This is a genomic window from Sanguibacter suarezii NBRC 16159, from assembly GCF_001552735.1.
GTDB lineage: Bacteria > Actinomycetota > Actinomycetes > Actinomycetales > Cellulomonadaceae > Sanguibacter > Sanguibacter suarezii.
Genome location: NZ_BCRT01000001.1, coordinates 1 through 57,671, shown reverse-complemented (window position 1 = coordinate 57,671; position 57,671 = coordinate 1). Strand labels below are relative to the sequence as shown.

The 57,671-nt window shown below is 70.8% G+C and carries 45 protein-coding genes, 1 tRNA gene and 1 pseudogene (1 of these 47 running past the window's edge); 23 read left to right on the top strand and 24 right to left on the bottom strand.

What is annotated here, in order from left to right; genetic code table 11:
• The 5 genes in view from SS2_RS00230 to SS2_RS00210 are tightly spaced (at most 11 nt apart) and all read left to right on the top strand, a layout consistent with a single transcriptional unit that may run on beyond the window.
• Positions 1-540, top strand: partial view of an HpcH/HpaI aldolase/citrate lyase family protein gene (locus tag SS2_RS00230; protein WP_066460198.1) — the 3' portion only. The gene continues 618 nt to the left of window position 1, outside the view; the window shows 540 of its 1,158 coding nt (coding positions 619-1,158); its start codon lies beyond the left edge, outside the window; its stop codon occupies positions 538-540.
• A complete protein-coding gene (locus SS2_RS00225) occupies positions 537-1,934 on the top strand; it encodes a phosphoribosyltransferase family protein (RefSeq protein ID WP_066460196.1) in 1,398 nt (465 codons plus the stop codon). Before SS2_RS00230 ends, SS2_RS00225 begins: the two co-directional genes overlap by 4 nt.
• Before the next feature lie 11 nt (positions 1,935-1,945).
• Positions 1,946-3,172, top strand: a complete 1,227-nt coding sequence (locus SS2_RS00220; RefSeq protein ID WP_245643239.1) for a cysteine protease StiP family protein — start codon at positions 1,946-1,948, stop codon at positions 3,170-3,172.
• Positions 3,169-4,065, top strand: coding sequence for an HAD family hydrolase (locus SS2_RS00215; RefSeq protein WP_066460195.1), 897 nt, complete (start codon positions 3,169-3,171; stop codon positions 4,063-4,065). The genes SS2_RS00220 and SS2_RS00215 overlap by 4 nt, the downstream gene beginning before the upstream one ends.
• A 10-nt stretch (positions 4,066-4,075) precedes the next feature.
• Positions 4,076-5,623 carry a mechanosensitive ion channel domain-containing protein gene (locus SS2_RS00210; RefSeq protein WP_066460194.1) on the top strand — a complete coding sequence of 516 codons (1,548 nt, stop codon included), beginning with the start codon at positions 4,076-4,078 and terminating at the stop codon, positions 5,621-5,623.
• Between the two features lie 8 nt (positions 5,624-5,631).
• Here the strand turns inward: SS2_RS00210 and SS2_RS00205 are convergent, their stop codons facing one another.
• A complete protein-coding gene (locus SS2_RS00205; RefSeq protein WP_217995548.1) occupies positions 5,632-6,111 on the bottom strand; it encodes a VOC family protein in 480 nt (159 codons plus the stop codon).
• A gap of 138 nt (positions 6,112-6,249) precedes the next feature.
• Here SS2_RS00205 and SS2_RS00200 point away from each other — a divergent pair, with 138 nt between their 5' ends.
• Complete coding sequence (locus SS2_RS00200; protein ID WP_083941384.1) at positions 6,250-7,443, top strand: VanZ family protein; 1,194 nt, start codon at positions 6,250-6,252, stop codon at positions 7,441-7,443.
• Between the two features lie 95 nt (positions 7,444-7,538).
• Here the strand turns inward: SS2_RS00200 and SS2_RS00195 are convergent, their stop codons facing one another.
• Complete coding sequence (locus SS2_RS00195; protein WP_169796228.1) at positions 7,539-12,107, bottom strand: lamin tail domain-containing protein; 4,569 nt, start codon at positions 12,105-12,107, stop codon at positions 7,539-7,541.
• Between the two features lie 211 nt (positions 12,108-12,318).
• Between SS2_RS00195 and SS2_RS00190 the strand changes: the two genes are divergently transcribed.
• On the top strand, positions 12,319-13,503 hold the full coding sequence (locus tag SS2_RS00190) for a methyltransferase (RefSeq protein WP_245643237.1): 1,185 nt from the start codon (positions 12,319-12,321) through the stop codon (positions 13,501-13,503).
• A 22-nt stretch (positions 13,504-13,525) separates the two neighbouring features.
• Here the strand turns inward: SS2_RS00190 and SS2_RS00185 are convergent, their stop codons facing one another.
• Positions 13,526-13,885 carry a hypothetical protein gene (locus SS2_RS00185; protein WP_066460187.1) on the bottom strand — a complete coding sequence of 120 codons (360 nt, stop codon included), beginning with the start codon at positions 13,883-13,885 and terminating at the stop codon, positions 13,526-13,528.
• Positions 13,886-14,027: 142 nt separating this feature from the next.
• On the opposite strand from SS2_RS00185, the gene SS2_RS00180 reads away from it, so the two are divergent.
• Positions 14,028-14,654 carry a GyrI-like domain-containing protein gene (locus SS2_RS00180; RefSeq protein WP_066460186.1) on the top strand — a complete coding sequence of 209 codons (627 nt, stop codon included), beginning with the start codon at positions 14,028-14,030 and terminating at the stop codon, positions 14,652-14,654.
• Here SS2_RS00180 and SS2_RS00175 read toward each other — a convergent pair.
• Positions 14,632-15,129 carry a P-loop nucleotide/nucleoside kinase family protein gene (locus SS2_RS00175; RefSeq protein ID WP_217995547.1) on the bottom strand — a complete coding sequence of 166 codons (498 nt, stop codon included), beginning with the start codon at positions 15,127-15,129 and terminating at the stop codon, positions 14,632-14,634. The two genes, SS2_RS00180 and SS2_RS00175, sit on opposite strands and share 23 nt — an antisense overlap.
• 150 nt (positions 15,130-15,279) lie before the next feature.
• On the opposite strand from SS2_RS00175, the gene SS2_RS00170 reads away from it, so the two are divergent.
• Positions 15,280-17,490, top strand: coding sequence for an NADP-dependent isocitrate dehydrogenase (locus SS2_RS00170; RefSeq protein WP_066460184.1), 2,211 nt, complete (start codon positions 15,280-15,282; stop codon positions 17,488-17,490).
• A 66-nt stretch (positions 17,491-17,556) separates the two neighbouring features.
• Here the strand turns inward: SS2_RS00170 and SS2_RS00165 are convergent, their stop codons facing one another.
• From SS2_RS00165 to SS2_RS00135, 7 genes are all read right to left on the bottom strand, one after another.
• Positions 17,557-18,435, bottom strand: coding sequence for a metal ABC transporter permease (locus SS2_RS00165; RefSeq protein WP_066460182.1), 879 nt, complete (start codon positions 18,433-18,435; stop codon positions 17,557-17,559).
• Positions 18,432-19,172 (bottom strand): metal ABC transporter ATP-binding protein, encoded by a 741-nt coding sequence (locus tag SS2_RS00160; protein WP_066460180.1) that lies wholly within the window; start codon positions 19,170-19,172, stop codon positions 18,432-18,434. The genes SS2_RS00165 and SS2_RS00160 overlap by 4 nt, the downstream gene beginning before the upstream one ends.
• Entirely contained in the window at positions 19,172-20,110 is a 939-nt protein-coding gene (locus SS2_RS00155) for a metal ABC transporter substrate-binding protein (protein WP_066460178.1), read from the bottom strand. Before SS2_RS00155 ends, SS2_RS00160 begins: the two co-directional genes overlap by 1 nt.
• Positions 20,111-20,281: 171 nt before the next feature.
• Complete coding sequence (locus tag SS2_RS00150; protein WP_083941370.1) at positions 20,282-22,087, bottom strand: C69 family dipeptidase; 1,806 nt, start codon at positions 22,085-22,087, stop codon at positions 20,282-20,284.
• Between the two features lie 531 nt (positions 22,088-22,618).
• On the bottom strand, positions 22,619-23,224 hold the full coding sequence (locus tag SS2_RS00145; protein ID WP_083941475.1) for a sugar O-acetyltransferase: 606 nt from the start codon (positions 23,222-23,224) through the stop codon (positions 22,619-22,621).
• 32 nt (positions 23,225-23,256) lie between these two features.
• On the bottom strand, positions 23,257-23,637 hold the full coding sequence (locus SS2_RS00140; RefSeq protein WP_245643235.1) for a tautomerase family protein: 381 nt from the start codon (positions 23,635-23,637) through the stop codon (positions 23,257-23,259).
• A gap of 70 nt (positions 23,638-23,707) precedes the next feature.
• Positions 23,708-23,780, bottom strand: a tRNA-Lys gene (locus SS2_RS00135).
• A 395-nt stretch (positions 23,781-24,175) separates the two neighbouring features.
• On the opposite strand from SS2_RS00135, the gene SS2_RS00130 reads away from it, so the two are divergent.
• Positions 24,176-24,469, top strand: a complete 294-nt coding sequence (locus SS2_RS00130; RefSeq protein WP_066460171.1) for a Fe-S cluster assembly protein HesB — start codon at positions 24,176-24,178, stop codon at positions 24,467-24,469.
• Positions 24,470-24,576: 107 nt separating this feature from the next.
• Here the strand turns inward: SS2_RS00130 and SS2_RS00125 are convergent, their stop codons facing one another.
• On the bottom strand, positions 24,577-25,314 hold the full coding sequence (locus SS2_RS00125) for a M50 family metallopeptidase (RefSeq protein WP_066460170.1): 738 nt from the start codon (positions 25,312-25,314) through the stop codon (positions 24,577-24,579).
• A gap of 330 nt (positions 25,315-25,644) precedes the next feature.
• On the opposite strand from SS2_RS00125, the gene SS2_RS00120 reads away from it, so the two are divergent.
• Together SS2_RS00120 and msrB are read left to right on the top strand one after the other, a co-directional pair.
• On the top strand, positions 25,645-27,150 hold the full coding sequence (locus SS2_RS00120) for a DEAD/DEAH box helicase (protein WP_245643255.1): 1,506 nt from the start codon (positions 25,645-25,647) through the stop codon (positions 27,148-27,150).
• 138 nt (positions 27,151-27,288) lie between these two features.
• Positions 27,289-27,693: a peptide-methionine (R)-S-oxide reductase MsrB gene (gene msrB / locus SS2_RS00115; protein WP_066460168.1), complete on the top strand. Its 405-nt coding sequence runs from the start codon at positions 27,289-27,291 to the stop codon at positions 27,691-27,693.
• Between the two features lie 69 nt (positions 27,694-27,762).
• On the opposite strand, the gene SS2_RS00110 is transcribed toward msrB, so the two are convergent.
• From SS2_RS00110 to SS2_RS00100, 3 genes are all read right to left on the bottom strand, one after another.
• Entirely contained in the window at positions 27,763-29,412 is a 1,650-nt protein-coding gene (locus SS2_RS00110) for an MDR family MFS transporter (protein WP_245643231.1), read from the bottom strand.
• Positions 29,413-29,483: 71 nt separating this feature from the next.
• A complete protein-coding gene (locus tag SS2_RS00105; protein WP_066460165.1) occupies positions 29,484-29,972 on the bottom strand; it encodes a MarR family winged helix-turn-helix transcriptional regulator in 489 nt (162 codons plus the stop codon).
• A gap of 175 nt (positions 29,973-30,147) precedes the next feature.
• Complete coding sequence (locus SS2_RS00100) at positions 30,148-31,623, bottom strand: sugar porter family MFS transporter (protein WP_066460163.1); 1,476 nt, start codon at positions 31,621-31,623, stop codon at positions 30,148-30,150.
• 197 nt (positions 31,624-31,820) lie between these two features.
• Here SS2_RS00100 and SS2_RS00095 point away from each other — a divergent pair, with 197 nt between their 5' ends.
• The 6 genes and pseudogenes from SS2_RS00095 (at position 31,821) to cydC (ending at position 38,174) form a co-directional block, all read left to right on the top strand.
• Positions 31,821-32,420: a hypothetical protein gene (locus SS2_RS00095; protein WP_066460161.1), complete on the top strand. Its 600-nt coding sequence runs from the start codon at positions 31,821-31,823 to the stop codon at positions 32,418-32,420.
• Between the two features lie 415 nt (positions 32,421-32,835).
• Complete coding sequence (locus tag SS2_RS00090) at positions 32,836-33,456, top strand: DUF47 domain-containing protein (RefSeq protein WP_066460159.1); 621 nt, start codon at positions 32,836-32,838, stop codon at positions 33,454-33,456.
• Between the two features lie 5 nt (positions 33,457-33,461).
• The gene (locus SS2_RS00085; RefSeq protein WP_066460158.1) at positions 33,462-34,466 is read left to right on the top strand and encodes an inorganic phosphate transporter; all 1,005 of its coding nucleotides are present in this window, start codon (positions 33,462-33,464) and stop codon (positions 34,464-34,466) included.
• A gap of 195 nt (positions 34,467-34,661) precedes the next feature.
• Positions 34,662-35,900: pseudogene (locus SS2_RS00080) on the top strand (ABC transporter transmembrane domain-containing protein); the annotation flags it as partial.
• Positions 35,794-36,258: an ATP-binding cassette domain-containing protein gene (locus SS2_RS18190; RefSeq protein WP_369405197.1), complete on the top strand. Its 465-nt coding sequence runs from the start codon at positions 35,794-35,796 to the stop codon at positions 36,256-36,258. The pseudogene SS2_RS00080 and the gene SS2_RS18190, both read left to right, overlap by 107 nt.
• Positions 36,255-38,174: a thiol reductant ABC exporter subunit CydC gene (gene cydC / locus SS2_RS00075; RefSeq protein ID WP_083941366.1), complete on the top strand. Its 1,920-nt coding sequence runs from the start codon at positions 36,255-36,257 to the stop codon at positions 38,172-38,174. The genes SS2_RS18190 and cydC overlap by 4 nt, the downstream gene beginning before the upstream one ends.
• Positions 38,175-38,225: 51 nt before the next feature.
• Here cydC and SS2_RS00070 read toward each other — a convergent pair whose 3' ends face one another.
• From SS2_RS00070 to mshD, 4 genes are read right to left on the bottom strand one after another with little or no spacing between them, the layout of a single operon-like run.
• Positions 38,226-38,846, bottom strand: a complete 621-nt coding sequence (locus tag SS2_RS00070) for an L-threonylcarbamoyladenylate synthase (RefSeq protein WP_066460156.1) — start codon at positions 38,844-38,846, stop codon at positions 38,226-38,228.
• 26 nt (positions 38,847-38,872) lie between these two features.
• Entirely contained in the window at positions 38,873-39,904 is a 1,032-nt protein-coding gene (locus tag SS2_RS00065; protein WP_083941364.1) for an NUDIX hydrolase, read from the bottom strand.
• Entirely contained in the window at positions 39,901-42,222 is a 2,322-nt protein-coding gene (locus tag SS2_RS00060) for an RNA degradosome polyphosphate kinase (protein ID WP_083941362.1), read from the bottom strand. The genes SS2_RS00065 and SS2_RS00060 overlap by 4 nt, the downstream gene beginning before the upstream one ends.
• 38 nt (positions 42,223-42,260) lie before the next feature.
• Positions 42,261-43,169 carry a mycothiol synthase gene (mshD, locus tag SS2_RS00055; RefSeq protein ID WP_083941360.1) on the bottom strand — a complete coding sequence of 303 codons (909 nt, stop codon included), beginning with the start codon at positions 43,167-43,169 and terminating at the stop codon, positions 42,261-42,263.
• 150 nt (positions 43,170-43,319) lie between these two features.
• On the opposite strand from mshD, the gene SS2_RS00050 reads away from it, so the two are divergent.
• From SS2_RS00050 to SS2_RS00040, 3 genes are all read left to right on the top strand, one after another.
• Positions 43,320-44,102, top strand: a complete 783-nt coding sequence (locus SS2_RS00050) for an ATP-binding cassette domain-containing protein (RefSeq protein ID WP_066460153.1) — start codon at positions 43,320-43,322, stop codon at positions 44,100-44,102.
• A gap of 36 nt (positions 44,103-44,138) precedes the next feature.
• Positions 44,139-46,640, top strand: coding sequence for a YhgE/Pip domain-containing protein (locus tag SS2_RS00045; protein WP_066460150.1), 2,502 nt, complete (start codon positions 44,139-44,141; stop codon positions 46,638-46,640).
• 114 nt (positions 46,641-46,754) lie between these two features.
• A complete protein-coding gene (locus tag SS2_RS00040) occupies positions 46,755-47,348 on the top strand; it encodes a TetR/AcrR family transcriptional regulator (RefSeq protein WP_245643229.1) in 594 nt (197 codons plus the stop codon).
• Positions 47,349-47,382: 34 nt separating this feature from the next.
• Here the strand turns inward: SS2_RS00040 and SS2_RS00035 are convergent, their stop codons facing one another.
• The 3 genes from SS2_RS00035 to acs form a co-directional block, all read right to left on the bottom strand.
• Positions 47,383-50,700: a proline dehydrogenase family protein gene (locus SS2_RS00035; protein ID WP_066460146.1), complete on the bottom strand. Its 3,318-nt coding sequence runs from the start codon at positions 50,698-50,700 to the stop codon at positions 47,383-47,385.
• 99 nt (positions 50,701-50,799) lie between these two features.
• Entirely contained in the window at positions 50,800-51,693 is an 894-nt protein-coding gene (locus tag SS2_RS00030; protein WP_066460144.1) for a hypothetical protein, read from the bottom strand.
• A 7-nt stretch (positions 51,694-51,700) separates the two neighbouring features.
• Positions 51,701-53,752, bottom strand: coding sequence for an acetate--CoA ligase (acs, locus tag SS2_RS00025; protein ID WP_083941354.1), 2,052 nt, complete (start codon positions 53,750-53,752; stop codon positions 51,701-51,703).
• Between the two features lie 211 nt (positions 53,753-53,963).
• Between acs and SS2_RS00020 the strand changes: the two genes are divergently transcribed.
• Positions 53,964-54,578, top strand: coding sequence for an NADPH-dependent FMN reductase (locus SS2_RS00020; RefSeq protein WP_157607131.1), 615 nt, complete (start codon positions 53,964-53,966; stop codon positions 54,576-54,578).
• A 33-nt stretch (positions 54,579-54,611) separates the two neighbouring features.
• Here SS2_RS00020 and SS2_RS00015 read toward each other — a convergent pair whose 3' ends face one another.
• A complete protein-coding gene (locus SS2_RS00015) occupies positions 54,612-55,457 on the bottom strand; it encodes a formate/nitrite transporter family protein (RefSeq protein WP_066460140.1) in 846 nt (281 codons plus the stop codon).
• Positions 55,458-55,597: 140 nt separating this feature from the next.
• Here SS2_RS00015 and SS2_RS00010 point away from each other — a divergent pair, with 140 nt between their 5' ends.
• Positions 55,598-56,677, top strand: coding sequence for an NADH:flavin oxidoreductase/NADH oxidase (locus SS2_RS00010; RefSeq protein WP_066460139.1), 1,080 nt, complete (start codon positions 55,598-55,600; stop codon positions 56,675-56,677).
• 187 nt (positions 56,678-56,864) lie between these two features.
• Here SS2_RS00010 and SS2_RS00005 read toward each other — a convergent pair whose 3' ends face one another.
• Complete coding sequence (locus SS2_RS00005) at positions 56,865-57,497, bottom strand: hypothetical protein (RefSeq protein ID WP_157607130.1); 633 nt, start codon at positions 57,495-57,497, stop codon at positions 56,865-56,867.
• Between the last annotated feature and the right edge of the window lie 174 nt (positions 57,498-57,671).

The window sequence follows — 57,671 nt, the reverse complement described above, 5'->3', positions numbered from 1 at the left end:
CTGCGCCGCAACCGTGAGCTGACGATCTACCACGTCCACGTCGTCGCGGACGTCATCTCCGACATCGTCAACGTCCTGGGCCGGGCGGGGGAGGCCGGGTACCTCATCACCGGACCGGTGTGGGAGTACTTCGCCCAGCACGAGCGCATCTTCAAGCCCCAGCTGCGCGAGACGCCCTTCGCCGAGCACGACGAGCGGACCCTGCGCGTGAGGATGATCGACGCCGACCTCGACGGCCTCATCCGTGAGGTGGTCCTGGACCAGGCGAACGGCCTCACCGGCAAGACGGTGATCCACCCCTCCCACGTCGCCGCCGTGCACGCCCTCTCGGTGGTCTCCCACGAGGAGTACGTGGACGCCCAGGAGATCCTCGGTGCCACGACCGGCGGGGTCAACGCCTCCCAGTACCGCAACAAGATGAACGAGGCCAAGCCGCACCGCGCGTGGGCCGAGCAGCTCGTGCGCCGCGCCCGCGTCTTCGGCGTGGTCCACGAGGACATCACCTACGTCGACGTGCTCTCCGCGAGCCACCAGCTGTGAGCGTCGCCAGCACGTGGGTCGCCGGTCGCCTCGGGGTCGGGATCCACTCGGGCCGGTCCGCGGCCGGGATCAGTCTCGACGACCTCGTCGGGCTGGCCATCCGGCGCAACCCGCGCCGGGCGCACCTGCTCGTCTCGACGGTGCTCGGCAAGCACGTGCCGACGGACCCGCGCCTCGTCTACGCCGCGGGCCGGCTGCTCGGCGTCCTCACCGCCGGTGAGCTGGCCGGCACCGACCGGGTCGCCGCGGCGGCCCGCGCGGCGGGGGTCGCTGGCCTCCTGGCCCGCGCGACCGACGCCGTCCCCGGCGCCGCGGCGGAGCTGCTGGCAGCCGTCGACGCCCTGGCTGAGGACGCACCCGTCACCCCGGCCGGAACGGTCGTGGTCGGCTACGCCGAGACCGCGACGGCCCTGGGGCACTGCGTCGGCGAAGCGCTCGCTGTCCCGTCGCTGCACTCCACCCGCCGCCCGGTGGCGGGCGTCGCGCCGGCGGCCGGGTTCGCCGAGGAGCACTCCCACGCGACCGAGCACCTGCTGCTGCCCGAGGACCCCACCTTCCTCGCCGCGGCGGACACCGTGGTGCTCGTCGACGACGAGATCTCCACCGGCAAGACGGCCCTCAACACCATCGAGGCCCTGCACGCGGACCGCCCCCGCGGGCGGTACGTCGTCGCCGCGCTCATCGACCTGCGCTCGGGCGCCGACCGCGAGATCTTCGCTCAGGTCGCCGCCCGGCTGGGCACCCGCATCGACGTGGTGACCCTCGCGAGCGGGGAGATCACCTTGCCGGACGGGATCCTCGACGAGGCGGGTCGCCTCGTCGTCGAGCTCACCGCGGCAGCCGCCTCGCGCCCGGCCGCGTCCTCTGCCCCGGTCACCCGGGTCGAGGCATGGCCCACCACGGTGCGCGACGGTGGCCGGCACGGCTTCGAGCCGGCCCACGAGGCGCCGCTGGTGACGGCGGCGCGCGAGGTCGCCCACGTCGTCGGGCAGCAGCTCGTGGGGGAGCGCGTGCTGGTGCTCGGCTTCGAGGAGCTCATGTACGCCCCGCTGCGCGTGGCGCAGGCGCTCGCCGAGGACGTCCCGGCCGGGACGCAGGTGCGGTTCTCCACGACCACCCGGTCCCCGGTGCTCGCCGTCGACGACCCGGGCTACGCGATCCGCACAACTGTGACCTTCCCCTCACACGACGCGCCCGACGACGGCCCTGGCCCGCGTTTTGCCCACAACGTCGCCCCCGGCGACGACTCGACCCGTCGATTCACCGATATCGTCGTGGTCATCGACTCGCCTGCTGACACAGCCGAGCTCTCCATGCCTGGCGGCCTGGTCGACAGCGTCGCCGGGTGGTGCGACCACGTGCACGTGGTCGTCATCCCCGCGTACCGCCCCTAGGAGGCCACCCAGTGACCATCCAGCCTGACACCGCCACCCCTGCCGGGCCGGCGGCGCCTGCCCTGCCCGAGCCGCTGCGCGGCCCGGACTTCGGTTCCTACGACTCCCACGAGGTCGCCTGGCTGCTCAGCGACCTGTCCTCGGTCGAGCTCGAGGCGCCGACGGAGGAGCGCGAGGAGGCCATCCAGTCCGGGGGTGCGCACTACGCGGAGTCGTTGCCGGTCGAGTACCAGCCCACGCAGGAGTACCAGGACCTCTTCCACTCCGCGCTGCGCGAGTCGGCCGTGCGCCTGGCCCACGCGGTCGGTGTGGTCACCGACCTCGTCATCGCCGAGCGTGGAGAGCGAGCGGTGCTCGTGTCCTTGGCCCGTGCCGGTACACCGATCGGTGTGCTCATGCGCCGCTGGGCCAGCTACGCCCACGGCCTCACCCTGCCGCACTACGCAGCGTCCATCGTGCGCGGGCGCGGGATCGACCAGGTCGCCCTCGCCTACCTCGCCGAGCACCACCGGCCCCAGGACGTCATGTTCGTTGACGGATGGACCGGCAAGGGTGCGATCTCCCGCGAGCTCGCGGCCGCCGTCGAGCAGGCGAACGTCGCGCTCGGGCTGACCGGTGCCGACGGCGCCCGGGCCGGGTTCCGCTCCGACCTCGCGGTCCTCGCCGACCCGGGGCACTGCGCGGAGCTGTTCGGGACCCGCGAGGACTACCTCATCCCGTCCGCGTGCCTGAACTCCACCGTCTCCGGCCTGGTCTCACGGACTGTGCTCAACGACGCGCTGATCGGCCCGGGGATGTTCCACGGGGCCAAGTTCTACGCCGAGCTCGCCCCGGCGGACGTCTCCGCGGAGTTCTGCGACATGGTCAGCGCGCAGTTCTCCACGGTGGCGGCCAGCGTGGCCGGGACGGTCGCCGCGCGCCGCGCCGAGCCAGCGCCGGAGATCACCTGGGCGGGCTGGAAGGCCGTCGAGGCGATCAGCGCCGAGTACGGCCTGGGTGACGTCAACCTGGTCAAGCCCGGCGTCGGGGAGACCACCCGGGTTCTGCTGCGCCGCGTGCCGTGGAAGATCCTCGTGCGCGCCGACGCGAGCGCCGAGCTGGCGCACGTGCGCCTGCTCGCGACCCAGCGCGGGGTGGAGATCGTCGAGGTCGACGACCTGCCCTACAGCTGCGTGGGCCTCATCCACCCGCAGTTCACCCGAGGCGCGACCGGCGCCGACGGGACGGCCAGCCGATGAGCGGGGACAGACGCACCCCGGTCACCCCGGTTACTCCTGTCATCGCGGCGAGTGACCTCGACCGCACGCTCATCTACTCCGGCAAGGCCGTCAAGCTCGGTCTGCCGCCGGGGGCCAAGCTCAAGTCCACCCCGCTCTACGAAGACCTCGTCTGCGTGGAGATGTACAAGGACGCACCGCTCTCCCACGTGACCCGTGCGGCGCTGGCCACGATCACCGAGCTCAACGAGCTGGGCGTGCTCGTCCCGGCCACCACCCGGACCCGCGCCCAGTACCACCGCATCACGCTGCCCGGGCCGCCGCCGCAGTACGCGGTCACCGCCAACGGCGGCTTCCTCCTCGTCGACGGCGTCGCGGACGCCGCGTGGTCGGCCCGGGTGGCCACCGTCCTGGCCGAGACCTCCCACCCCTTCGCCGAGGTGGACGGCTACATGCACGCGGTGTTCAAGCCGGAGTGGACCAAGAAGGTGCGCAGCGCCGAGGACCTGTTCTGCTACGCCGTCGTCGAGCGGGAGAAGATGCCCGACGGCTTCGTCGAGGAGGTCACCGACTGGGCACGCGAGCACGGCTGGCGGGCCTCGCTGCAGGGTCGCAAGCTCTATCTCGTCCCCAACGAGCTGCGCAAGGGCTCGGCCGTCGCCGAGGTGGCCCGCCGCGTCGGTGCGGACACCGTGCTGGCCGCCGGGGACTCCCTGCTCGACGCCGAGATGCTCGAGTCGGCGACCGCCGCGATCCGCCCGGCGCACGGGGAGCTGCACGACGTGTCGTGGATCACGCCGGGGCTCGCGATAACGCTCTCAGCAGGGGCAACAGGCGGCGAGCAGATCGCTCAGTGGCTGCTCGACGGAGCTCGGGACGTCCTCGACCGGGATACTCCCAGGACTTCTGCCTAGCCTAGAGACCATGCCTGAGGAAGAACTGACTGCTGCCACAAACCTCCTGGTGACCGTGCTCGCCGTGATCCTCGCGCTCGTGGTCGCCTTCGTGCTGACCACCGTGCTCGCCGGGGTGGTCCGCCGGATCGGGCGCCGGAGCTTCCTGGTGGGGGACATCGCCCGCCGGGTCCGCCGGCCCACCCGCGGCCTGCTCATGGTGCTGGCGGTGTGGATCGCCGTCCGGGCCGTCACGAACCCCGCGGTGGGCTGGCTGCCCGCGGTCGACCACTTCTTGCTCGTCCTGTTCATCATCATGGGCGCCTGGTTCGTCGGGGCGCTGGCCTTCGTCGTGGAGGACAGTGTGCTCAAGCGGTACCGCACGGACGTCGCGGACAACCGCCACGCCCGCCGCATCCGCACTCAGATCTCGCTGGTGCGCCGCCTCACCGTCGCGCTCATCGTCGTCCTGGCCATGTCCGGGGTGCTGCTGACCTTCCCGCAGGCCCGCGCCGCCGGGGCGAGCCTGCTCGCCTCGGCCGGTCTCATCTCGATCGTCGCCGGTCTGGCCGCCCAGACGTCGCTGGCCAACGTCTTCGCCGGGATGCAGATCGCCTTCACCGACGCCATCCGCGTCGACGACGTCGTGGTGCTCGAGGGGGAGTGGGGTCGCATCGAGGAGATCACCATGACCTACGTGGTGGTGCACCTGTGGGACGACCGCCGGCTCATCATGCCGTGCACGTACTTCACCAACACCCCCTTCCAGAACTGGACCCGGCGCGCGGCCGAGCTGCTCGGCACCGTCGAGATCGACCTGGACTGGGACGTGCCGCTCGCCCCGATGCGCGTCGAGCTCAAGCGCCTGCTCGAGGCGAGCCCGCTGTGGGACAAGCGGGTGGGCATCTTGCAGGTCACCGACGCGACCAACGGCTACGTCCGGGTCCGCGCCCTGGCCAGCGCCGCCGACGCCGGGACCCTGTTCGACCTGCGCTGCTACATCCGTGAGGGCCTGGTCGACTGGCTGCACCGCGTCGCCCCGCAGGGTGTGCCGCGCACCCGCCTCATGCGTGGGGCGCCCGACGTCGAGATGGTCCTCGACGAGGCCGGCACCGACGAGGACGCCCTCGTGGGCGCCGCTCCCGCAGCGCCGACCCCCTCCCACCGCACGGACGGGCTCACCAAGGCGCCCGCCCCCGCGGAGCCCAGCCCGGCCGCACCGCCGTCGATCCCGCGCCGCGTTCCGGTCCGTACCCGCCCCGGCCTGCGCATGCACCTGTCCGAGCCCGGCCGAGGTGTGTTCCCCGAACCGGCCGAGGAAGCCACCATGGTGCTGCCCGCGGTCACGGCGCCGAAGGCGCCGACGTCGGTGGAGGAGACCCAGGTCATCGCCCCCGAGGGACTGTTCAGCGGGAGCCAGGAGGCGGAGGAACGATCCAAGGCCTTTGCCGGTCCCGGGCAGGAGGTCATCGAGGAGCGCGAGCGCACCGCCCAGATGGACCGGATCGAGGACGACGACCTCGACCGTCCCCGGGTCACCGCCGACAGCCCGGACGGGGGCGACGGAGACGGTCTGTGACCCTCCGCCTACTCTGAGTGGCCCGCCTGCTCAGCCTGCTCCGCCCGGTCCACCTGGTGCGCAGTGAGGTCCGCCGGCTCGTTGTGCCCGCGGCGTCCGTCGAGGGCCGCCTGGATCTGGTCGTCCCAGTGGCCGTGGTTGTCGATGACGAAGCAGAACTCGTTGTCCTCCAGGTCCCGCATGACGACGTAGCCGTCACCGTCGGTGAGGGACGGCTCGCGCACCTGGGACCCACCCAGGGCGACGGCCTGGGCGATCGCCGCGGCGGCGTCGGGCACGAGGATGTCCAGGTGCAGGCGGTTCTTGGGGGAGGACTTGGGCTCGGGGACCCGTTGGAAGGCGAGCAGCAGCGGGTCTGCCTCCACGACGGCCCAACCGTCGTCGAGCACCGCCCAGCGGGCGTCGAGCAGCGCACCCCAGAACACAGCGAGCTGGGTGACGTCGGCGCAGTCGACGACGATCTCTTGCAGGCGCACACGTGGGGTCATGGGCCGAGCGTACGAGGTCGCCGTGACACCCGACGCGGACACGCGGCCCGGGCGACCGCCCGATAGCCTCTGTGGCACAGCGGGATCTCGACCGGAGGACCCGCCTGACGTGCCGGCACAGGCCAGAGCGGAGCGTCGGTGGGGGATCGGTGGACGTGGCCCGCGTACGTGGGCGTCCTGGGCGGGACGCTCGTCTTCCTCGCGTTCTTCGTCCCGATCCTGCTCGTGCAGAGCCGGCGCTATGGCCGGCTGAGCCTGCCGCGGCTGGCCGTGGCAGCGGCGCTGTCCGTCTACGGGGTCGCCCTCGTGGCCTACACGCTGCTCCCGCTGCCGGCCGACCCCGCCGCCTGGTGCGCCCGCTACGCCGTCGACGGCGTCCAGCTCCACCCGCTGCACTTCCTCGCCGACATCCGGCGCGAGACCGCCGGGCTGGGGCTGGAGGCGACGCTGCGCAGCCGAGCGGTGCTGCAGGTCGTCTTCAACGTCCTGCTCTTCGTACCGTGGGGCGTGTTCGTGCGCCGCTACCTCGGGCACGGGCTCGGGGTGACGGTGCTCTCCGGCCTCGTGGCCTCGGTGCTCATCGAGGCCACCCAGTACACCGGCGCCTGGGGCCTGGTGGGGTGCGCCTACCGGGTGGCGGACATCGACGACGTGCTGACCAACACCCTCGGCACGCTGATCGGCGCCGTGATCGGCCCGGTGGTGCTGCGCCGGGTACCGACCGGGAGCGAGCTTGCCAAGGACCGCTACCGACCGCGCCCGGTGACCGTGTGGCGGCGGTGGCTGGGCATGTGGATCGACCTCTTCCTCTACCTCGGCCTGGGGGCGGCGCTCGACCTGACCTACCGGGTGGCCCTCGTGCTCGCTGGCCGTCCGCTGCCCGCGGACGGGAACCTCGCCGACTTCGCGCTCGCGGCCGTGGTGCCCGGCGTGGTCGTCTTCGTGCTGCCGGCGCTGTGGGGCAGCGGCGCCTCCCTCGGTCAGCGGGCGGTGTGGCTGGCTCCGGAGTGGGCGCAGCCGAACGACGGCCTGCTGAGCGCGGACCCGCCCCGCGCCGGTGCTCGCTCTGCCCCGCTCGGCCGCCGGCTCGTGCGAGCCCTCGCCACCGGGGGACTGTTCGCTGCGTTGAGCGCCCTGCAGGCGTTCCCTGACGCACCTGCGTCGGTCCAGGAGGTAGCCGGAGGGCTGAGCTGGCTGGTCGCGGCGATCGCCGTCGTCGCGGTGCCGTTCTCGCGCGGGCGGCGCGGGGTGTCCTACGCGGTGAGCGGTGCGGAGATCGTCGACGCCCGCACAGGGCTCGCGCGCACCGCGGCAGGGCAGGCGGCCACCTAGCCGAGCAGACGGCCACCTAGCCGAGTACGCAGACGGGGCGGCCGGGCGACTCGTGGTCACCCGCCCGCCCCGCGTCCTGCTGCTGAGATCCCCAGCTACTCCGGGGTCGGGGTCTCGCGGCTCCTGCGTGCGCCGGTGACCGCGACTGCACCCACCGCCATGAGCGCGAGTGCCAGACCGAGGGTGAGGAAGAGCCCGGCAGAGGGGCCGGTCAGCGGCAGCTCTCCGGTGGCCTTGCTCGGTGCCGTCGATCCCGGCGTCGTCGGCCTCGTCGGGTCAGCAGCCCCTGGTGTGCTGGCGCTGGGCGGCGCGTTGCCACCAGCGCCTCCGCCCCCGGTGCCCGCCCCGGGGCCTGGGGTGCCAGGGTCCAGCGGCGGGGTCGTCGGGTCGGTCGGGACGGCCGGCGCGGCCGTCACGGTGAGCAGCTGGACGGGCGACCGGTCCACCGCGCCGAAGGGGTCGGTCGTGGTGACGTACCACCCGTGCAGCCCTGCGCCTGGGTCCTGCCAGGTGGCGGTCAGCGTGGTGCCGCTGGCCACGTCGGCGAAGGACGCGATGGTGTGGGCCGTGAGGATCTCAGCGGTGAACGCGTCCGTGCCCAGGGACTTTGTCTGGGGCACGAGGTTGAGGTCCGCGTAGTCCATCGTGAACTCCTGGTGCTCCAGGTCGAGCGACGGGTCCGTCGAGTTGAACTGGTCGAGGTAGGGCGAGTACGTCCGCGACGTGATCGTCTTGCCCTCGTTGTCGAAGTGCATGAGGCGCAGGAACGCCTGGCCCCCCTCGGGCAGCCCCTGGTAGTCGAAGAGGATCTGGTGAACCTTGCGGTCGGCGACGCCGTCACCGTCGTCGTCGAAGGCGTCCACGCGGGTGAACGCGTCGTGATAGTGCCCCGAGAAGACCATGATGACGTTCGGGTTGGGTGCCACGACCTCGTCGTAGATGCGCTGCGGGACCTCTCCGAGGCCACCGGTGGTGAGCATGTACTCGTGCAGGTTGATGACGGCCTTGCGCTCGGGGTACTGCGCGAGCACCTCGTTCATCCAGGCGATCTCGGCGTCGCCGGGGGCCCACCCCATGTACAGCATGATGAAGTCGAGGCCGCCGGCGGTGATGAGGTCGTAGTGGCCGCGGTTGTCCTGGTAGGACCCGCCGTACCAGGGGTTCGCGGAGAAGCGGTCCGCACCGAAGTACGTCGAGTACGGCCCGTAGTCGACCTCCTTGTGGCCCACGTCGTGGTTCCCCGCGAGCACCCCGTAGGGGAGCTGGGCGTCGTCGAGCATCTGGTAGGCGGCCGTGGCGTTGTCCCACTGGTGCTGGTCGGTGTGGTTGTCGACGATGTCCCCGGTGTGGAAGACGTACTGCAGGTTCATCGCCTCGCGGTTGTCCAGGAAGTACTCGTGGATGTCGAGCTGACGGTCGTAGTAGGTGTCGTTGTAGTACTGAGTGTCTGACTCCCAGCCGAGGGTGAAGTCGTACTCCGAGCGCGGGGTGTCTGTGCCGCCGGTCGCGCGGGCGGCGGGGCCGGTCCGGGAGGACAGGTCCGCTCCCGCGAAGCCCTCGGAGTGCTGGACGAGCACCTGGATGACGCCGTCCGTGGCGTGCCCGGCGGCCGGGACGGTGCCCGTGAGGGTGAACTCGGTCGAGCCCTCCCCGATCGTTACGTGCCGGTCGAGCTCCTCCCAGGTGCCCGTCGTGGTGTTCAGGACGTAGAGCAGCACCTTCGCGTCGGCATTCGCCGTGCCCGCCCAGCTCACGCGGGCCAGGTAGTCCTCGCCGGACCCCTCCGGGACGCTCACCTCGAAGAGCTGGTAGGGGAAGGCGTCGTCCGAGGTCACGGTCGCGTCGACGCCGTCGGCGGTGGACATCCGGGCGAGGTCCTCCCCGGTCAGCACGGTGCGGCCGGAGCGGTCGAGGCCGCCGGCCACCCCGGTGGTGCCGGAGTAGCTGGTCACGGCCGCGTCCGTGGGTAGCAGGCGGTAGCCCTCGTTGAAGGTCACGTCGAGGCGGTCACCGCTCGGGTCCGTGACGGTGGCAGACAGGTCCACCCCGGGGCCCTCGACCGTGGCGGAGTGCCCCGGAGAGAGCGCGCCCGACGACGGCTTCTCCACCGGGGTGGAGAAGGTCACCGTGTGCGTCGTGGTGTTCCCCGCGGCGTCCGTGGCGGTGGCGGCGAAGGTGTGCGCCCCCGGCTGCAGGGTGAGGGAGGACGTGGTGAGCGGCAGGGTCACCGCGTCGTCGTCCAGCGTCGCGGTCAGGGACGCGACGCCCGAGCCCGCGTCGGTCGCTGTGGCGTCGACGGTGAACGACCCCTGGTAGTCCCTGCCCTCCACGAGCGGGCTCGTGATGGCCGGTGCGGTGTTGTCGACGACGACCCGGCGGGTCACCTCGTCGGTGCCGGTGGACGCCCGGACGGTGTGGTCGCCGTCGGCGACCAGCCGGGTGTCCCAGCTCGCGGCGCGAGCGGTGAACGCGTCGTCGGGCAGGGTGAAGACGGCGTCGTAGAAGTCGAGCTTGCCGGCGCTGTCGCCCATGTTGAGGACCTTGGCGGGGTCCGTGTACCCGGCCGGGCGCAGGGTGCGTCCGTCGGGCAGGACCAGGCGGAGGTTCTTGATCTGGAAGTCGTCGTTGTTCTCGTCCAGGTCGATGACCGGCGCGGCCTTGGTGCCCGCGTAGACGCTCAGGGTGAGGGGCTGCCCCTGCGTCACCGAGGTCAGGGGGACGGGGGTGGAGATGGTCTCGAAGCCGGAGTAGATGCCGTCGTCGAAGATGTGCAGCACCTCGGTGCCGATGAGCACGCCGTTCTTGAAGAAGGTGTTGACGCCCCCCGCCTCGAAGGCGAAGACCGGCGCCGCCTCGAGGGCAGCCTGCGTGGTGACGGGCGTGCCGTCGATGGCGAGCTCGACCGGGGAGGGGTAGGTGTCCGCGGCGCCGGCCACCGTCGTGGTGCCGGAGAGGAACTGGCCCTCGGTGACGTTGAGTCGCACGGGGGAGGTGTCCACCCCCTCGGCGGCGATGCGGCGGGTGGGCGTCGTGGTGGTGTTGGTGCCGTCGGAGGCGACGAGGTAGTAGTCGAACCAGCGCTTGCCGGTCAGGTCGGTGGCACTGACAGCGTGGGCATATCCGTCGCTGCCGTCGGAGGTGAGGTTGATCGCCTGGAAGTCCGCGTCCGAGCTGCCCTTGAGGAAGAGCGTCACCGAGCGGGTCAGGTGGTCGTCGGTGACGGAGGCCTGGACGGTGAGAGCCCGGTCGAGGGAGAACGCCGGTGGCGTGCGGTCGGTGACCTGCGGAGCGGAGGTGTCCGCGGGGGAGACGACGAGGGCGGCGGGCACCTGACCCGGGGTGACGGTGCCCGGGGTCGGGGCCGCCGGTCCGGTGAGCGCCTGACGGGCGGGGCTGGCGGGGTCGTGGGCGTACTGCAGGCCCTTGCTGACCACCACGTCCTTGGCTCCGCCGAGGTTGTAGTACGCCGTGTTCAGGCTCACGCCTGTGCGCGTGGTGATCTCCAGGCCACGCGGGCTGCCGTTGGCCATGCCGCCGGAGTACACCTCGACGAGGTCTGTGCCGAGGGTCAGGGACGTGCCGTAGACGGCGTTGAAGTCCGCGGCGGTCAGGGTGTCGTTGGGGCCGTTCTTGATCCACAGCACGAGGGTCGCGCCCGGGGCGACGACCGGGTCGGTGGGGGTGGAGAGCCAGTCGACGACCGAGGAGTTGGTCAGGTCCTCCAGCGGGTAGAGGTAGCGCAGCACGTAGTCGGAGAAGTTGATCGAGCGGTTGGTGGGGTTGTAGATCTCGACGAACTCGTAGCCGTCCGAGCCGCCCATGTTGATCGAGTCCGGGAGGGCCTCGGTGATCATCAGTGAGGGCGTCGCGGCGGCCGGCGCGGGGGTGGTCGGCGTGGGGGTCGGCTCCGTCGTGGGGATCGGTGCCGGCGTGGTGGGCTCGGGCGTCGGATCGGTCGGCTCGGGGTCGGGAGGTTCCGGGACGACGAGCGCCTCCGCCAGGACGGTCCCCGGGCTGGGGGTCCCCGCCGCGGTCAGGATGTCGAGGCCGCGTGCCGAGGCGGTGCCCGGCAGCTTGAAGTGCGCGGAACGGGCCACGGCGACCGAGCCGGTCGGGTAGTAGGACCAGCTGATCGCTGAGCCGTCGGCGGCAACGAGCCGGAGGCCGCGCTCGCCGCTGTTGGCCAGCCCGGCCTGCCCGGTCACCCGCACGATGGGGTACGTGCCGGCCGGCTGGCCGGTCTCGGCCGCGTAGAAGCTGCGGAAGTCGTCCTCGGTCTTGACCGAGGTGTCCACGTTGCCCGTCGTGTAGTCGACCCAGAACACCACCGGCTGACCCGCCGGGACGATCGTGCCCGCCGGGACGGTGAGCGGGACGTCCTTGGCGCGGTCGTCGGAGTTGGTGAAGGTGTACGCCAGGGTGATCCCGGCAGCCGACAGGTCGATGTCCGTCCCCGAGGTGTTCGCCACCTCGAAGAACTCGAAGTTGTCGTAGCCGGTGTTGTCCGGGGCGATCTCGGTGACGACGAGCGGCCAGGGCGAGGTGACCGGTGCTGCCGCGTCCGCGGCGGTCGCGGCCGTCGCGGTCAGCAGACCGCAGCCCAGGGCGACGGCCGTCACGGCCGCCACCCCAGACTTCGTCGCCCGGGGGAGGTGGAGTGGCACGGAAAGGACCTTCTCTCGGTTCGAAGCGTGGTTGCGGCGAACGTATGAGAGGCGGATGACGCGGTGGTGGCTGGGGCATGAATGCGGGGGAGCGCGCAGGTGACGGCGGGAGGAGGGCGCGGCGCGGGCTCCCGCCGCCGCGATATGCTCGACAGGCTGGTGCCGCCTCTGCAAGGCTCCATCACTTCCTGTGAAACTGGAGCGTTTTCTCGTGGCCCGAACCGTCGAACCCGTCACTGTCCCCGTCCGCAAGCTGGATGCCGTCGCCGGTGACGGCGCGCTCATCGCCTGGGAGGAGAACGGCGTCGAGCACACCGCCCGGTGGCGTTCCGCCAACGACGCCCCGGCCCCCAGCCGGTTGATGGTCATCGAAGACCACTACACCGCCAAAGAGGCCTACCGCGATGCGTCCCAGGGCGTGGCCCTGCTGTGGCGCGGCGACTTCCAGAACGCCCGCCAGCTCCTCGAGGCCATCGAGCGACGCGCGGAGTCAGCCGAAGGGGCGACCGGCGGCACGACGTCCGAGGCCTTCTACCGCTACCGCCAGGCCCGCGCGCACCGCGCCCGGATCCTGTCCATGCTGCTCATCCCGCTCGACGCCGGCGGCACCGTCCCGCTGCGCCGCCCGCCCGAGATCCGCGAGGCGCTCGCGGGTGCCTACGGCGAGATCGATGCGCCGTCCCTGGTGTCCCTGCGTGAGGTGATCGGGGCGATCGGGGCGAACGAGTGGCGCCGCAAGGGCATCCACGTCGACGCCCTCGACGCGAGCATCCACCCGCACTACGGCGCCTTCTTCCCGGTGCGCAGCGAGTACGTCGACCTCGTCGCCCAGGCTCCGCTGCCCGCGACCGACCTCGCCTTCGACATCGGCACCGGCACCGGCGTCCTCGCCGCGGTCCTCGCCAAGCGTGGCGTGGAGCGGGTCGTGGCGACCGACAGCGAGGAGCGGGCCGTGGTCTGCGCCCGCGAGAACCTTGCCCGCCTCGGCCTGGACGACCGCGTCGAGGTCGAGCTGATCGACATGTTCCCGCCCGGGCGTGCCTCCCTCGTGGTGTGCAACCCGCCGTGGGTCCCGGCCACGTCGCGCACGCTCATGGACAACGCGGTCTACGACCCCAAGAGCCGCATGCTGCTGCGCTTCCTCGGCGGCCTGGCCTTGCACCTGACACCGGAGGGCGAAGGCTGGCTCGTGCTCTCCGACCTCGCCGAGCACCTGGGCCTGCGCACCCGGCAGTGGCTGCTGGATGCGATCGAGAACGCCGGCCTGGTGGTCGTCGACCGGCTCGACACGCGCCCCACCCACCCCCGGGTGGGCGACGCCACCGACCCGCTGCACGCGGCGCGCGCCAAGGAGGTCACCTCGTTGTGGCGTCTCGCGGTGATGTCGGGGAAGTGACGCCGGGGGCGTCGTCTACGCCCTACCCCATGTCGAACCCGCCCACGCTCCAGTAGGCGTTCACTGAACCGCTCTCGGGCAGGGTCAGCTCGACGCAGCCGCTGTAGGTGAGCAGGCAGACGACCGCTGGGCCGGCGGCCACGTTGATGCGGAATCGCCCGTTCGGCTGGACCTCGACCACGACGGCCCCGAAGTCTCGGACCGCCCTGTTGACGTCCCGGCCGGTGGGCGAGAGATCGGGATAGACGTTCAAGTCCTTGAACTTCTCCACCCGCGGCCACACGTCCTGGACGACCACTCCGGGGACGACCAGAAAGGTCCCTTCACCCATCGTGTGGTTGCCCAGGCCGGTGTCGTCGACGCTCTGGAACTTCCCGGTCACCCCGCCCGACCCCGGAGGCGAGCCCGCCGACGATGATCCGGCCGCGAGTCTTCATCGGTACTGCCCCTGACGTGTGGTGTCCATCGCGCTAGTGTGGCGGAACCGCGGGTCGGTGGATAGAGCGAACGGGCGGGAGCCTTCCATGGAGAAGTACGACGTCAAGGTGGCCCGCAAGGAGCTCTACTCCGCGCCCGCGAGCGACTTCACGGTCATCGACGTGCCTGAGCTGCGCTACCTCGCGGTGGACGGTCACGGGGATCCCAACACCGCGGTGGCCTACGCCGAGGCGATCGAGGCCCTGTACTCCGTGGCGTACACGCTGAAGTTCGCGAGCAAGAAGACCCTGGGGCGGGACTTCGTCGTCGGGCCGCTGGAAGGGTTGTGGCGCGCGGCTGACCTGGGAGCCTTCGTGGCGCGGGACAAGGACGCCTGGGACTGGACGGCGATGATCGTCCAACCCGACTGGATCACCGACGAGATGGTCGCGGCGGCCGTCGAGGACGCCGGGGCGAAGAAGCCCCTGCCGGCGCTGGACCGGCTCTCCTTCGTCTCGCTCACCGAGGGGACGTCGGTGCAGATCCTGCACGTCGGCTTCTACGACGACGAGGCGCCGACCCTGGCGCGGCTGCACGAGGAGTACATGCCCGCGCACGGGCTGACCTTCAACGGTGACCACCACGAGATCTACCTCAGCGACGCCCGCCGCACACCGCCGGCCAGGCGCAAGACGATCCTGCGGCAGCCGGTCAGGGCTCTGTCGGCGCCGTGATCCTCGGAGCGGTCCCGCTGACGATCTGCAGGGGTCCCTCCTCCGGCGTCGGCACCTCGAAGCCGTCGAAGTACGCCTCGGCGACGGCCCGCGGCAGGACGATCTCGTCGGGGCCGGCGTTGGTCCGGGCGGCCAGGCGTGCCAGGACCACCTCGCGCGGCGTCGCGAGGTAGTGCGTCTCGGGCACGACGCCGTACGGGGCCAGCAGGCGCCGGTAGTCGTCGCGGACCGCGCGGGACCAGAAGGCCAGGTCGAGGACGACGTCGGTGCCGCTCGCCACGAGCTCGATCAGCCGCGCCCGGACCCGGGCACGCATCTGCTCGGCGACGTCGTCGGGCAGCGGGTGCTCGCGGTGGCCGTCGCGCCACGCCTCGTCGTCGATGGACAGCCGTGTGAAGCCGGCGGCTTCCAGGCGCAGGGAAGCGGTGGTCTTGCCGGAGCCGGCCGGGCCGCACATGAAGATCACCTGGGTCATGGGGGGATGCTAGTAGGGCAGGTGCGGGGTGACCAGGACGCGGTGTGTCTCGCGGTGCACCAGGCGATCCTTCGCCCCGTCTCGCAGCCATCCCCTGTATCTTGATATCAAGACAAGTTCGCCCGCGTGACGCCAAGGAGCTGCCCGACGATGAGCACAATCATCTACACCTACACCGACGAGGCGCCGATGCTGGCGACGCACTCGTTCTTCCCCGTCGTCAGCACCTTCGCCGGCACCGCCGGTGTCGAGCTCGAGACGCGCGACATCTCCCTCGCCGGGCGCATCCTCGCGGCCTTCCCCGAGTACCTCACCGAGGAGCAGCGGGTCGGCGACGCGCTCGCGGAGCTCGGCGCCCTGGCCACCACGCCTGAGGCCAACATCATCAAGCTGCCCAACGTCTCGGCATCGCTGCCGCAGCTCAAGGCCGCCATCACCGAGCTGCAGGCCAAGGGCTACAACCTGCCCGACCACCCCGACGACCCGCAGACGGACGTCGACAAGGACGTGCGCGCCCGCTACGACAAGATCAAGGGCTCCGCGGTCAACCCGGTGCTGCGCGAGGGCAACTCCGACCGCCGCGCGCCGGCGTCGGTCAAGGAGTACGTGCGCAAGAACCCGCACCGCATGGGCGCCTGGACCGCTGACTCCAAGACGAACGTCGCCACGATGGGCCACGACGACTTCTTCTCCAACGAGAAGTCGGTCATCATCGACGCCGACGACGTCCTGCGCATCGAGCACGTCAACGCGGCCGGTGAGGTCACCATCCTGCACCCCGGCGTGAAGGTGCTCGCCGGTGAGGTCGTGGACGCGACCTTCCTCGACGTCGCGAAGCTGCACGAGTTCCTCGCCGCGGCGATCGCCCGCGCCAAGGCCGAGGACGTGCTGTTCTCGGTGCACCTCAAGGCCACGATGATGAAGGTCTCCGACCCGATCATCTTCGGTCACGTCGTGCGCGCCTTCTTCCCGGCCGTCTTCGACACGTACGGCGCTGACCTCGAGGCTGCGGGCCTGAGCCCGAACAACGGCCTCGGCGGGATCCTCGACGGTCTCGACGCGCTGCCCAACGGCGCCGAGATCCGCGCGGCCTTCGAGCAGGGCCTCAAGGACGGACCGCGCCTGGCGATGGTCAACTCCGAGAAGGGCATCACCAACCTGCACGTGCCCTCCGACGTGATCGTCGACGCCTCCATGCCGGCCATGATCCGCACCTCGGGCCACATGTGGGGACCGGACGGCGCCGAGCACGACACCATCGCGGTCATCCCCGACTCCAGCTACGCCGGCGTGTACCAGGCCGTCATCGACGACTGCCGCGCCAACGGCGCCTACGACCCCACGACGATGGGCACCGTCCCCAACGTCGGTCTCATGGCGCAGAAGGCCGAGGAGTACGGCTCCCACGACAAGACCTTCGAGATCGCCTCCGCCGGAACCGTGCGCGTGGTCAACGGTGCGGGCGAGGCCCTCATCGAGCACGAGGTCAACGCCGGGGACATCTGGCGCGCCTGCCAGACCAAGGACGTCGCCATCCGCGACTGGGTCAAGCTCGCGGTCAACCGCGCCCGCGCCACCGGCACCCTGACCGTCTTCTGGCTCGATGAGAACCGCGCCCACGACGCGAACCTCATCACCAAGGTCAACGCCTACCTGCCCGAGCACGACACCACCGGGCTGGACATCCGCATCCTCGCCCCCGCCGAGGCCACGACCCTCTCGGTCGAGCGGATCCGCCGCGGCGAGGACACCATCTCGGTGACCGGCAACGTGCTGCGCGACTACAACACCGACCTGTTCCCGATCCTGGAGCTCGGCACGAGCGCCAAGATGCTCTCGATCGTCCCGCTGCTCAACGGCGGTGGCCTCTTCGAGACCGGCGCGGGCGGCTCGGCCCCCAAGCACGTGCAGCAGCTCGTGGAGGAGAACTACCTCCGCTGGGACAGCCTCGGTGAGTTCCTCGCCCTGGCCGCCAGCTTCGAGCACTTCGCGGACGTCAACGACAACGCCAAGGCCCGCGTGCTCGGCGCGACCCTGGACCGTGCGACCGGCACCTTCCTGCTGGAGAACAAGTCGCCCGGGCGCAAGCTCGGCACGATCGACAACCGTGGCTCGCACTTCTTCCTCACCCTGTTCTGGGCCGAGGAGCTGGCCAAGCAGACCGACGACGCCGAGCTGGCCGCTGCCTTCGCGCCGCTGGCCGCAGCGCTGCGGGAGAACGAGCAGACGATCGTCGACGAGCTCATCTCCGTGCAGGGGACCCCGGTGGACATCGGCGGCTACTACAAGGTCGACGAGGCCAAGACTGACGCGGTCATGCGTCCGTCGGCGACGTTCAGCCAGGTGCTCGCCTCGCTGTAACCCGTGACGCAGAAGGGCCCGGACGGTGACGCCGTCCGGGCCCTTCTGTCATGTCTGCCGCGGGTGTCAGGGCGCCGCGGGGGTGAGGGGCCGCCGGCGGCGCCGGGCCATGACCCGGGTCCCGACGAGCCCGTGCCGCGGGCTGAAGAGGTACACGACGACGAAGGCGGCGCCCTGGGCCAGGACCACCATGGCCCCGGAGGCGGCGTCGAGGTAGTAGCTGAGGTAGAGGCCCACCACCGCGCAGACGGCGGAGAGGGTGGGGGCGATGACGAGCATCCGCCCGAACCGGTCGGTGAGCAGGTGAGCGGTGGCTCCCGGGATGATGAGCATCGCGACGACGAGGATCACCCCGACCGCCTGCAGGGCGACCACGGAGGTCAGGGCGAGAAGACCGAGCAGGGCCGCCCCCAGCACCCTGGGGTTCAGCCCGATCGCGTGGGCGTGGGTGGGGTCGAAGGCGAAGAGCGTGAAGTCGCGGCGCTTGGCCACCAGGATCGTGAACGTCACCGCGCCGAGGACCATCACCTGGACCAGGTCGGTCCAGGACACCCCGAGCAGGTTGCCGAAGATGATGTGGCTCAGGTCCGTCTGGGACGGGGTGACGGAGATCAGTACGAGCCCGAGGGCGAACAGCGTGGTGAAGACGATGCCGATCGCGGCGTCCTCCTTGATCCGGCTGGTGTCCCTGACCGCGCCGATGAGCGCGACGGCGAGGAACCCGAAGACCACAGCGCCCAGCGCGAAGGGCGCACCGACGATGTAGGCGAGCACGACGCCGGGCAGCACCGCGTGGGAGACGGCGTCGCCCATGAGCGACCAGCCGATCAGGACCAGCCAGCAGGAGAGCACGGCGCAGACGATCGCTGCGACCAGGACGGTCGCCAGGGCGCGGACCATGAAGTCGTAGGTGAGCGGCTCGAGGAGCAGGTCGAGGAGGTTCATGCGGCGTCTCCGCGGTTGAGGACGTCCAGGCCGAAGGCCAGGGCGAGGGCCTCGGGCTGGAGCACCTCGGCGGGGCTGGCGTGCAGGAGCACCCGCCGCATGAGCAGGATCGCCTCGTCGGCCAGGGCGGGGAGGGTGTGCAGGTCGTGGGTCGAGACGAGGACGGTGGCCCCGTCATCGGCGAGCTCGCGCAGCAGGCGGGTCATCGTGGCCTCAGTGCGTTTGTCGACACCGGCGAAGGGTTCGTCCAGCAGCAGGATGCGTGCGCCCTGGGCGATCCCGCGGGCGACGAAGGCGCGCTTGCGCTGTCCGCCGGAGAGCTGACCGATCTGCCGCGACGCGAGATCGGTGAGCTCGACCCGTGTCAGCGCGTGCTCGACGGCGTCGTGGTCGGCTGCGCGCGGGCGGCGGGTGAAGCCCATGTGACCGTAACGCCCGGTCATGACCACGTCCCGCACGGACAGCGGGAACGACCAGTCGACGTCTTCGCTCTGGGGCACGTAGCCCACGGCTCCGGAGCGGCGGGCCTGGGCCGGGCTCTGTCCGGTGACGCGGACAGTGCCGGAGTCAGGGCGCACCAGGCCCATGATCGTCTTGAACAGGGTGGACTTCCCCGACCCGTTCATCCCGATGAGGGCGCACACCCGGCCGGGCGCGACGTCGAGCGTTGCGCGGTCGAGGGCGAGGACCTCGCCGTAGTGCACGGTGACGTCCTGCACGGAGATCGCCGCGGTCATCAGGGCTGTCCGGTCAGTGCGTCGATGATGACCGCGGCGTCGTGGCGCATGAGGTCCAGGTAGGTGGGCACCGGGCCGTCGGCGTCGGAGAGGGAGTCGACGTAGAGCGTGCCGCCGAAGGTGGCGTCCGTGGCGTCCACGACCTGCAGCATCGGGGCGTTCGAGACGGTCGACTCGCAGAACACTGCTGGTACGTCGTTCTCGCGGACGAAGTCGATCGCCGACGCGATCTGCTTCGGGGTTGCCTGCTGCTCGGCGTTGACCGCCCAGATGTACTTCTCGGTGAGCCCGGCGTCGCGGGCGAGGTAGGAGAAGGCCCCCTCGCAGGTGACGAGGGCGCGCTGGTTCTCGGGGACGGCGGACAGCTCGGTGATCAGCTCGTCGTGGACGGCCTGCAGCTCGGCTGCGTACGCCGCGGCGTTGGCCGCGTAGGCACCGGCGTTGTCCGGGTCGAGGTCGCTGAAGGCGTCGACGAGGTTGTCGACGTAGATCTGAGCGTTGACCGGGCTCATCCACGCGTGCGGGTTGGGCAGCCCGGTGGAGGCGCCGTCGCTGATGTCGAGGGGTTCGACGCCCTCGCTGACGACGACGTGCGGCACGTCGAGGTCGGCGACGAACTGCGTGAACCACGCCTCGAGGTTCATCCCGTTGTCGATGATGAGGTCTGCCCCCGCAGCCCGGCGGATGTCACCGGGGGTCGGCTCGTACCCGTGGATCTCGGCACCGACCTTGGTGATCGACTCCACCTGCAGGTGCTCGCCAGCGACGTTCGCGGCGATGTCTGCCAGGACGGTGAAGGTCGTCAGCACGACCGGGCGCTCGTCGGCGTCTGCGTCGTCCGCGCCGGTGCTGGTGCACGCCGTCAGGGACAGGGCGAGAGCAGATGCCGCAAGCGTCGCCGCGACGCTGCGAGACAGGGAACGAGGGGAGCGCGGCATGAGGCATCCTTCGGCGAGCGGTGCACCGGAAGGGTGCGCCGTGGGCGAGCGAGAGGAGTGCATCGTAATGTTCGGCTAGCCGAACTTTCAAGTGAGGACTGCCTGCATGACGGCGCCTCGCCCGGCTGAGCCGGGCGAGGTGCCTGTCGAGTGCGTCCGCGGAGGGAGCGCTTATGCGGAGCGTCGAGCCATGACGATCCAGACGACGCCAGCGCCCAGGACCAGGCCCAGCACGCCGCTCAGTCCGATCCACATCGTGGATCCGTCGGAGTCGGCGGAGGTTCCCGCGGCGTCCGCGCGGTAGTCCGGAACGTTGCTCGGGTCGCCGTACGTGCCCTGGCGCTCGGCGGTGCTGCCGTCGGCCCACCCGCCGCCGAGGTCGCAGTTCATGCGGTCGCGTGAGGTTGCGCCCTCGAATGCCATGCTCAGGCTGCGGACCGATGCGGTGGTGCCGTCGGGCACCTCGACGTCGGGCGCGCGCAGTCCGCCGTCCGCTTCGCTGCGCGCGAGGATGTCGTCGAGCAGGTATCCGCCGAGCGCGAGGCCGTCCAGGGCCGTCTCGTGCGTGAGGGCGGTCAGGACGCGTGCGCCGGCCTCGGCGTCGCCGTCGGCGTACAGCTTCTCAGCCTCGGCGATGGCCTCGTCGTGCTCGCTGAGCCAGGTGGCCTCGATGCCCTCGAAGGCGTCGGTCACCTCGGCGAGGTACTCCTCGGGGCGCGAGCACGTGGCGTACATCAGACGCTTGTAGGTCTGGGTGGCGTACTCGGTGGCCTCCTGCTCGGCGTACTCAGGCGCGAGGTAGCTCGCGGACGCTCCGGCGGTGAGGTACCGGTGCTGGGAGTACTGGACCGGCACGTCGTCGGTCCCGATCATCACCGGGATGTACGGAGCGGTCACCGAGGCCGTGGGCGCCACCCAGAGGGTGCGCAGTGCGGGGTCGGTGATGTCGTCGCGGAGCTCGGCGACCTGGCCGTAGCCGGAGCGGTCGTCCGACCAGCGGGGATCGCGCACCAGGCGCATCGCGTCCTGGAGGGTCAGGGCGTCCATCGACTCCAGCTCAGCCTCGAGGGAGACTGGGTTGCGGTAGGGCGAGGGGTCGGTGGGGTCAGCAGTCACGCCCACGTCGAAGGAGGCGGTCGGGAAGTCCTGGCCGTAGACCTCCTGGAGGTTGATCGAGTCGCCACCGGGGGTCCACCACCCCTGCTCGGTCGCGACGTCCAGCAGGTTCGGGGAGCTGACGTAGTCGGGGTTGTCCCCGCCCACCGCGTCGACCGGGAAGTCCTGGATGTATCCCGGGTAGGACACGCGGATGTCGTCCGCGCTGAGCCGTTCGGCAGCCCAGAGCCCGGCGCCGCCGGAGAACTCCACGAACACCCAGCCCTCGTTCTCGTCGGCGAAGAGGTGGGAATTGCCGCCGTAGGTGGTGAAGCCGTGCTCGTCGATCAGCTCACCGAGGATGTCGACGGCGTCGCGGGCGCTCGTGGCGCGCTCCATGGCGATGCGGGACAGGTCGGAGTAGCTCGGGCCGGTCTGGTCCGTGGGAGTCATGTCCCACAGCTCTTCGCGCGAGTTGGACCACACGTCGCGGGCGGCGACGCCGTGCTCGTTCAGCCCGCCGTTGGTCAACGGAGCCGGGAACCCGGCGAACTCGGAGTAGTTGGAGGTGATGTACCGCGCGGTCTCTCCCACCTGGGGGATCTCGGTGAGGACTCCCGGCATCTCGGCAGCCTCGGTCGCGCCGACGGTGATCATCGAGCCGGCGGGGTGCTGCTGGCGAGGGACCACCTCGAGCCAGTGGCTCGACGGCTCGTGGCCAAACCCGCCGAGGATCGTGTGGCCTGAGGCCGTGCGATTCTTGCCGATGTAGAAGGCGATGCTCTTGTCCGGGTCACGGGTCTCCGCGGACGGGGTGTCGGTCTCCGCACTTCCCCGCAGCTGCGGGACTGCGGGGGATGCTGACGCACTGGGGGCGAGCACAAGAGCGCCCGTCCCCGCTAGAACAATGGCGATACCGGCCGAGGCCGTACGTCGAAATAGGATAAGTGCCTCCCGGCGTTTGAATGTTAATGTGGCGGGGAATGATCACGCCGCCTAAAGTTTCTATCTGGCGCTCAAACGCCTTGCCAAATCCTGCCTGCTCGTGTATCTGCGCGCGGCGGAGTGGGAGGTTGTCGCGCTAGATCCGGTGGAGTTCCTGGCCTGTCGGGGATCCACTAGGTGAGACGGTGCGGCGGCGTTGCGGCACGTCACAGGCGCGGATGGGGCGCTCGAGGCCGGGAGGCCGCCCGGTGTGTCCGGTCCCGTCGTGGTGCGCGGCAGCGCTTGGGTCGCCTGTCGCTGTCGTTATTCCGAGACGCCCTAAAGCGCCCGGGAACAATGTGGCGACCAGTGATGGAATTAATGCTCGCAGGTCGTCAAGGAGGCTATTGTTGGCGCTTCTCGCGGTCGCCCTCGTCAATAGGTCACGCCTACGCCGTCAGTGTGACGGCGGTCGGCGCAGGCGGCGGCTCAGTGCTGGGGGACGTAGCCCGTGCGGTCTGCCTCGGTGATGGTGCGCAGCACGCGCGCAGGGTTGCCCGCGGCGATGACGCCCGCCGGCACGTCGCGCGTGACGACACTGCCCGCGCCGATGATCGACCCGGCGCCGATGCTCACCCCGGGCAGGATCGTCACCCCACCGGCGATCCAGACGCCGTCGCCGATGGTCACCGGGCGAGCGTCGCACGCGCCAGCGATCCGCTCGCCGAGGTCGAAGGCGTGGTTGGAGGTGTAGATGCCGACCTTGGGGCCGATGAGGACGTCATCACCGATGGTGATCGCTGCGCCGTCGAGCATGACGCAGTCGAAGTTCGCCCAGAACCGGTCGCCTACGCGGATGTTCCGGCCGAACTCGCACCGGAAGGTCGGCTCGAAGTTCGCACCCTCCCCGGCCGCGCCGAGCACCTCGCGCAGCAGGGCCTCCCGCTCAGCCTGCGGTCGTCCGTAGGAGGCGTTGTAGGTGTTCGTCGCCAGGACGGCTGCCTGCCGCGCCGCGACGAGCTCGGCCGTGAGGTCGTCGTAGGGCGCGCCGGTGGCCATGTGAGCGAACTGCTGCTGAAGGTTCGGGGAGGTCATGAGGCCATTGTGGTGCTTGGGCTCGCACGCGGTCACACGTTGATGTCGAAGCCGAGGTCCAGGTCGCAGGCTGCACGGCCGCCGAGCCCCCAGTTCTCCGGCGCACTCTCGCGAAGGAGGATGGAGACGTTGTCTCTGGGGATGTCGAGGGCTTCAAGGCGCTCGACGATCTCGCGGTAGAGGTTCCGCTTGGCGTCGATCGAGCGTCCAGAGAAGCAGTCGATCGTGACGCGCGTGTAGCTGTCTGCGACTCCGGCGTCGGGACCATGCACCATCGCATGCGGCTCATAGGTGAGCACGCGGATGCTGCGGTCGTGCGCCGGGATCTTGAACGCGGCCACGAGTGCCCCGTGCACGGCATCGATGAGCGCAACCTGCTGCTGCGGGGTATAGATGCGGCGAACTTCGATCAAAGAACTAGGCATCATGGCATCCTGCCACCCACCGAAAGGGATCGGCTACCCCCTGATTCCAGGGAAACGGTGGGCCCCGTGGGGCTCGAACCCACGACCCGCGGATTAAAAGTCCGATGCTCTGCCAACTGAGCTAGGGGCCCTGGCGCGCTGGCCGCCCCGGTGCAGCCCGGCGTCGAGCAGGTGGGCCTGCGGTGACGAGGGGCAACGTCGGAGGGGCTGACTCGCCGAGCCACCAGATTACGCGGTCCGTCCCTGAACGGGTAACTGGTGCCCTGCGGGCCCACGGAGCAGGCGTCGCATTGACATGTTCGCAGGACCTTCACATTCTGCTGGGAGGTCCGGGATCGCCCGGCTCTCGGGCGGAAGAATCGGTGAACGCGCAGGTCGCGACCCTCTGATCTGGGCGTTCCCGGTTGCAGCATGAGCCAGGGATTGTTTCGGTGGGGGAGTCCGCATGACTCCCGGACGTGCTCGTCACAGCCGCGTAACCCGTGGCTTGAAGAGTAGGGAGTGCCCGGCTACGAGAGGAGATCTCGTGCTTACTCTGACTGACAACGCCCGACTCGCTGTGCAGGACCTTGCCACCCAGGCCAACCTCCCGGACGAGGGCGGTCTCCGGATCGCCGCGGCTGAGGGAACCCCTGGTGACTTCGACCTGGCCCTGGTGACCGAGGCGCCACCGACCGACGAGGTGATTGCCCTCGAAGGTACCCACGTCTTCGTGGAGCCGGTGGCCTCGACCTCGCTGGCCGACCTAGCGCTCGACGCAGACGCGACCGGCCAGACGACGTCGTTCACACTCACCCCGCAGGACACCGTCACTCCCTAGCGACGGTTGACCTGACATGACGATGCCCCCGGTCGCGACCGGGGGCATCGTCATGCCCGCACAGGATGGGCGCAGGGATCAGAAGCAGGCGCTACGCAGCAGATGCGTCAGAACCGCGGCAGGTCCTCGATGGACCAGGCCCCGATCCACCACGACCCGAGCACCAGCGCGCCGACCGTCACGACGAAGAAGGCGAAGACCCAGAACAGTCCCGGCAGCGGCGTGAGCCTCGCGAGCATGTCTGCGTCGGAGCTGCGCGCCTTGCCGGCGCGGCGCGAGGCCTGCAGCTCGATGACCGGGCGCGGGGCGCCCAGCAGCAGGAACCACGTGACGACGTAGGCGACCGCGGTCTGCCACTCGGTGCTGGCGTACCAGGAGACCGCACCCAGGACCAGGACGCTGACGAGGATCGAGAGCAGCCCGAACCAGTTGCGGATCTGCAGGAGCATGAGCGCCAGCACGGCAACGAGCAGCCACAGCAGCCCGATCCCGTAGCCCTGGCGCAGCATGAACGCCGCCCCCAGGCCCACCAGGCCGGGCGCCGTGTACCCAGCGAAGGCCGTGCACACCATCCCGAAGCCGCGCGGCTTGCCGTAGGAGACAGTCAGCCCGGAGGTGTCCGAGTGCAGCCGGATCCCGCTCAGCCGGCGACCGGTGAGCAGCGCGACGACGGCGTGCCCACCCTCGTGGGCGATGGTCACCACGTGCCGGGTCAGGCGCCACGGCGGGCTGAGGACGGCGACGAAGGCGACGGCAGCCGTGGCCCACACGACCCACTGCTCAGGCGGTGGCAGCTGCTCGGTCGCGCGGGACCAGATCTCGGAGAGGATCGACACGACAGACATTCGACCACATCCAGCCGCGAACCGGTTGCGCCTGGTCAGGTGCGGTGCAGGCGGCGTGCGGAAGATGGGTGGGAGTCGGGGATCACACCCTCGAACATGCGGACGATTCCTCGGGCATGAGAGACTGGGTAGAGGCAGCGCGAGTGACGCGCGCCGAGCGTCGAGGGAATCGCCCGACGGCGCATAGAGATAAGGCACCCCTTGACGAATTCACAGCGCTCCGGCGCGCCCGCAACTTCCCGTACCCAGAACACCTCGGCCCGCACCACGGCAGCCCCTGCCGCAGCGGCACCCGCAGCGGAGTTCACGGACTTTGCGCTTCCTGCCCCGATCATCAGCTACCTCGCTGACACCGGGATCACCGCACCCTTCCCCATCCAGACCACGACGCTCCCCGACACCCTCGCCGGGCGCGACGTGCTCGGCCGTGGCCGTACCGGCTCCGGCAAGACCCTCGCGTTCTCGCTGCCGACCGTGACCCGCCTCGCGCAGTCCTCCGGTCGTCGCAAGCCGAGCCGCCCGCGCGGCCTCGTGCTGTGCCCCACCCGTGAGCTGGCCAACCAGATCAACGCGGTCATGGAGCCCCTCGCCAAGCTCGTCGGTCTCAAGACCACCACGATCTTCGGTGGCGTGGCCCAGAGCCGCCAGGTCACCGCGCTGCAGGGCGGCGTGGACATCGTCATCGCCTGCCCCGGCCGCCTCGAGGACCTCATCAGCCAGAAGCTGGTCTTCCTCGACGAGGTCGAGATCACCGTGCTGGACGAGGCCGACCACATGGCCGACCTCGGCTTCCTGCCCGGCGTGAAGCGCATCATGGACCGCACGCCCGCCAAGGGCCAGCGCCTGCTCTTCTCGGCTACCCTCGACAACGGCGTGGACCAGCTGGTCAAGCGCTACATGGACGCTCCCACGAGCCACGCCGTCGACTCCGCCGAGTCGCACGTGTCCACGATGACGCACCACATCTTCGAGGTCTCCGACGCCGGCGCCAAGCGCGACGTCATCCACGCCCTCGCCTCCGGCACGTCCAAGCGCGTGCTGTTCACCCGCACCAAGCACCAGGCCAAGAAGCTCGCCAAGCAGCTCACGGCCGACGGCGTCCCCGCGGTGGACCTGCACGGGAACCTCGGCCAGGGTGCGCGTGAGCGCAACCTCGCCGCCTTCTCCTCCGGCGCGGTCAACGTGCTGGTGGCCACGGACATCGCGGCCCGCGGCATCCACGTCGACGAGGTCAGCCTCGTCGTGCACGTGGACCCGCCCGCCGAGCACAAGGCCTACACCCACCGCTCGGGCCGTACCGCCCGCGCCGGGTCCGGCGGTGACGTGGTCACGATCATGCTCCCCGAGCAGCGCGGCGACGTGCGTGACCTGACCCGCCAGGCGAAGATCAATGCCCAGCCCCGCAAGATCGTCCCCGGCGACGAGGCCATCGCGCGCCTGGTCGGCGAGGTCGCCGCATACGTCAAGCCCGCGCCCGTCGTCGAGCAGCCGCAGCAGCAGCGCTCCAGCGGTGGTGGCGGCCGTGGCCGCTCCGGTGGCCGCGGGGGACGCTCCGGCGTCTCCGCGACCGGCGCCCCGCTGACCGAGCGCCCCGCGTCCTCGCGCGGCGGCTCGACCGGGGGCTCCTCCCGCGGTGGGGCTCCGGCCTCCCGCGGAGCTGCCGGTGGCCGGGCAGGCGGCAGCGGCCGCAGCACCGGCCGCGGCGCACCCGTGCAGTACTCCACGTCCACGCCCGGCTCCGGCATGGCGTCCTCCCCGGCCTCCTCCGCTCCCAGCGGTGAGGGTCGCGGCGGCCCGCGTCGTTCCAGCACGCAGGGACGTCGCCGCCAGGGCTGAGACGCCCTCGCGGTGACGGCGCCCTCAGACTGAGGGCGCCGACCCGTACCCCAGCACCACCCACCGAGGCCCGCCGGAATCATCCGGCGGGCCTCGGTGTTCTCACGGAGCAGGACCAGCGACGACGGAGGGACGACGATGACGTACGACGTGACCAAGACCGAAGAGGACTGGCGCTCAGAGCTCAGCCCGGAGGAGTTCGCGGTGCTGCGTCGCGCGGCCACCGAGCGCCCCTGGACGGGGGAGCTGCTCGACGAGAAGCGCACCGGCATCTACCGCTGCCGGGCGTGCGGCAACGAGCTGTTCCGCTCCGACACCAAGTTCGACTCCCACTGCGGATGGCCGAGCTTCTACGCGCCCAAGGAGTCCGACGCCGTCGAGCTCCTCGAGGACCGCAGCCTGGGCATGGTGCGCACCGAGGTGCGTTGCGCCAAGTGCGGCTCGCACCTGGGCCACCTGTTCGACGACGCACCCCAGACCCCGACTGGGGACCGGTTCTGCATGAACTCGGTCTCGCTGACCTTCGAGGACGGCGCCTCCTAGAGGCTGGCTGCGCATACGACGAAGGCCTGGAACGAATCGGTCCAGGCCTTCGTCGTGCGTGAGCTCAGGTCAGCGTGCTGACCGTGTCGTCTCCTTGCCGAGCGCGTCCGCGTCGTCGGCGTCGGCCTCGTCGGCGTCGTCGTCACCCAGGAGGGCTGTGGCGGGCTCGATGTAGGCGAGCTGCTCTGCGGCCAGCGCCTCGGTGCGAGCGAGCTCCTCGAGCCGCTCCTGGACACCGGACTTGTTGCCCAGCGGGATCTCCTTGAGGAAGAGCACCGCGATGAGCGTCACGAAGGCGATGGGGGAGGCGATGAGGAAGATCTCAGCGACCCCGACCCCGTAGGCCATCTCGACCAGGTCCTTGAGCGGGCCGGTCAGGGTGTTGATGTCCGGGATGGCGCCGCTGCTGATCGCGCCGCCGTCGATGCCCATGTCCCGTAGGCCGTGGGTGATCTCGGAGGTCACGCGGGAGCCGAGGATGGCGCCCAGCGCCGAGACACCGATCGCACCACCGAGGGTCCGGAAGAAGGCGATCGCGGAGGTTCCCGTGCCCATCTCCGAGGGAGCGAGGGTGTTCTGCGCGGCCAGGATGAGGTTCTGCATGAGCATCCCCATGCCGATGCCGACGATGAACATGTAGAGGCCGATGACCACCATGTTCGTGTGGTAGTCGATGGTGCCCATGAGACCGAGGCCAGCCACGAGCGAGATGGCACCGGCGACCATGAACTTCTTGTACCGGCCCGTCCGGGTGATCAGGGCTCCGGCGCCCATCGAGGCGATGAGGTTACCGGCGATCATCGGGATGGTCAGCAGGCCGGAGACGGTCGCGGACTTGCCGCGGGACACCTGCATGTACTGGCTGAGGAAGACCGAGGCTCCGAACAGGGCGACACCCACAGCCGCGCTCCCGATGACGGCGAGCACGAAGGTGCGGTTGCGGAACAGCGTGAGCGGGATGATCGGCGCCTCGACGCGGCTCTCCACCCACACGGCCACCGCGAGGATGACGAGCGACCCGATGACCATCGAGAAGGACTGCCAGGAGAGCCAGTCGAAGTTGTTCCCGGCGAAGGTGATCCACAGGAGCAGTCCGGAGATCCCCACGGCGATGAGCAGCGCGCCCCAGTAGTCCAGGCGGGCGCTCACCCGCGGCATGGCCGGCAGGTGGAGGGTGCGCTGCAGGACGATGATCGCGGCGATCGCGAAGGGGACGCCGACGAAGAAGTTCCAGCGCCACCCGACCGTGTCGGTCAGCGCGCCACCGAGGAGCGGGCCGCCGACCATGCCCACTGCCATGATCCCGCCCATGAGGCCCATGTACTTGCCGCGCTCACGCGGGGAGATGATGTCCGCGATGAGCACGGTGGCCAGCGCCGTCAGGCCACCGGCGCCGATGCCCTGGAAGGCGCGGAAGAGGATGAGCGTGCCCGAGCTCTGGGCGAACCCGGCGGCTGCCGCGGAGATCACCGTGATGACGAGGGCGATCTGGATGAGCGTCTTGCGGTTGACGATGTCAGAGAGCTTGCCCCAGATGGGCGTGCTGATCGTCGTGGTGAGGAGGGTCGCGGTGACCACCCACGTGAAGGCGGACTGCGTGCCCTGGAGGTCGGAGATGATCTTGGGGAGCGAGGAGGAGACGACCGAGGTCGCCAGGATGGAGACGAACATTCCCAGGAGGATCCCCGAGAGCGCCACCATCACTTCCCGGTGGGTCATCTCAGCAGGTTCACCGGCGACGTGGGCGGATGCGGTATCAGGTATGTGATCAGGTGCTTTAGTGGCTTTGGTCATGCGAGTTCCTTAGGTTCTTTGGTGTGGGCGCCGTGCGCCTGCTCGCCCGGATGTTCTGCGATCGTCTGCGCGATCGCTGTCATGTGAGCTGTGGCGAGCCGGAGCTCGTCCGGGTCCCATCCTTCGAAGATCTCCGCCATCATCGACTCGACCGCCTTGCCGAGCTGGGCGACCTTCTCGCGTCCCTCGTCGGTCAGCATGACCGTGCGGGCGCGGCGGTCGTCGTGATCGACGTCGCGTGCAGCGAGCCCTGCGTCGACGAGGGCGCTCACCTGCCGGCTCGTGACCGACAGGTCGACCCGGAAGTGCTGAGCGGCGCAGCCGATCTGCACCGGGCCGTGGGCGTTGAGGTAGCGCAGCAGGCCGATGCTCGCCCGCGGCAGATCGAGGCTGCGGGTCAGCCGCGAGCTGATCTCACGCTGGGCGCGGCCGAACTCCTCGAAGGCGCGGAGGATGTCGTGGACGGCAGGGGTGGTGATGACCAAGGGTCTTCCTTTCAACCGTTCTAGTTTAATCACTTGCTTGCAGTCTGCAACCATTAAATGGTGTGAGGGAAGACGCCCTCACCGCGCCCGCACAGCGACCGACCGGCCCCGGACACGACGGCGCCCACCGTGTCCAGAGACAGGGTGGGCGCCGTGGGCAGTGCGGTGATGCAGGTCAGGAACGCTTCGGAGCGGTCTCTTCCATGTCCTCGAGGTCGCGGTTGCGAGTCTCCTTGACCTTGAAGGCCACGAAGACGAAGGACAGCAACGCGAAGGTGCCGTACATCGCGTAGACCCAGGAGAGCCCGAGTCCCTCGGCCATGGGCGGGAAGGAGACCGTGATGGCGAAGTTCGCGATCCACTGCGCCGCAGCGGCCAGCGCCAGGGCGGAGGCACGGATCCGGTTGGGGAACATCTCGCCGAGCAGGACCCACACGACCGGGCCCCAGGACGCGCCGAAGGAGATGACGAACACGTTGGCCGCGATGAGGGCGACCGTGCCCCACGGAGAGGGGAGGGTGACGTTGTCGCCCGACCCGGTGGCCTGGGTGAAGGCCAGAGCCATCATCCCGAGGGAGACGGTCATGCCGGCCGAGCCGGCGAGCAGCAGGGGCTTGCGGCCGATCTTGTCCACCAGCGCGATGGCCACGAAGGTCACCACCACGTTCGTGATCGCGGTGATCGTCGAGACGGTGAAGGAGTCAGAGTCGTCGAAGCCGACCGAGCGCCACAGCGTCGTGGAGTAGTAGAAGATGACGTTGATCCCGACGAACTGCTGGAACACCGAGAGCAGGATGCCGACCCACACGATGGGCAGCAGGCCGAAGCGTGGTCCGCGCAGCGAGGCCTGCTTGGTCAGCTTGGCGTCACGCGCGACGGTGTCCTCGATCTGGGTGACCTTGGCGTCCACGTCGACCGGGCCCAGCACAGACCGCAGGACTGTTCGAGCCTCATCGATCTTGCCCTTGGCCACGAGGTACCGAGGCGACTCCGGGACGGACAGCGCCACCCAGGCGTAGATCGCGGACGGGATCACCGCGACGAGGAACATCCACCGCCAGGCCTCGAGGCCGAAGAGGGAGTCGCCCATGGCGATCGGGGTGCCGGACTCGACCGAGCCGGCGGTGGTGGCGAAGAGCTGGTCGGAGAGCAGCGCGGCGAAGATACCGATGGTGATCGCCAGCTGCTGCAGCGAGGCCAGCCGGCCGCGGATCGCCGTCGGGGAGATCTCGGCGATGTACGCCGGGGTGATGACCGAGGCGATACCGATGCCGATGCCGCCGACGACGCGCCACAGGATCAGGTCCCACACCGCGAAGGCGAAGCCGGAGCCGAGCGAGGAGACGAGGAACATGATCGCGCCGACGAGCATGACGCGGGGGCGTCCCCACCGGTCAGCGAGGCGGCCGGCGTACCAGGCACCCAGCGCGCAGCCGAGGAGGGCGACGGCGACGGCAAAACCGGTGACCGTGGCACTGAGGGCGAAGTCGTCCTCGATCGCGTCGACGGCGCCGTTGATCACCGAGCTGTCGAAGCCGAAGAGGAAGCCTCCGACCGCGGCCGAGACAGACAGTCCGATCGCCTTGCGGTTGGCTGAACGTATGGCTTGAGTCTGTGATGGGTCGGTCGGTGTTTCCGCTGATTCGGTCATCTTCCGCCTCCGGACGATCGTTGCGGGCCCGCGTCGTCAAACACGAGGCGCCGGGATTTTTGCCTCACACACACTAATGGCGCCTGAGGCACCCGGTCCTCCACACTGTAATGATGAGTGACTTCTTCGGCGCGTCCAGTCCTTCCGCATCCGGCTCCGACCAGCACGGAAGGCCGCGTCACCCGCGCCGACCTGCGATGTTGGGCCCGCGCGAGGCGGACGAGATCCCCGGCGAGCTGGACCCGGCGCTGCGGGGTGAGATTGCGCACACCACAGCGGCGGCGATCGTGCACCGCGCCCGGGCCAGCGAGGACCCTGAGGTGGTCGAACGCCTCGTCCGCCTCGTCGAGGACGAAGGGCTGGACGTCGTCGCCGGGCTGTGGGCGGACAGCTCAGCCGATACCCTGCCCGGTGCGCTGTGGCGGCTGTACGTGCTGCGCGAGTGGGTGCGCCGGGACCCCGCCACGATCGCCGAACGGTTCCGCCTGGGGGTGGCGGCCGTGCCGGTGCACGAGGTGGTGGCCGGCGTGGTGACCCCCACCGGCCCGGACGACGTGCGTGACGTCGCCGACGCCGTGCTCTCCGGGGTGTTCGCAGGAGACCTCGCCGTGGCCCTCGAGCGGGGCGCGGCCTTCTGCCGCGTGCTGGCGGTCGGTGCCGCCTTCGACGCCGACTACGTCGACGTGGTCGATGCCGGTCACGCAACGCAGATGACGCGCGGCGCGGCGTCGTTGGTGCGCACGGCGGAGGAGCTCGAGCACGCCGCGAACCTGTGGCGGGCCCACCGTCTCGACTGATCTACCAGGGGGTTTCATCGAAGGGCGCAGGCCGCGTAAAGTAGATCTCGACGTCGGGCCACCGTAGCCCCGGGCTCCACCTAAAGCCGCCACGAGCGGCCTTCGCGCCGTCAGGCGCTGCGTGGTCCGGCGTCCTCTCTTGTTCACCCGACTCCCCGAGCGCCTGCGATGGTCTTAGCTCTGCGCGGTCACCACGATGCGTACGGCATGGTCTGTACGGCCCAGTGGTGGCACGTCCGGACGTGGTATACCCGATGCCATGTGTTCACTGTGAATTCCACTGTGCGACACCCCCGGAGTTGTGTGTTCACCAAAGGGCTGCCCTACTCTGTTAACGATCAGTCGATCACTCCTGTTTGCTGCTCTGTATCTCTCACTGTCAGTCAACATCGCTTCCCCCCAACCGGAGTCTGCTGTGCGCCTGCGCCTCACCCCGCGCGATACCTCTTTCTTCGACCTTCTGGCCGACTCGGCCGGTCACCTCGTGACCGGCGCGAACCTGCTCAGCGAGCTCCTCGGAGCCGATCGAGCCGGACGTAAAGTCCTCGCCAAGAAGCTCGCCGACACCGAGCACGCCGCCGACGACGCGACGCACTCCATCATGCGACGCCTGAACCAGACCTTCGTGACCCCCTTCGACCGGGACGACATCTCCGGTTTGGCATCGGCGCTCGACGACTGCATGGACTACATGGAGGAAGCGGGTGACCTGATCGTGCTCTACAAGCTCGACGAGCTGCCCGCCCGGGTCTCCGACCAGATCCAGGTGCTCCAGCGCTGCGCTGAGCTCACCGCCGAGGCCATGCCGCACCTGCGCTCGATGGGTGACCTCACCGAGTACTGGGTCGAGGTCAACAGCCTGGAGAACCAGGCCGACAAGATCCACCGCAAGCTTCTCGCCCAGATGTTCGACGAGATCACCGACCCGATCCACCTGATGAAGCTCAAAGAGGTCGTCGAGACCCTCGAGTTCGCAGCGGACGCCTTCGAGACCGTGGCGAACATGGTCGAGACCATCGCGCTCAAGGAGTCCTGAGCCCGGTGGAGGTCGCGCTCGTCATTCTTGTTGTCGCGCTCGCACTGAGCTTCGACTACACCAACGGATTTCATGATGCGGCCAACGCGATCGCGACGTCGGTCTCGACCCGGGCCCTGACGCCGCGAGCCGCGCTGCTCATGGCAGCGGTCATGAACTTCGTCGGAGCCCTGCTGGGGACGGAGGTGGCCGAGACGATCGCCACCTCGATCGTCGACCTGCAAGACGCTCCCGCTCATACATCGCTCGTGGTGGTGGTTGCTGCGCTGGTCGGTGCGATCACGTGGAACCTCATCACCTGGTGGTTCGGTCTGCCGTCCTCGTCCACGCACGCCCTCATCGGTGGCCTGGTCGGTGCTGGTCTCGCGGCCAACCTGGCCATCTACGGCACGGCGATCGTCGACAAGGTCGTCCTGCCGATGATCTTCTCCCCGCTCGTCGGCTTCGGTCTCGCCTTCGTGGTGATGGTCGGCGTGCTCTGGATCTTCAAGAGCGCCTCCCCGTCCAAGACCACCCGCCGGTTCCGGGTCGCCCAGACGGCCTCGGCCGCGGCGATGGCCCTGGGGCACGGTCTCCAGGACGCGCAGAAGACGATGGGTGTCATCTTCATGGCGCTGCTCACCGTCGGCTGGGCCAACAAGGACGAGGGCATCCCGCTGTGGGTCAAGCTCGCTGCGGCGGCTGCGATCTCGCTCGGCACCTACGCCGGTGGCTGGCGGATCATGCGCACCCTGGGACGCAAGATCATCGAGCTCGACCCGGCGCGCGGTTTTGTCGCCGAGACGGTCTCCGCGGTGGTCCTCTACGTCAACGCCTTCGTGCTGCACGCTCCGGTCTCCACCACGCACACGATCACCTCGGCGATCATGGGTGTGGGCGCGACCAAGCGCCTGTCCGCGGTGCGCTGGGGCGTGGCCAAGAACATCGGCATCGCGTGGATCCTGACGATCCCGGCCTCGGCCGCGGTCGCCGCGCTCATGTACTACATCCTGCACCCGATCCTGGGCTGACCACAGGACAGATCGACGGGCTCCCGGCACCTGTGCCGGGAGCCCGTCGTCGTCTCAGGCCCCGCAGCGCAGGCTGACGCACCTTCTCGGACGCCCGAACGAGGTGACTGATGGTCGTCTCGTATCTGATGGTCCGTCAGAAACCTAGGACCTTCGGTAAAGGTCGCCTCACAATCCTCGCGATAGCGTCGCAGCGTGAACCGTGCACGAGCCGTCGCGCTCTCCTGGGCCTCGTCCCTCCTCCTCGCCGTGGTGTTCCTCGTGGTGGGGCGTTCCATGGACGACGTGCTGGGCGGGGACGGGCCACCGATCCTGCTGCTCGTGCTGCTGGCGCTGGCCGCCGGGGTCGCCGCGTGGGCCGTCCCCACCCTCGGTGCCCACGAGCAGGCGCGCGAGGAGCGCACCCTGCGCCGGGGCGTCGTCGGGCAGGTGCTGGCGCTGGGGGTGGCTGAGCGCACCCGGGAGCGTGCCGGTCGGATCGTGTCCACCGCGACCGACGGCGTCGAGCGCGCCGCGGCGTACCGGGGCACGTTCATCGGCCCGATGATCGCCTCCATGACCGTCCCGGTCGTGGTGCTCGCGGTCGTGGCGATCACCATCGACCCTCTCTCGGCGTTGTGGCTGCTCGCGGCTGTGCCCGCCATCCCGCTCGCCGTCGGCGGGTTCCAGCGGGCATTCCGGTCCGTCAGCCAGCGCTACCGGGCTAGCTCCCGGCTGCTCTCGGCCCGGTTCCTGGAGGCCTTCCAGGGGCTGACCACCCTGCGCCTGCTCGGCGCCGGGGAACGCATGGGCGCCACCCTCGCCGAGGCCGCCGAGGATGTGCGCAAGCACGTCATGCGGATGCTCGCCGGCAACCAGGTGGTGCTGCTCGTCGTGGACTCCGTGTTCTCCCTCGCCATGATCACCGGCGCGGCCGTGCTGGCGATGAACCGCCTGGCCGACGGCGCGATCACGCCCGGTGAGGCCCTCGCCCTCGTGCTGCTCTCCACCCTGCTGCTCGAGCCGCTGGACAGGATCGGGCAGTTCTTCTACATCGGCATGGGCGGCATGGCCTCGGTCCGTGAGATCCGTCGGCTGCAGGCCGAGGAACCCGCCGTGGTCGACGCCCCCGGGGTCGTGGCACCGCCCGCGCCGGAGACGGCTGGGATCGTCTTCGACGGCGTCGCCTTCGCCTACCCCGACGGACCGCCGGTCCTGCGGGACGTGTCCTTCGAGGTGGCGCCGGGGGAGAAGGTGGCCCTGGTCGGCGCCAGCGGCTCCGGCAAGACGACCGCCGGGTCGCTGCTGCAGACCGCCCTGCGCCCCAGCGCAGGCCGCGTCACCCTCGGTGGTCACGACCTGCGTGACGTCCCGGCCGCCTGGGTGCGTGAGCACGTGGCCGTCGTCGCCCAGCACACCTTCTTGTTCACCGGCACGCTGCGGGACAACCTGCTCGTCGCTGGCGCCCGGCGCCAGCGACGCCGACTGCTGGCAGGCCCTCGCCGACGCGGACCTGGCGGAGGTGGTCCGGGGGCTGCCCGCGGGCCTGGACACCGCGGTGGGGGAGCGCGGGCTGTCGCTCTCGGGCGGGCAGGCCCAGCGCCTGGCCATCGCCCGCGCCTACCTCAAGGACGCCCCGGTGCTCGTGCTCGACGAGCCGACCTCCCAGGTGGACCTCGCCTCCGAGCGCGCGATCCTGGCCACGCTGGACCGCCTCGGGGCCGGCCGCACCGTCCTGATGATCTCGCACCGCCCGGCGACCATCGCTGGCGCTGACCGGGTGCTCACGCTGACCGACGGGACGATCCGATGACCACGCAGCCCACCACGCAGCCCGCCGCCCAGCCGGGTGCCCAACCCGCCACTCAGCCCACCACGCAGCCCGCCGCCCAGCCGGGTGCCCAGCCCGCCACTCAGCCGCCCGCCCAGCCCGCCACCCCGCTCACCCGTGCGGCCGTGCGCCGCCGGCTGCTCGACGTCGGCCGGCCCGTCCTGGCCCCGCTCGTGGTCTCCGCGATCTTCCGCACCCTCGCCCTCCTCATCGGGATCGCGCTGCTGGCCGTGGCGGCGTGGGGAGTCGGTGCGGTGGTGGCCGACCGCACCGGGACCCCCGGCGCCGCGCCGGTCGGTGCGGTGATCGTCATCATGGTGGTGCTGTCCCTGGTCAAGGGCGTGTGCCGGTACCTTGAGCAGCTCGCGGGGCACTACGTCGCCTTCCACGCCCTGGCGCTGCTGCGCATCTTCTTCTACGACCGGCTCGAGCCTCAGGCACCGGCCGCGGTCGAGGGCCGGCGCACCGGTGACCTGCTGTCCCGGGTGACCAAGGACGTCGACCGGGTCGAGGTGTTCTTCGCCCACACCCTCGTCCCAGCCACCACGGCCCTCGTGGTGCCCGTGCTGACCCTGGGCTACCTCGCGATCGCCGTGAGCCCGGCGGTGGCGGCGGTGCTGGCGCCCTTCCTGCTCGCCGTCGGCGTCGTCGTCCCGTGGTGGGGGCGCGCGGCGACCGCGCGCGCGTCGACCACCCTGCGTGCCGCCCGGGGCGACGTCGCCCAGCACGTCACCGACACCGTCCAGGGCGTGCGCGAGGTGCTCGCCTTCAACCACGAGGACGCCCGCCAGCGCGAGCTCGCCGAGCTCGACGCGCGCGCCGCCCGCTCGCTGCGCGGCATCGGGGGATGGATCGCGCTGCGCCGCGGGGCGAACACCGTCCTGGTGGCCCTCGCCCTGGTCGCCGAGCTCGCCCTGGTCTCCTCGATGGTCGACGCCGCGACCATGACCTGGCAGACCGCCGCCGTCGTGCTGGCGATCACCGCCGGTGCCTTCGGTCCGGTGCTCGCGGTCGAGGACTTCGCCGCTGACCTCGAGCAGGCCTACGCCTCGGCCCGGCGCATCTTCGAGGTCACCGACGCCGCCCCGGTCGTGCCCGAGCCCGCCCGCCCGGTCCCGGCGCCGCGCACGGCGCCCACCGTCGCCGTCGAGGACGTCACCTTCACCTACCCGGTCGGGGCCGACGCCGCCGGCGCCCGCTCGGAGCCCGCCGTCCGCGGCGTCTCCTTCACCGCAGCCCCTGGCACCACCACCGCCCTGGTGGGCGCGTCCGGCTCGGGGAAGTCGACGCTGTCCTCGCTGCTCGTGCGGTGCTGGGACACCGACTCCGGCGCGCTGCGCCTGGACGGGACCGACGTGCGCGACCTCGCCCTGGAGGACCTGCGGGCCACGGTCACCGTCGCCCAGCAGCGCCCGTACCTGTTCAACACCACGATCGAGGAGAACCTGCGGATGGCGCGGCCCGACGCCAGCGCCGAGGACATCGCGACCGCGTGCCGGCGCGCCGCCCTCGACGAGGTGATCGAGGCCCTGCCCGACGGCCTCGCCACGGTGGTCGGGGAGATGGGCGAACGCCTCTCCGGCGGCCAGCGGCAACGGCTCGCGGTCGCCCGCGCGCTGCTGCGCGACGCCCCGGTGCTCGTCCTGGACGAGGCCACCTCCCACCTGGACGCCGCGGCCGAGGCGCGAGTGCTCGCCGGCGTGCGTGAGGCCGGGGCCGGGCGCACCGTCATCGTCGTGGCGCACCGCCTGGCCACCATCGCCGACGCCGACCTCTTCGTCGTGCTCGACGCCGGGCGCGTGGTGGAGCAGGGCACCCACGCCGAGCTGCTAGCGGCCGGCGGGGCGTACGCGATGCTGCTGGACCGTGAGGCGAGCTCCTTCGACGCCACGGTCTGAGCCTGAGCCAGGGCGGGGCGGGGGAGCTGCCCGGCCCGCTCCTCGGGCTCGTTACTCGAAGCGGCTCGGGTCGCCCAGTCCTACCCGGACCACCTCGGGTGAGCCGCTGGACCAGTCCACGACCGTCGTCGGCTCGGTCCCGCAGTCCCCGGCGTCGAGCACCGCGTCGAGCACGTGGTCGAGGCTCTCCTTGATCTGCCAGCCGTCGGTGACCTGGTCGGCCGCGTCGTCGAGCAGGAGGGTGCTGGACAGCAGCGGGCCGCCGAGCTCGCGGACCAGGGCGAGGGCGACCGGGTGGTCGGGGATGCGCACGCCGACCGTCTTCTTCTTGGCGTGGGCGAAGCGGCGGGGGACCTCTTTGGTCGCCGGCAGGATGAACGTGTACGCCCCCGGCGTCGCGGCCTTGATGGCGCGGAAGGCGACGTTGTCCAGCATGACGAACTGGCCCAGCTGGGCAAAGTCCGCGCACACCAGGGTGAAGTGGTGCTTGTCGCTGAGATGGCGGATGGAGCGGATACGGTCGGCGCCGGTGTGGCTGTCCAGGGAGCAGCCGAAGGCGTACGACGAGTCGGTCGGGTACGCGATGAGTGCGTCGTCGCGCAGCATGTCCGCGACCTGCGCGATGGTGCGCGGCTGCGGGTTGAGCGGGTGGACGTCGAAGTATCTGGCCATGGCCTGAGCCTAAGGGGCGCGGCCGGTCAGTGCAGCGTCGGTCGGATGAGCTCGACGCCCACCACCCGCGGCCCCTTGGAGCTCTGCGCGACGTGCGTGACCAGCGCCTCGCCGGGCTCCAGGAAGGGGTCCTTGGTCGGCAGCGCGGCCGCGACCGCCCGGCGGGAGTGCTGCCCGAGCACGTCCAGCACGGTGGGCAGGACGGGTCGGTGCGTGCACAGCACGGTGGGCGTCCCGGACTCCAGCAGCGTGCGGATGACCGCTGCCACCCGGCTCGGTGAGCGCTCGTGGTCCACCTCGCTCAGGTGCTCGCTGCTGATCGGCACGAGGCCCGCGGCGCGGGTGTACGGCTCGATCGTGTCGGCGCAGCGGCGCCACTGGCTGGTCATGACGGCGTCGATCCCGAAGGCCGCGAGCACCGGCACCAGGGCGACCGACTGCGCGTGCCCGGTCGGGGTGAGCGGACGGTCCGTCTCGTTCCCATGCCAGTTGTTGCGGGACAAGGCCTTGCCGTGGCGGGCGACGACGAGGGCCTTGGTGGCCAGGCGCCCGTGCTCGTACTCCTCGACGAGGGCGGCCAGGGGGATGCGGTCCGCGGCCCGGGTGAGCTTCTCGGCGGCCTTGTCCACCGAGAACCACCTGCAGTCGTCGATCTCGCCCGGGTTGACCGGTGGCACGGGGGCGCGGGCAGCCAGGGACGGGCCGTCCTCGGCGCGGGTGGCCGCCCAGTAGTGGACACGCTTGACCGCGCCTTCCGGGGTCAGGTACTGCAGGCCAGGCAGCGGCACGCCCAGCACGACCGGGCGACCGGTCTCCTCGACGACCTCGCGCGCAGCCGTCACCGGCAGGGTCTCACCTGGGTCGAGCTTGCCCTTGGGCCAGGACCAGTCGTCGTAGCGGGGGCGGTGGATGAGCTGGACCTGCAGCTTGTCCTTGCGCACCCGCCACACCAGCGCGCCAGCGGACTCGATGACGGCCGTCTTGTCGGTCGCGGGGTCGCTCACTCCGGTCGTCCCACGCACCCAGAACCGCGACCCGGTGGGTGAGGTCACGCTCACCGGCCCAGGCTGAGTCGGCGTCGCTGACGTGCGATGAGGTCTTGCTGGAGGTCTCTCAAGGGTTCGCCGTTCGCATCGAGGTGGTGTCGGGTCCAGGTGCCGTCGGAGCTCAGGTGCCAGGACGAGGTGGAGTCTGCCATGGACACGTCGATGAGCTCGATCAGCCCGGCGATCTGCGAGTCGTCGGCGAGCCGGACGAGGGTCTCCACCCGACGATCGAGGTTGCGGTGCATGAGGTCCGCGGAGCCGATGTACACCTCGGGCCCGCTGGCCGGCCCCTCGTTGAGGGCGGGACCGCTGGAGTTGGCGAAGGCGAAGATCCGGGAGTGCTCGAGGAAGCGACCCAGGATCGACCGCACCCGGATCGTCTCGCTCAGCCCGGGCACCCCGGGGCGCACCGCGCAGATCCCGCGGACCACGAGGTCGATGGGCACCCCCGCCTGGGAGGCCCGGTACAGGGCGTCGATGATCGCCTCGTCGACGACGGAGTTGACCTTGATCTTGACCCAGGACGGCTGCCCGGCCAGGGCCGCGGCGGTCTCCCGGTCGATCCGCTCGATGAGGCCGGAGCGCACCGAGCGCGGCGCCACCAGCAGGCGGTGGAAGCGGGACTGCGGGGCGTAGCCGCTGAGCTGGTTGAACAGCCGGGTGAGGTCCTGGCCGACGTCCGGGTCGCAGGTGAGCAGCCCCAGGTCGGTGTAGAGCCGCGCGGTCTTGGGGTTGTAGTTCCCGGTGCCCACGTGGCAGTACCGGCGCAGCCCGTCCGGCTCCTGGCGCACCACGAGGGAGAGCTTGCAGTGGGTCTTGAGCCCGACGATCCCGTAGACCACGTGCACCCCGGCCTGCTCGAGCTTGCGGGCCCAGGAGATGTTGTTCTGCTCGTCGAAGCGGGCCTTGATCTCCACCAGGGCCAGGACCTGCTTGCCGGCGTCGGCGGCGTCGATGAGCGCGTCCACGATCGGGGAGTCGCCCGAGGTCCGGTACAGGGTCTGCTTGATCGCCAGGACGTCAGGGTCGGCGGCGGCCTGCTCCAGGAAGGTCTGCACCGACGTGGAGAAGGAGTCGTAGGGGTGGTGCAGCAGGACGTCGCGGTCGCGGATGGCGGCGAAGATGTCCGTCGGGCTGGCGCTCTCCACCTCTGCCAGGAAGCGGTGGGTGGTGGGCACGAACCGCGGGTAGTGGAGGTCGGAGCGGTCCAGGTCGGCGATGAGGTTGAGGCCGGTGAGGTCGAGCGGCGCGGGCAGCGTGTAGACCTCTTCCTCGACCACGCCCAGCTCTCGCAGGAGGAGCTGGCGGATGCGCGGGCTGATGCCCTCGGCGAGCTCGAGGCGCACCGGCGGGCCGAAGCGACGGCGCAGCAGCTCCTTCTCCATGGCCTTGAGGAGGTTCTCGGCGTCGTCCTCCTCGACCTCCACGTCCTCGTTGCGAGTCACCCGGAAGGTGTGGTGCTCCACGATCTCCATGCCCGGGAAGAGGTGGTCGAGGTGGTGGGAGATGATGTCCTCGACCGGCACGAAGGAGGTGGGCCCCTTGTTCGTGGCCTGGGTGCTGGGCGCGCTGGGGCGGCCCTTGGCGTCGACCGCGATGAAGCGCGGCAGCAGACCGGGGACCTTGACGCGGGCGAAGTGCTCCTTGCCGGTGGCTGGGTTGAGCACGAGCACCGAGAGGTTGAGCGAGAGCCCCGAGATGTAGGGGAAGGGGTGGGCCGGGTCGACCGCGAGCGGGGTGAGCACCGGGAAGATCTGCTTGCGGAAGAACTTGTGCAGGCGGTCCTGCTCCTGGACGGACAGCTCCTCCCAGCGCACGAGGTTGATGCCCTCGGCGTCGAGCGCGGTGCGCACGTCGTCGGAGAAGACGCGGGCGTGACGGGCCATGAGCTCGTGGGCGCGGGTGCTGATCGCCTCGAGGGTCTCGCGCGGGGTCATGCCCGACGCCGCGGTGACCGCCAGTCCGGTCGCGATGCGGCGCTTGAGCCCGGCCACCCGGACCATGAAGAACTCGTCGAGGTTGGAGGCGAAGATCGCCAGGTAGCGCACCCGGTCCAGCAAGGGCTGGGTCGCGTCCTCGGCGAGCTCCAGCACCCTCTCGTTGAAGGCCAGCCAGCTCAGTTCGCGGTCACCGAAGCGGTCCTCGGGCAGGGGAGGCAGGTCCTCGAAGGCGAGGGCGAGGACTTCTTCGCCCTCGCCGATGTGCTCGGCGATGTGTGCGGCGAGGTCCGGGTCCAACGGGCCAGGCCGGGCAGACGCCCCGGAGGAGCCGGCCGGCCGGCCGGGGGAGGTGTCTGCGCTGCGGCGGGAAGTCGTCGTCGAATCGCTCATAGGTTCATCGTGACATCCCTGGATGAATTTTGGGTGTCCTACGCCACACCGAACTGAACGTCCAGGGCGACCCGGGTGAAGCCCGCCGCCGTGTAGGTGCGGATGGCCGCTGTGTTGTCACCCTCGGTGTACAGGTCAGCGGTGGACAGCCCCAGCCCGACCAGCCGGTCGAGGCTCGCCCGGGTGAGGGCTGAACCCAGTCCCATGCCCTGGGCGGAGGGGTCCACGCCGAGGGCGTAGATCTCCCCGGTGCTCGCCTGCTCGCCGCCGACCACCTTGAGCCAGCTGAAGCCGAGGACCTCCTCGCCCCGGCGGGCCAGCAGGAAGGACTCGGGGTCGAACCAGTCCTCGGCCATGCGGGCGTGCAGGTCAGCGGCGGTGAGGCGGCCCTGCTCGGGGTGGCTCGCAAAGGCCCGGGCGTTGACCGCGAGCCACGCCTCGTCGTCGGTGCCGGGGCGGAAGGCGGTCAGCTGCACGTCGTCGGGCAGGTGGACGGGGGTGGGGGTGTAGGTCGTCAGGTCGAGGGCCATCTTCCACAGCTCGCGCACCACGACCAGGCCCGCCCGGGTGGCCAGGGAGCGGGCGGCCGGCAGGTCGCCGTGCGCCCAGACGGAGAGGGAGCGCCGCCCGGAGGCGGCGAGCAGCTGGGCCCGGGCGAGCAGCCCGGAGCCGACGCCGTGGCGGCGGGCGAAGGGGTGCACGACGAGCTCGGCGGTGGCCACCGCGGCGACGGACAGGTCGACCTGGGCATAGCCGGCGAAGTCGTCCGCGGCGCGCACCAAAAGGTGGGCCACGCGTGCGGCCGGGTCGGTGAGCCAGAGCAGGGGCTGCTCGGAGAGCGGCGCCACGCCGTCGACGTGCTGGGCGGCGCGCGCCAGCCGGTGCACGGCCTGGGCGTCGGCGTCGGACAGGGGGCCGGTCACGACCGCGATCTCGGTGTCATCCACCCGGCAATTGCATCACGGTTCGCCGGGCGCGTGACGCAGATCGCAGGGTCAGCGGGGTGGTCGCGCTGGTGCGAGCGGATCTCGAGGCGTATCTTCGTACTGACCGGTCAGTCTAAAAGTGGCCGGAGGCAGACTCCCGGAGGCATCCCCATGACCCAGCCCGTCGCACAGCACGCCAGCCCTGCGGCCGAGGCGACCCGCACGATCGCCACGCCCCGCGCGATCCCGCTCGCGGTCCGCGCCCGCGGCCTCACCCTCAACGGCCCGCGCGGGCTCGTCTACGGCCCGCTCGACCTGGACATCGAGGCCGGCGACCTCGTTGTGCTGCAGGGCCCCCAGGGTGCTGGTCGCTCGAGCCTGCTGCTCACCCTCGCCGGCCGCATGATGCCCGACGCCGTGAGCCGGCTCACCGTCCTGGGCACGGTCCTGCCGGTCCGCCGCGGGCACGGCGCACGCCGCGCCGTCCAGCGCGAGGTCGCCATCGCGGGCTTCAGCGGCATCGACGAGCTCGACGACGCCGTCACGGTCGGTGACACGATCCGTGAGCGGCTCACCTGGCTCGCCCCGTGGTACCGGCGCACGCCGGCCGTCACCGACGAGGTCTACACCGCGCTCGCGGACCCGGTCTTCGGCCCCCGCACGCGCCCCGCGCTGGACACCCTGGTGTGGGACCTCGACGAGGTCGACGCCATGCTGCTGCGGATCATGCTCGCCATGGCCCAGGACCCCGCGATGCTCCTCGTCGACGACCTCGACCAGGTGCACGACAGTGCCCGCCGCCAGCTCGTCTGGGACCGCCTCGACGCGATCACCGCGACCGGGGTGACCGTCGTCGGCTCCGTCGCCTCCGCCGGTGAGGTGGCCGCCATGCGCTGGTCCACGCCGCCGACCCTGGTCTCCCTGACGACCGGCCCGCAGCCGGTCGCGGCCTGACCGCCCCTCTTCCTCACGAACGGATCTACACCTGTGATGTCTTTTGCCTCCACCGGGACCGAGCTGCGGAGATTCCGCCGCGGTCTGCTGCCCAAGCTCGGGATCGGGGCGATGATCTTCATCCCCCTGCTCTACGGGGCCATGTACCTGTGGGCGTTCTGGGACCCGACCGGGAACCTCGACAAGTTGCCCGTCGCGATCGTCAACGCCGACGACGGCACCGAGATGGACGGCGAGGCGGTCAACCTCGGCGACCAGGTGATCACGAGCCTGGTGGACAGCGGCGACCTCAAGTGGGACCGGGTGGACGCCGAGGCGGCCGACGAGGGCGTGCGTGACGGCACGTACTACTTCGCGGTGACCGTCCCGGAGACCTTCTCGGAGTCCGTGGCCAGCGCCGCCTCAGACGCACCACGCTCGGCCCAGCTCATGGTCACCTACAACGACGCCAACTCCTTCCTCGCCACGACCCTCGGCGGCAGCGCGATGACCCAGATCGAGAGCGCGGTCCGCGAGCAGATCGGGACGCAGGCCGTGAACACGCTGCTCGTGGGTCTCGGCAGTGCTCAGGACGGCTTTGCCCAGGCCAGTGACGGGTCGCTGACCCTGACCGCGGCGAGCAGCCTGCTCGCCGACGGCGCGGGCCAGGTCTCCGACGGCGCGGACGCAGCAGCGGCCGGCGCAGCCGCCCTGGCGGACGGGACCGGTGAGCTCGCCGACGGCGCGACCGCCGCCGCCACCGGAGCCGGCACCCTCGCCGACGGCGCAGGAACCCTCGCCTCGGCCGGGTCCTCGCTGAGCACCGGTGCGCAGACCCTCGCCGGAGGGACCTCCGACCTCGCCGCCGGCGCGGACGCCCTCTCCGCAGGCGCCTCCAGCGCCGCGGCCGGCGCCCAGGCCCTGGCCACCGGTGCCGCAGACGCGCTCACCGGCGCGACCACCCTGTCCCAGGGAGCGGCGACCACCCAGGACGGCCTCCACCAGCTCGCCGACGGCGCGCAGTCCCTCGCGGACGGCTTCACCGCCGACGGCGGCCTCGTGGCTGGCATGAGCACGGCCGTGACCGGCGCCCAGGCGCTGTCTGACGGCGTCGCCCAGGCCCAGACCGAGGTCTCCACCCTCGCCGGCAGCGTGCCCGCGCTGCGCCAGCTCGTGCAGTCGAACATCACCGCCCTGGAGGCGCTGCCGACCTCGCCGGAGACCACCGCGCTGCTCAACGCCAACCGCCAGACGCTGGCCGGTCTGCCCACCGACGCCGACCTCGCCGCCTCCGCGACCTCCTTGCAGGCCCTGGTCGACGGCGCGAAGCAGCTCGCCACGAGCGAGACCTCCGGCCTGCCGGCCCTGGCAGCCGGCGTGCAGAAGGCCTCAGCCGGAGCCGCCGCGATCAACGCCCAGCTGCAGCCCGGCACCTCCGCACCCACCGTGCGCGACGGCGTCGACCAGGTGGCCGCCGGAGCGTCGAGCCTGACCGACGGACTGACCGCCCTCAGCACCGGGGCCTCCTCCCTCGCGCAGGGGACCGGTGACCTCACCGCGGGAGCCAGCACGCTCGCGACCGGCGCCACCACCCTCGACGCCGGGGCGCACGTCCTGGCCGACGGGTCGACCCAGCTCAGCGCGGGTGCCTGGGACCTGGCCACCGGTGCCACGAGCCTGAGCTCGGGCACCCAGCAGCTCGCCACCGGCGCCGGCACCGCCGCCACCGGGGCGCAGTCGCTGGCCACCGGGACCACCACGCTCGCCGACGGCGCCACCCAGGTCGCCGACGGCACGACCAGCCTGACCGAGGGGGCACAGACCCTCACCGACGCGCTCACCTCCGGAGCCGAGGCCCTGCCTGACGACTCCACCTCCCTGCAGGAGCAGCGGGCCGAGGTCATCGCGGCACCGGTGACGGTCGAGGACACGTCCATCGCCCAGGCCGAAGGCTTCGGCGAGGGCTTCGCACCGTTCTTCATCCCGCTGGCCCTCTTCGTGGGTGCCCTCATCACCTGGCTGCTGCTGCGGCCGATCCCCACCCGGGCGCTGGCCACCCCCGCTGCCGGATGGCGGACCATGCTCGCCGGGTACCTGCCGGCCCTGGCCATCGGCGTGGCGCAGGTCGCGGTCATGCTCGCGGTCATCCACTTCGGTGTGGGCCTGCAGATGGAGCACGTCGTGGGGACCATCGCCTTCACGATGCTCGTCGCAGCGACCTTCCTGGCGCTGCAGCAGGCACTCATCGCGCTGCTCGGCCCGGCTGCGGGGAAGGTGGCGATCCTGGCTCTGCTCATGTTCCAGCTCGCCTCCTCCGGCGGCACGTACCCCGTCGAGACGACGGCGACGTTCTTCCAGGTGATCCACCCGATCCTGCCGATGAGCTACGCGGTGGACGGACTGCGCCAGGTCATCACCGGAGGGGTCGACGGCCGACTGGGCATCGCCATCATCTACCTCGTGGCCGTGCTGCTAGGGTCGCTGGCAATCACCGCCTGGCGGGCAGGACGGATGCGCACCTGGACGCTGGACCGGCTGCACCCCGCGCTGGAGATCTGAGCGCACCGCCGACCGGCGGGCCGGGCTGGGTGACCAGCCCGGCCCCCGGCCGGCCCGGCCAGCAGGCCACGTCCAGGACGAGACGAGCAACGACGAGCGGAACAGGTGGGAATGGTGGGCACCGAAGCCTCGAGGACCCCGCGGGAGAAGGCCTTCGCGGCACGTCGCGCCGGGACCCGCCAGCAGATCATGGACGCGGCGGTCGACCTCATCGCCGACCAAGGGTTCACCGCGACGTCGGTCGACGACATCGCGGCGGCAGCCGGCGTGGCCAAGGGCAGCGTCTACTACAACTTCGGGTCCAAGAGCGACGTCTTCGAGGCCGTGCTGGCCGGCGGCCTGGAACGTCTCACCAGCACCCTGGAGGCGGCCCGCGCGGGACTGGTGGGCAAGGAAGCCCTCGTCGCGCTGATCGCCGAGCTCCTCGAGCAGATCCGCAACCACCCGAACTTTGCCAAGCTGCTCGCCGCCGAGGTGTTCCGGGTGGGACGGGAGTGGCAGGAGACCGTCGGGCACATCCGTGCCGAGGTCATCGAGTTCTACGCCGTCGCCCTGGCCGAGGCCCGGCCCGGCGCGGACGTCTCGCTGCTGGCTGCTGCGGTCTTCGGTGCCACCCTGGTGGCCGGGCTGGAGTGGCTGGTCTTCCAGCCCGAGCGCAGCTTCGACGAGGTGCTCGCGGCGGTGATTGCCCTCACGGACGGTCTCTGACCGGCTGCGCTGCTGACAGCCTCAGCCGCGCCGGCTAGGTGTCGGCGCCGGGCACGTGCCCGAACCGGTGCACGGTCCTGGACACCACCTGCTCACGCAGCATCGTCAGCAGCTCGCGGTGCCCGCTCGCCACGACCGGCTGGTCCAGCACGGTCACCGACCCGGTGCGCTCCGCCGCCGCGGCTCGCAGCCCCGGCGCGCTCCCCACGACTCGGATGCGCCCGGTCACCGTCCCGTCGGCCACCCGGGCGGCGAAGGTCGCGTCGTCCTCGGCGCTCGCCCGGCTCATGGTCACTGAAGTCCCCACCCGGGTGGCCGCGGCCAGCACCCGGTCCACCTCCACCGCCAGCGCGCCGGCGCCCTCCCGGACCGTCACAGTGGGCAGCGGGCGGTAGCGCAGCACGTTCGACTCCGCCCGCAGCCCGGCCAGCTCGCGGCCCTCGCGGAGGGCGGACCAGCAGCGGGCGTCGTCGGCCAGCGCCCAGGCGAGCCACGCTCGCGGTGCGCTCTCGCGGTCGGGGACGTCGCCGTCGTCGTGCCAGGCGCCGAGCTGGGCGACGTATCCGGGGCCGCCGGCCTTGGCACCGGGGCCCACGACCGACGCCTTCCACCCGCCGAAGGGTTGGCGACCCACGATCGCACCGGTGATGTGCCGGTTGACGTAGGCGTTGCCCACCTCGATGCGGTCCGTCCAGTGCGCGATCTCCTGCTCGTCCAGGGACTGCAGCCCGCTGGTCAGGCCAAAGGGCACAGCGTTGGCCAGATCGATCGCCTCGTCGAGGGTGTCGGCCCGCATCACCCCCAGCACGGGCCCGAACACCTCGGTGAGGTGGAAGGCGGACCCGGGCCGCACGCCGACCTTGACCCCGGGCGTCCACAGGTTCTCGGCGTCGCCGGGCACCAGGGAAGGCACCCGGCGGGGGCGCACCAGCCACTGCTCACCGGCCTCCAGCGTGGTCAGGGCGTGCAGCAGCTTGTCCGAGGGCGGGCCGGTGAGCGGCCCCATCGTCGTGGCCAGCCGGGTCGCCTGCCCGACGGCGAGGGAGGTCACCGCATCGGCCAGCTGGCGGCGCAACCGCCTGCTGCGCCCCGCGGAGCCGACGAGGACGAGCAGCGACGCCGCCGAGCACTTCTGGCCGGCGTGGGAGAAGGCCGAGCGGACGACGTCCGCGACAGCCAGGTCGATGTCCGCCGCCGGGGTCACGATGATCGCGTTCTTGCCCGAGGTCTCCGCCAGCACCGCGAGCTCCGGACGCCACCGGGCAAAGCGCTGGGCCGTCTCCAGGGACCCGGTGAGCAGCACCCGGGTGACGCGCGGGTCCGTGACCAGAGCGCGTCCGGCGTCGTCGTCCAGGGCGCGCACCACCTGCACCACGTCGGGGTCGTGACCATGGGCTGCCAGGGCCGCGCGCACCGCGCGGATCCCCACCTCGGTGCACCGCGGGGTGAGGCGGGAGGGCTTGATGACCACCGGCGCTCCGGCGGCCAGGGACGCCAGCACGGAGCCGAGCGGGATGGACACCGGGAAGTTCCACGGCGGCGTGACGAGGGTGACCCCCTCCGGGCTGAACACGGCCCCAGGGACCGAGTCCAGCGCCAGGGCCTGCTCGGCGTAGTACGCCGCGAAGTCGACCGCCTCGCTGACCTCGGGGTCTGCCTCGGCGACGGTCTTGTGCGCCTCGTGGACCATCGTCGCGACGAGGTCCGTGCGAGCGTCCTCGAGCAGCCGGCTCGCGGTGCGCAGCACCTCCCACCGCTGGGCCGGCGTCGTGCGGCCCCAGCCGGGCACCTGGCCGACGGCGCGCGCCACGACCGCGTGCGCCTCGTCCGCCGTGCCCACCGCCTGGGTGGGTGGCAGGTCGGCGAGCAGCTCGCGGGCGGTGGCCGGGCACACGATGCGCCGTGCCCACTCACGGTTCGCTGCCAGCGCCGGGTCGGTGTCCGGAGAGTTGGCGAAGGGGCGGGGAGGAGGCGGAGCAGGGGCGGGCCGAGGGGTGCGCCGGGGGGTGGTGGCGACCGTCGCAGCTGCGGCGACGGCCTCCCGGAAGGCACGCTCCTGGCCTGCCATCGCCTGTGGCGCCGAGGTCAGGGCGTGCAGGAAGTTCTCCCCGGCGGCGTTCTCCTCCAGCCGCCGGACCAGGTAGGACACCGCGGTGTCGAAGTCCTGCCCGGCGACGGTCGGTGTGTAGAGCACGAGCGGGCCGATCGTGTCCCGCACCGCGCGAGCCTGCGCGGGAGCCATGCCCTGGAGCATCTCCACGTCGAGGCCGGAGCGCACCCCGCGGCGGCGGGCGAGCAGATGACCGAGGGCGACGTCGAAGAGGTTGTGGCTGGCCAGCCCGATCCGCACGGACCGGGTGCGCTCGGGGCTCAGGGCGTGGTCGAGCAGGCGGACGTAGTGCGCGTCGGTGTCGGCCTTGGTCAGGTAGGGAGCCTGGGCCCAGCCGTGCAGCTCGGCGTCGACCCGCTCCATGGCGAGGTTGGCGCCCTTGACCAGCCGGACCTTGACGGCTGCGCCGCCCTCGGCGCGACGCCGGGTGGCCGCACGGGTGACGGTGTCCAGGGCGGCGGAGGCGTCCGGGAGGTAGGCCTGCAGCGCCACGCCCATCGGCGATGCGGCCAGCTCGGGGTCGGCCATGAGGCGCAGGAAGACGCCCAGCGTGGGCGCGAGGTCGTGGTACTCCTCCATGTCCAGGGTGAGGAAGGTGTCGTGCCGGGCGGCGCAGAGGTAGAGCGGGCGCACGGTCGCGGTGATGCGGTGCACGGCGTCGGCGGTGTCCCAGGCGGAGAGCTGGCTGACCACCGCGGTGGTCTTGATCGAGACGTAGTCGATGTCCGGGCGCTGGATGAGCTCGCGCAGGCGCCGCACCCGGTCCTCGGCCTCGTGCTCACCGAGCACCGCCTCGCCGAGCAGGTTGATGTTGGCGCGGAAGCCCTCCGCGCGCAGCCGCGCGACGTGACAGGCCAGGTCCGGACCGGCGTCGGCCACGAGATCGCCGACGAGCTGGCGCAACCGGGCCCGGGCAGCGGGCACGACGACGCCGGGCAGGGCGGGGGCCAGCACCGCGCCGGCCTGCAGCAAGGACTGGTCCAGCGGACCGAGGAAGGCCCGGGCGGAACGGACCGGGCCGCGCAGCTCGGCGAGCTCCCGAGCGGCGACGCGGTCGTCCTCGGGCCGGGCCACCCGGTCGACGAAGCGGATGGCCAGGTCGAGGCCATCGGGGTCGGCGACGAGGTCGGTCAGGCGGCGGGTGGACCGGCTGGCCCGGGCAGGCTCCTCCTGCGCGGTGGCCAGCCAGCACCGTGCCAGGGCGACCGCGTCGTCGAGCAGGCTGTCCGGAGCAGAGCTCATGCCTCCATCCTGCGACAGGACCTCGCGCCCGTCCTGGTGGGCGCGAGGTCCTGGGTGCAGCGGGCTCCTGGGAGCCGGGAGGTGCGGTGTGCTGGGAGGTCAGGCGGTCGGGGCGGAGGGCTTGCCGGTGACGTAGCCGAGCATCATCTGCAGGTCGCTCAGCCGGGTGGTGAAGGCGCCGTTCTGCGGGTCGAAGTGCACCAGCTCGATGCCGGCCGCAGCGAGGTCACCGAGGGCCGCCGCGGCTGCGTGCGCCGGGACGCCCAGCACCTGGTCCGCACCCTCCAGCCCCTGCGTCTGAGCGAAGTGCGCAGCCCGAGAGGGGGTGGTGAAGGCGAGGACCGCCGGACCGAGGTCCATGGTGATCGCGTAGGGGTTGAAGCCCCCTTGGCTGCCCCGCGGGATGAAGAACCAGTTCTCCAGCGCGAAGACCTCCTGCCACATGGCGGCCTGGGCGGCGTTCTCGGTGGGCTTCTCGCGCGCGTTGGCGGCGAGGGCGTCGAGGATGGACTCCTCGTTCGGGTCCAGCGTCGGGTTGGTGCGCCGCTCGGCCGTCTGGGCGTTGAGCCGCGCCAGGTCCTTGGCCAGGGACGCCACGACGCTGGGCGGCGCGCAGAACGGCGCGTCCTCGACGTTGAAGGCGAGCAGCGCGACGCCCGCCGCGTCGAGCTGGTCCGCGGCGTCGAGCAGGGCACCCGGGGGAGAGGCGAACACCTTGTTCGCCCCGCCCCGACCGCCGTCGGCGAAGGCGATGGCCCGCTGGATGTCGGTGAAGACGGGGACGGCCGGCTGGCCGTTGAAGGTCACCGTCCCCGGGCGCAGCGACTCGGAGTCGTCACGGACGAAGAACCAGCGGTTGAGCCCCAGCACGACCCGCCACAGGGCACCCCACCGGATGTTCATCTCCTCGGTCGAGGCACCGTCACCGACCCGGACCGCGGTCCGGGCGAGATCGTCGATGACGGCGGGGTCCGAGGTGTTCGTGTCAGTCATGCGTCAATCATCCCTCAGCGGAGGCCACCGGTGTGGCAAGGCCGCTCGAGATGAGAGCCATGACGGAGGAGTCAGCCAGCGTCGAGGCGTCACCGACCGCACGGTTCTCGGCGACGTCGCGGAGCAGGCGTCGCATGATCTTCCCCGAGCGGGTCTTGGGCAGCTCGGAGACGACGAGGATCCGGCGCGGCTTGGCGATCGGGCCGATCTGCTTGGCGACGTGGTTGCGCAGCGCGGTCTGGACCTCCTCCGGGTCGGCGCCGGCCGCGAAGGAGGACCGCAGGATGACGAAGGCGACCACGGCCTGGCCGGTCATCTCGTCCGAGGCGCCCACGACGGCGGCCTCGGCGACCATCTCGTGAGAGACCAGAGCGGACTCGATCTCGGTCGTGGACAACCGGTGACCCGAGACGTTCATGACGTCGTCGACCCGGCCGAGCAGCCAGATGTCGCCGTCCTCGTCCTTCTTGGCGCCGTCCCCGGCGAAGTAGATGCCCGGGAAGCGGGACCAGTAGGTGTCCTTGAAGCGTTCCAGGTCCCCCCAGATGCCGCGGAGCATCGCGGGCCACGGCTGGGTGAGCACAAGGTAGCCGCCCCCGCCGTCGGGCACGGGGTGGGCCTCGTCGTCGACGACGTCGGCCGCGATCCCCGGCAGCGGGGTCTGTGCGGAGCCGGGCTTGGTCGCGGTGATCCCGGGCAGCGGGGAAATCATGATCGCCCCGGTCTCCGTCTGCCACCAGGTGTCCACGATCGGGGTCCGGTCCCCGCCGATCACCCGGCGGTACCACATCCACGCCTCGGGGTTGATGGGCTCACCGACCGAGCCGAGCACCCGCAGGGAGCTGAGGTCGTAGCGGCCGGGGATCTCCTCGCCCCACTTCATGCACGTGCGGATGGCGGTCGGAGCGGTGTAGAGGATGGAGACCTTGTACTTCTCGATGATCTCCCACCAGCGCCCCTGGTGCGGGGAGTCGGGGGTGCCCTCGTAGATCACCTGCGTCGCGCCGTTGACCAGCGGCCCGTAGACGACGTACGTGTGCCCGGTGATCCAGCCGATGTCTGCGGTGCACCAGTAGACGTCGGTCTCCGCCTTGAGGTCGAAGACGTTCCTGTGGGTGAAGGCAGCCTGGGTGAGGTACCCGCCGGTGGTGTGCAAGATGCCCTTGGGCTTCCCCGTGGTCCCGGAGGTGTAGAGGATGAACAGCGGGTGCTCGGCGTCGACCCACACGGGGGTGTGCTGCACGTCCGCGGTCTCCAGCGCCTCGTGCCACCAGATGTCACGGCCCTCGGTCCACTCCACGTCCTGGCCGGTGCGGCGCACCACGAGGACGTGCTCGACGCTCGACGCCGGGGTGCCCTCGCGCGGGGCGACCGCCTCGTCGACGGCCGGCTTGAGGGCGGTGGCGGCCCCGCGGCGGTAGCCGCCGTCGGCGGTGATGACGACCTTGGCCTCGGCGTCGGCGATGCGGCTGCGCAGGGCATCGGCGGAGAAGCCGCCGAAGACCACCGAGTGCGGGGCGCCGATCCGGGCACAGGCCAGCATGGCGACGACGGACTCGACGAGCATCGGCAGGTAGATGACGACGCGGTCGCCCTTCTCCACGCCGAGGGCCGAGAGGGCGTTGGCCGCTCGGGAGACCTCACGCTGGAGCTCGGCGTAGGTGACGCTGCGGGTGTCACCGGGCTCGCCCTCGAACTGCAGGGCGACGCGCTCGCCGCGTCCCTCGGCGACATGACGGTCGACGGCGTTGTAGGCGGCGTTGAGCGTGCCGTCCGCGAACCAGCGCGCGACGGGGGCGTCAGACCAGTCCAGGGTCTGGGTGAACGGGGTCTTCCACGACAGGAGCTCCCGGGCCTGCTCGGCCCAGAAACCGGTGGGGTCCGCGGCGGCGCGGGCGTAGATCTCGGGCTGGGCGTTGGCCTGGGCGGCGAACTCCGGGCTGGGTGGGAAGGACCGGCTCTCGTGGAGAAGGTTCTCCAGGCCTGTGGTCTGGTTGTCCTGGGGCACGACTACCTCCGGTACGCATCGACGCTGTTGCGAGTGGGACCTTCGTCCCATCGGGAGTCTAATGTGCTCTGGGCCACACCGGAGGACACAAAACATAGTCGGCGCGGATGTGTCATGAAGTTGCGGGGCGAGGGTGGTGCCAGGCCCTGTCTATCAACGCGGGGCGGCCTGTCACCGCGTCTTCAGGGTTTGAGGAGGGAGATCTCCGACGGGTGTGTGGTGGTGCTCGGTGGTCGAATGGGCCCATGGCAACGGCGAGCGCATGACACCGGAGGCGGCACGAGCGCCACGGGTCGCCCTGGTGGTCTCCAGCACCCGACCCGTCCGGGTCGGTGGCCAGCTCGGGGTGCACCTCACCCAGATCATCGAGGGCGACCACCTGGGCGTCGAGGTGGTCACCATCGACCTCCGCGAGCTCGCCCTGCCCTTCCTCGACGAACCGCGGATGGCCTCCCTGGGCGGCTACGTCCACGAGCACACCCGTCGCTGGGCGGCCACGATCACCGACCTGGACGCCATGATCGTCCTCACCCCGCAGTACAACTGGGGCTACCCCGCGCCGTTGAAGAACGCCATCGACTACCTTTTCGCCGAGTGGCGCGGGCTGCCGGGGCTGCTGGTCACCTACGGGACGCACGGCGGGACCAAGTGCTACGACCAGATCACCCAGGTGCTCGACCGCGTCGGGGTGGACCTCGTCAAGCCGGGCATCTGCGTCTACATCCCCAAGGACGCCTACGGCCCGGACGACCACCTGCTGAGCCCGGCGGCCGTGCTGGCACCCGACGAGGCAGACCTGAGGGACCGGCTCGCCGCGCTGGTGACCAAGGCGCGGGGACGCGCGGCTGGACGTGAGACAACCCCGGCTCAGGTCTGAGCCGGGGTTGTCTCAGGAAGCGTCAGGGGAAGGTCAGGCCTGGACTGCGACCGGCTCGGTCGCGGCCGGCGCGCTGGCGGCGTCGGGCACGAGGGGGAGGCGGGGGCGCAGCGGGCCGGCGATGACGGCGTAGCCCAGGCCCACGATGAGGCCGCCGCCGACGAGGTTCCCCAGTCCGACCACGGCCATGTTGCGGGCGAACTCGCCCCAGCTGGCCTCGGGCAGCCCGCCGATGAGACCCAGGCCGAAGGTCGTCATGTTCGCCACGACGTGCTCGAAGCCCGAGGTGATGAAGGCGAGCAGGCACCAGAAGATGACGGCCAGCTTGGCGCCCTCGGAGGTGAGGCGCACCGCGGACCAGGCAGCGAGGCAGACGAGGATGTTGCACAGGATCGCCCGGAAGAACAGCTCGGTCGTGGACTCGCTGCCCTTGGCCGTGAGCATGCTGGCGATCATTGTGCCGCCCGGGGTCTCGGGGCCGAGGACCCCGGAGAAGTGGACCAAGGCGGCGAAGGCGAAGGACCCGACGATGTTCATGACGAAGCAGAACAGCATCGTCACGCCGCCCTCGCGCCAGGAGATGCGCCCGCCGATGGCCCCTTGGGTCAAGGTCATCATGTTGGACGTGACGAGCTCACCGCCGGCGATGATCACCAGGGTCAGTGCGACGCCGAAGACCAGTCCGGAGACGAGCTTGGTCGCGGGGGACCCGGCGGCGAGGAACGGCCCCGCGGCCGAGACCATGAGGACGACCGCGACGCCGATGTACGCGCCGGCGAGCATCGACTGGACCGTGTAGGCGATCGGACGACGGGTCGACTCGACCTTGGTCCGGGCCGCGGCCCGCTGGAACTCCATTGCTTCTGGGATGGTGAGCACCTACTAAGCATCACGGTGTCCCACCCCCAAGTCGTGGGACCAATGACCCGACGCGCCGGAGATGTCTGCGGGCCGCCCGCAGCCGCCCGACCAGCGCTTGCGCCGGGAATGGCTGGCCCGCCCGCGCCGTTGGACTGGGCATGACACGCCCCCTGCTCTTCGAGCCCCTGACGCTGCGCGCCCTAACCGTCCCCAACCGCATCTGGCTGGCCCCGATGTGCCAGTACTCGGCCACCGACGGGCTGCCCGGCGACTGGCACATGGTGCACCTGGGCGCCCGCGCGCAGGGCGGGTTCGGGCTGATCCTCACCGAGGCGGCCGCCGTCGTCCCCGAGGGCCGGATCTCCCCGCAGGACGCCGGGATCTGGTCCGACGAGCAGGCCCGGGCCTGGGCGCCGATCGTGGACTTCGTCCGCAGCCAGGGTGCCGCGATCGGCATCCAGCTCGCCCACGCCGGACGCAAGGCGTCGACCTTCCGTCCCTGGTCGCCCGTCCAGGGCTCAGTCCCCGTGCCCGACGGCGGCTGGGAGACCGTGGGCCCCTCGCCCGAGCCGTTCCCCGGTCTGGTCGAGCCGCACGCGCTCACCCTCGCCGAGATCGCCGAGATTCCCGCGGCCTTCGCCGCCGCGGCCCGCCGCGCGGACGCGGCCGGCTTCGACGTGGTGGAGATCCACGCCGCCCACGGCTACCTGCTGCACGAGTTCTTGTCCCCGCTGTCCAACACCCGCACCGACGCCTACGGCGGGTCGCTGGAGAACCGCGCCCGGCTGCTCGTGGAGACCACCGACGCGGTCCGCGCGGCATGGCCGGAGTCCAAGCCGCTCTTCGTCCGCGTCTCGGCGACCGACTGGCTGCCGGGCGGTCTCTCGGTCGACGACGTCGCGCAGGTTGCCAAGATCCTCGGCGAGCACGGGGTGGACCTCGTCGACGTGTCCACCGGCGGCAACGCCCCCGCCCAGATCCCGGTAGGCCCGGGCTACCAGGTCCCGGCCGCCCGCGACGTGCGCGCGGTCGCCGGGACCGCGGTGAGCGCCGTCGGGCTCATCACCGACCCGGCCCAGGCAGAGCAGGTGCTCGCCGACGGCTCGGCCGACGCCGTCATGCTCGGCCGCGAAGGCCTGCGCGACCCGCACTGGCCACTGCGCGCCGCCCACGCCCTGGGGCTGCCCGACGACGAGGCGCGCTGGCCGGCGCAATACGTGCGAGCCGTCTGGCGGTAGACGCCCCGGTGCTGCACCGGACGCCGCAGCCCCCTTGAAGTCCAGCCATGACCCGTCGCCGCGATGGTGGGTCCGGGGACACCCGGGCGGGCGCGTCGTGTGTGCGTGCGGCAGTATCCAGGGAGGCGCGGGCCCCGCCGGTCCTCGTGACGATCTTCAGCGCCGTCGAGCTGGACGGTCAGTTGCTTCAGTCGACGAGAGTCGAGGCTAGGCAGTTCGGCAAGTACTGGTGCGCTCCCGCAGTATCGCCCTTGAGGAGCGGGTCGACGTGATTCGTCAGAAACACGTCATAGTCAGGAAATGACAAAGCGTACTCGGTCGAGGTGAACGAGTGCAGAATCTCTACGGTCTCAGCGACCTCATCCATCTTGCCAGCGTCGACCTGTGCGACTCCAGTTGAGAGCCATGCACATTTCCAATCGATTGCCATGAGCGACGTGAAGAATCCGTCTTCGTACGAGTAGAGCGTCGGGTCCTCGACTGCTGAGGCCGGAATGGACTTACTTCGCTCAGTAGCCTCGAGGTTGCTGATCTGAGATTTGATCTCGTCGAGAGGTTCTGGGGCGGCGAACGACGTCCCTGGAGGCAGCGCGAATGCCGCTGCCCCCTCGGTGCGCTCGATCTCTTGCTGGGCGGCTATCTCCGTCAAGTTCTGCTCGAGTTGTGAGATGTTCTCCTGGACAACGATGTCCCGCTTGCTGGTCGCAGCAACTTCGGCCGGCGACCGGTCCGCAACGGCGCCGATCGCCCCGATAGTGCCAACGACTCCGACCACCACCAACGATCCGGTGAGAACCACTGTCTTCCTAGTCCTGCGCATAGCGTGACCCTTCCCCGACATCAGAACGTGAGCGATCTGCTAAAGGTGGCAATGGCGTCTGGATCAGACGATACCCCCACTACGCGTGTATTAACTGCACACTCCAGACCGGTAGTAGCGCCGACGGCGTAGGGGAACATTCCCGCCGCGTCGCGCCCTGTGAAGGTCAAGGGG

Bases quoted from the DNA above. Each gene is read 5' to 3' on its own strand.
- cydC (WP_083941366.1), top strand. From the start codon at position 36,255: ATGACCACGCAGCCCACCACGCAGCCCGCCGCCCAGCCGGGTGCCCAA.
- SS2_RS00160 (WP_066460180.1), bottom strand. From the start codon at position 19,172: ATGACCGCGGCGATCTCCGTGCAGGACGTCACCGTGCACTACGGCGAG.
- SS2_RS00030 (WP_066460144.1), bottom strand. From the start codon at position 51,693: ATGACTGACACGAACACCTCGGACCCCGCCGTCATCGACGATCTCGCC.
- SS2_RS00205 (WP_217995548.1), bottom strand. From the start codon at position 6,111: ATGACCCCACGTGTGCGCCTGCAAGAGATCGTCGTCGACTGCGCCGAC.
- SS2_RS00170 (WP_066460184.1), top strand. From the start codon at position 15,280: ATGAGCACAATCATCTACACCTACACCGACGAGGCGCCGATGCTGGCG.
- SS2_RS00215 (WP_066460195.1), top strand. From the start codon at position 3,169: ATGAGCGGGGACAGACGCACCCCGGTCACCCCGGTTACTCCTGTCATC.
- SS2_RS00020 (WP_157607131.1), top strand. From the start codon at position 53,964: ATGACACCGGAGGCGGCACGAGCGCCACGGGTCGCCCTGGTGGTCTCC.
- SS2_RS00175 (WP_217995547.1), bottom strand. From the start codon at position 15,129: ATGACCCAGGTGATCTTCATGTGCGGCCCGGCCGGCTCCGGCAAGACC.
- SS2_RS00060 (WP_083941362.1), bottom strand. From the start codon at position 42,222: ATGAGCGATTCGACGACGACTTCCCGCCGCAGCGCAGACACCTCCCCC.
- SS2_RS00010 (WP_066460139.1), top strand. From the start codon at position 55,598: ATGACACGCCCCCTGCTCTTCGAGCCCCTGACGCTGCGCGCCCTAACC.
- SS2_RS00045 (WP_066460150.1), top strand. From the start codon at position 44,139: ATGTCTTTTGCCTCCACCGGGACCGAGCTGCGGAGATTCCGCCGCGGT.
- SS2_RS00005 (WP_157607130.1), bottom strand. From the start codon at position 57,497: ATGCGCAGGACTAGGAAGACAGTGGTTCTCACCGGATCGTTGGTGGTG.
- SS2_RS00110 (WP_245643231.1), bottom strand. From the start codon at position 29,412: ATGACCCACCGGGAAGTGATGGTGGCGCTCTCGGGGATCCTCCTGGGA.
- SS2_RS00095 (WP_066460161.1), top strand. From the start codon at position 31,821: ATGTTGGGCCCGCGCGAGGCGGACGAGATCCCCGGCGAGCTGGACCCG.
- SS2_RS00210 (WP_066460194.1), top strand. From the start codon at position 4,076: ATGCCTGAGGAAGAACTGACTGCTGCCACAAACCTCCTGGTGACCGTG.
- SS2_RS00035 (WP_066460146.1), bottom strand. From the start codon at position 50,700: ATGAGCTCTGCTCCGGACAGCCTGCTCGACGACGCGGTCGCCCTGGCA.
- SS2_RS00125 (WP_066460170.1), bottom strand. From the start codon at position 25,314: ATGTCTGTCGTGTCGATCCTCTCCGAGATCTGGTCCCGCGCGACCGAG.
- msrB (WP_066460168.1), top strand. From the start codon at position 27,289: ATGACGTACGACGTGACCAAGACCGAAGAGGACTGGCGCTCAGAGCTC.
- SS2_RS00180 (WP_066460186.1), top strand. From the start codon at position 14,028: ATGGAGAAGTACGACGTCAAGGTGGCCCGCAAGGAGCTCTACTCCGCG.
- acs (WP_083941354.1), bottom strand. From the start codon at position 53,752: ATGGGACGAAGGTCCCACTCGCAACAGCGTCGATGCGTACCGGAGGTA.
- SS2_RS00165 (WP_066460182.1), bottom strand. From the start codon at position 18,435: ATGAACCTCCTCGACCTGCTCCTCGAGCCGCTCACCTACGACTTCATG.
- SS2_RS00050 (WP_066460153.1), top strand. From the start codon at position 43,320: ATGACCCAGCCCGTCGCACAGCACGCCAGCCCTGCGGCCGAGGCGACC.
- SS2_RS00070 (WP_066460156.1), bottom strand. From the start codon at position 38,846: ATGGCCAGATACTTCGACGTCCACCCGCTCAACCCGCAGCCGCGCACC.
- SS2_RS00100 (WP_066460163.1), bottom strand. From the start codon at position 31,623: ATGACCGAATCAGCGGAAACACCGACCGACCCATCACAGACTCAAGCC.
- SS2_RS00145 (WP_083941475.1), bottom strand. From the start codon at position 23,224: ATGACCTCCCCGAACCTTCAGCAGCAGTTCGCTCACATGGCCACCGGC.
- SS2_RS00155 (WP_066460178.1), bottom strand. From the start codon at position 20,110: ATGCCGCGCTCCCCTCGTTCCCTGTCTCGCAGCGTCGCGGCGACGCTT.